General features: G+C 58.8%; 45 protein-coding genes and 3 tRNA genes. 27 read left to right on the top strand and 21 right to left on the bottom strand.

Going from position 1 to position 57,671, the window contains the following annotated elements:
- The first annotated feature begins 107 nt into the window (after nt 1-107).
- The 3 genes from KGA82_RS05890 (at nt 108) to ada (ending at nt 2,636) form a co-directional block, all read left to right on the top strand.
- The gene (locus KGA82_RS05890; protein ID WP_223449924.1) at nt 108-815 is read left to right on the top strand and encodes a 2OG-Fe(II) oxygenase; all 708 of its coding nucleotides are present in this window, start codon (nt 108-110) and stop codon (nt 813-815) included.
- Nucleotides 805-1,485 (top strand): DNA oxidative demethylase AlkB, encoded by a 681-nt coding sequence (alkB, locus tag KGA82_RS05885; RefSeq protein ID WP_192416218.1) that lies wholly within the window; start codon nt 805-807, stop codon nt 1,483-1,485. The genes KGA82_RS05890 and alkB overlap by 11 nt, the downstream gene beginning before the upstream one ends.
- A gap of 86 nt (nt 1,486-1,571) precedes the next feature.
- On the top strand, nt 1,572-2,636 hold the full coding sequence (gene ada, locus KGA82_RS05880) for a bifunctional DNA-binding transcriptional regulator/O6-methylguanine-DNA methyltransferase Ada (RefSeq protein ID WP_223449923.1): 1,065 nt from the start codon (nt 1,572-1,574) through the stop codon (nt 2,634-2,636).
- A gap of 47 nt (nt 2,637-2,683) precedes the next feature.
- On the opposite strand, the gene KGA82_RS05875 is transcribed toward ada, so the two are convergent.
- Nucleotides 2,684-3,667: an MDR family oxidoreductase gene (locus KGA82_RS05875; RefSeq protein WP_192416217.1), complete on the bottom strand. Its 984-nt coding sequence runs from the start codon at nt 3,665-3,667 to the stop codon at nt 2,684-2,686.
- A gap of 187 nt (nt 3,668-3,854) precedes the next feature.
- Between KGA82_RS05875 and KGA82_RS05870 the strand changes: the two genes are divergently transcribed.
- From KGA82_RS05870 to KGA82_RS05830, 9 genes are all read left to right on the top strand, one after another.
- Nucleotides 3,855-4,919, top strand: coding sequence for an NAD(P)H-dependent flavin oxidoreductase (locus KGA82_RS05870; protein ID WP_223449922.1), 1,065 nt, complete (start codon nt 3,855-3,857; stop codon nt 4,917-4,919).
- Nucleotides 4,920-5,054: 135 nt separating this feature from the next.
- Nucleotides 5,055-5,822 carry a molybdate ABC transporter substrate-binding protein gene (gene modA / locus KGA82_RS05865; protein WP_223449921.1) on the top strand — a complete coding sequence of 256 codons (768 nt, stop codon included), beginning with the start codon at nt 5,055-5,057 and terminating at the stop codon, nt 5,820-5,822.
- The gene (modB, locus tag KGA82_RS05860) at nt 5,823-6,503 is read left to right on the top strand and encodes a molybdate ABC transporter permease subunit (RefSeq protein WP_192416215.1); all 681 of its coding nucleotides are present in this window, start codon (nt 5,823-5,825) and stop codon (nt 6,501-6,503) included. It begins immediately after the preceding gene.
- A 3-nt stretch (nt 6,504-6,506) separates the two neighbouring features.
- Nucleotides 6,507-7,586: a molybdenum ABC transporter ATP-binding protein gene (gene modC / locus KGA82_RS05855; RefSeq protein WP_223449920.1), complete on the top strand. Its 1,080-nt coding sequence runs from the start codon at nt 6,507-6,509 to the stop codon at nt 7,584-7,586.
- 75 nt (nt 7,587-7,661) lie between these two features.
- The gene (locus tag KGA82_RS05850) at nt 7,662-8,702 is read left to right on the top strand and encodes a DNA topoisomerase IB (protein WP_223449919.1); all 1,041 of its coding nucleotides are present in this window, start codon (nt 7,662-7,664) and stop codon (nt 8,700-8,702) included.
- Between the two features lie 72 nt (nt 8,703-8,774).
- Nucleotides 8,775-8,996, top strand: a complete 222-nt coding sequence (locus KGA82_RS05845; RefSeq protein ID WP_223449918.1) for a hypothetical protein — start codon at nt 8,775-8,777, stop codon at nt 8,994-8,996.
- A 114-nt stretch (nt 8,997-9,110) separates the two neighbouring features.
- Nucleotides 9,111-9,341: a hypothetical protein gene (locus tag KGA82_RS05840; protein WP_008031039.1), complete on the top strand. Its 231-nt coding sequence runs from the start codon at nt 9,111-9,113 to the stop codon at nt 9,339-9,341.
- A 301-nt stretch (nt 9,342-9,642) separates the two neighbouring features.
- Complete coding sequence (locus KGA82_RS05835) at nt 9,643-9,927, top strand: hypothetical protein (RefSeq protein WP_008036910.1); 285 nt, start codon at nt 9,643-9,645, stop codon at nt 9,925-9,927.
- A gap of 263 nt (nt 9,928-10,190) precedes the next feature.
- Nucleotides 10,191-10,400, top strand: coding sequence for a hypothetical protein (locus KGA82_RS05830; protein WP_008031035.1), 210 nt, complete (start codon nt 10,191-10,193; stop codon nt 10,398-10,400).
- Between the two features lie 85 nt (nt 10,401-10,485).
- Here KGA82_RS05830 and KGA82_RS05825 read toward each other — a convergent pair whose 3' ends face one another.
- The 7 genes from KGA82_RS05825 to KGA82_RS05795 form a co-directional block, all read right to left on the bottom strand.
- Nucleotides 10,486-10,836: a hypothetical protein gene (locus KGA82_RS05825; protein ID WP_223449917.1), complete on the bottom strand. Its 351-nt coding sequence runs from the start codon at nt 10,834-10,836 to the stop codon at nt 10,486-10,488.
- A 119-nt stretch (nt 10,837-10,955) separates the two neighbouring features.
- A tRNA-Leu gene (locus KGA82_RS05820) sits at nt 10,956-11,042 on the bottom strand.
- A 195-nt stretch (nt 11,043-11,237) separates the two neighbouring features.
- Nucleotides 11,238-11,311, bottom strand: a tRNA-Cys gene (locus KGA82_RS05815).
- A 252-nt stretch (nt 11,312-11,563) separates the two neighbouring features.
- Nucleotides 11,564-12,004 (bottom strand): CBS domain-containing protein, encoded by a 441-nt coding sequence (locus KGA82_RS05810; RefSeq protein WP_008029579.1) that lies wholly within the window; start codon nt 12,002-12,004, stop codon nt 11,564-11,566.
- A gap of 40 nt (nt 12,005-12,044) precedes the next feature.
- On the bottom strand, nt 12,045-12,422 hold the full coding sequence (gene nirD / locus KGA82_RS05805; protein WP_223435746.1) for a nitrite reductase small subunit NirD: 378 nt from the start codon (nt 12,420-12,422) through the stop codon (nt 12,045-12,047).
- Nucleotides 12,422-14,983 (bottom strand): nitrite reductase large subunit NirB, encoded by a 2,562-nt coding sequence (nirB, locus tag KGA82_RS05800; protein WP_223449916.1) that lies wholly within the window; start codon nt 14,981-14,983, stop codon nt 12,422-12,424. Before nirB ends, nirD begins: the two co-directional genes overlap by 1 nt.
- A gap of 338 nt (nt 14,984-15,321) precedes the next feature.
- Entirely contained in the window at nt 15,322-16,491 is a 1,170-nt protein-coding gene (locus KGA82_RS05795) for a DUF1624 domain-containing protein (RefSeq protein ID WP_223449915.1), read from the bottom strand.
- A gap of 286 nt (nt 16,492-16,777) precedes the next feature.
- On the opposite strand from KGA82_RS05795, the gene KGA82_RS05790 reads away from it, so the two are divergent.
- Nucleotides 16,778-18,517, top strand: coding sequence for a dipeptidase (locus KGA82_RS05790; RefSeq protein ID WP_223449914.1), 1,740 nt, complete (start codon nt 16,778-16,780; stop codon nt 18,515-18,517).
- Nucleotides 18,518-18,805: 288 nt separating this feature from the next.
- Nucleotides 18,806-20,062, top strand: a complete 1,257-nt coding sequence (locus KGA82_RS05785) for an OprD family porin (RefSeq protein ID WP_223449913.1) — start codon at nt 18,806-18,808, stop codon at nt 20,060-20,062.
- Nucleotides 20,063-20,127: 65 nt separating this feature from the next.
- Here the strand turns inward: KGA82_RS05785 and KGA82_RS05780 are convergent, their stop codons facing one another.
- From KGA82_RS05780 to KGA82_RS05770, 3 genes are all read right to left on the bottom strand, one after another.
- On the bottom strand, nt 20,128-20,592 hold the full coding sequence (locus tag KGA82_RS05780) for a RidA family protein (protein WP_192227020.1): 465 nt from the start codon (nt 20,590-20,592) through the stop codon (nt 20,128-20,130).
- Nucleotides 20,593-20,671: 79 nt separating this feature from the next.
- Nucleotides 20,672-21,421 (bottom strand): creatininase family protein, encoded by a 750-nt coding sequence (locus KGA82_RS05775; RefSeq protein WP_223449912.1) that lies wholly within the window; start codon nt 21,419-21,421, stop codon nt 20,672-20,674.
- 62 nt (nt 21,422-21,483) lie between these two features.
- Nucleotides 21,484-22,797 carry an MFS transporter gene (locus KGA82_RS05770; RefSeq protein ID WP_008037095.1) on the bottom strand — a complete coding sequence of 438 codons (1,314 nt, stop codon included), beginning with the start codon at nt 22,795-22,797 and terminating at the stop codon, nt 21,484-21,486.
- A gap of 138 nt (nt 22,798-22,935) precedes the next feature.
- Between KGA82_RS05770 and KGA82_RS05765 the strand changes: the two genes are divergently transcribed.
- Both KGA82_RS05765 and KGA82_RS05760 read left to right on the top strand, forming a co-directional pair.
- Entirely contained in the window at nt 22,936-23,874 is a 939-nt protein-coding gene (locus KGA82_RS05765) for a LysR family transcriptional regulator (protein ID WP_223449911.1), read from the top strand.
- A gap of 225 nt (nt 23,875-24,099) precedes the next feature.
- Nucleotides 24,100-25,161, top strand: coding sequence for a hypothetical protein (locus KGA82_RS05760; protein ID WP_223449910.1), 1,062 nt, complete (start codon nt 24,100-24,102; stop codon nt 25,159-25,161).
- 248 nt (nt 25,162-25,409) lie between these two features.
- Here the strand turns inward: KGA82_RS05760 and KGA82_RS05755 are convergent, their stop codons facing one another.
- The 10 genes from KGA82_RS05755 to KGA82_RS05710 all read right to left on the bottom strand — a co-directional run bounded on the left by KGA82_RS05755 (nt 25,410) and on the right by KGA82_RS05710 (nt 42,610).
- Complete coding sequence (locus KGA82_RS05755; RefSeq protein WP_223449909.1) at nt 25,410-25,865, bottom strand: DUF6911 family protein; 456 nt, start codon at nt 25,863-25,865, stop codon at nt 25,410-25,412.
- Between the two features lie 640 nt (nt 25,866-26,505).
- Nucleotides 26,506-26,892: a DUF5376 domain-containing protein gene (locus KGA82_RS05750; protein ID WP_223449908.1), complete on the bottom strand. Its 387-nt coding sequence runs from the start codon at nt 26,890-26,892 to the stop codon at nt 26,506-26,508.
- An 8-nt stretch (nt 26,893-26,900) separates the two neighbouring features.
- Entirely contained in the window at nt 26,901-36,059 is a 9,159-nt protein-coding gene (locus tag KGA82_RS05745) for a hemagglutinin repeat-containing protein (protein WP_223449907.1), read from the bottom strand.
- 27 nt (nt 36,060-36,086) lie between these two features.
- Nucleotides 36,087-37,805 carry a ShlB/FhaC/HecB family hemolysin secretion/activation protein gene (locus tag KGA82_RS05740; RefSeq protein ID WP_223449906.1) on the bottom strand — a complete coding sequence of 573 codons (1,719 nt, stop codon included), beginning with the start codon at nt 37,803-37,805 and terminating at the stop codon, nt 36,087-36,089.
- A gap of 276 nt (nt 37,806-38,081) precedes the next feature.
- Nucleotides 38,082-38,157: transfer RNA gene (locus KGA82_RS05735), tRNA-Gly, on the bottom strand.
- Nucleotides 38,158-38,224: 67 nt separating this feature from the next.
- A complete protein-coding gene (gene pgsA, locus KGA82_RS05730) occupies nt 38,225-38,782 on the bottom strand; it encodes a CDP-diacylglycerol--glycerol-3-phosphate 3-phosphatidyltransferase (protein ID WP_008029556.1) in 558 nt (185 codons plus the stop codon).
- Nucleotides 38,783-38,814: 32 nt separating this feature from the next.
- On the bottom strand, nt 38,815-40,638 hold the full coding sequence (gene uvrC / locus KGA82_RS05725; RefSeq protein WP_223449905.1) for an excinuclease ABC subunit UvrC: 1,824 nt from the start codon (nt 40,636-40,638) through the stop codon (nt 38,815-38,817).
- 2 nt (nt 40,639-40,640) lie between these two features.
- Nucleotides 40,641-41,282, bottom strand: coding sequence for a UvrY/SirA/GacA family response regulator transcription factor (uvrY, locus tag KGA82_RS05720; RefSeq protein WP_008015884.1), 642 nt, complete (start codon nt 41,280-41,282; stop codon nt 40,641-40,643).
- Nucleotides 41,283-41,408: 126 nt separating this feature from the next.
- Nucleotides 41,409-41,852 (bottom strand): GNAT family N-acetyltransferase, encoded by a 444-nt coding sequence (locus KGA82_RS05715; RefSeq protein ID WP_223449900.1) that lies wholly within the window; start codon nt 41,850-41,852, stop codon nt 41,409-41,411.
- The gene (locus KGA82_RS05710; protein WP_223449899.1) at nt 41,852-42,610 is read right to left on the bottom strand and encodes a carbon-nitrogen hydrolase family protein; all 759 of its coding nucleotides are present in this window, start codon (nt 42,608-42,610) and stop codon (nt 41,852-41,854) included. Before KGA82_RS05710 ends, KGA82_RS05715 begins: the two co-directional genes overlap by 1 nt.
- A 627-nt stretch (nt 42,611-43,237) precedes the next feature.
- On the opposite strand from KGA82_RS05710, the gene KGA82_RS05705 reads away from it, so the two are divergent.
- From KGA82_RS05705 to KGA82_RS05655, 11 genes are all read left to right on the top strand, one after another.
- Nucleotides 43,238-44,311 carry a 3-deoxy-7-phosphoheptulonate synthase gene (locus KGA82_RS05705; protein ID WP_223449897.1) on the top strand — a complete coding sequence of 358 codons (1,074 nt, stop codon included), beginning with the start codon at nt 43,238-43,240 and terminating at the stop codon, nt 44,309-44,311.
- 225 nt (nt 44,312-44,536) lie between these two features.
- A complete protein-coding gene (locus KGA82_RS05700) occupies nt 44,537-45,418 on the top strand; it encodes an esterase/lipase family protein (protein ID WP_223435702.1) in 882 nt (293 codons plus the stop codon).
- Between the two features lie 83 nt (nt 45,419-45,501).
- Nucleotides 45,502-45,783, top strand: a complete 282-nt coding sequence (locus KGA82_RS05695) for a peptidylprolyl isomerase (RefSeq protein WP_008029538.1) — start codon at nt 45,502-45,504, stop codon at nt 45,781-45,783.
- Between the two features lie 136 nt (nt 45,784-45,919).
- Entirely contained in the window at nt 45,920-47,788 is a 1,869-nt protein-coding gene (locus tag KGA82_RS05690; protein WP_008037108.1) for an extracellular solute-binding protein, read from the top strand.
- Nucleotides 47,788-48,849: a microcin C ABC transporter permease YejB gene (locus KGA82_RS05685; protein WP_223449892.1), complete on the top strand. Its 1,062-nt coding sequence runs from the start codon at nt 47,788-47,790 to the stop codon at nt 48,847-48,849. Before KGA82_RS05690 ends, KGA82_RS05685 begins: the two co-directional genes overlap by 1 nt.
- The gene (locus KGA82_RS05680) at nt 48,849-49,871 is read left to right on the top strand and encodes an ABC transporter permease (RefSeq protein ID WP_223449890.1); all 1,023 of its coding nucleotides are present in this window, start codon (nt 48,849-48,851) and stop codon (nt 49,869-49,871) included. Before KGA82_RS05685 ends, KGA82_RS05680 begins: the two co-directional genes overlap by 1 nt.
- Nucleotides 49,872-49,885: 14 nt before the next feature.
- A complete protein-coding gene (locus KGA82_RS05675) occupies nt 49,886-51,466 on the top strand; it encodes an ABC transporter ATP-binding protein (protein ID WP_223449888.1) in 1,581 nt (526 codons plus the stop codon).
- 117 nt (nt 51,467-51,583) lie between these two features.
- On the top strand, nt 51,584-52,999 hold the full coding sequence (locus KGA82_RS05670; protein WP_223449887.1) for a sigma-54 interaction domain-containing protein: 1,416 nt from the start codon (nt 51,584-51,586) through the stop codon (nt 52,997-52,999).
- A 296-nt stretch (nt 53,000-53,295) separates the two neighbouring features.
- Nucleotides 53,296-54,687, top strand: a complete 1,392-nt coding sequence (locus KGA82_RS05665) for a GntP family permease (RefSeq protein WP_008037115.1) — start codon at nt 53,296-53,298, stop codon at nt 54,685-54,687.
- Between the two features lie 7 nt (nt 54,688-54,694).
- The gene (locus KGA82_RS05660; protein ID WP_223449882.1) at nt 54,695-55,468 is read left to right on the top strand and encodes a 3-hydroxybutyrate dehydrogenase; all 774 of its coding nucleotides are present in this window, start codon (nt 54,695-54,697) and stop codon (nt 55,466-55,468) included.
- Between the two features lie 137 nt (nt 55,469-55,605).
- Nucleotides 55,606-57,561, top strand: coding sequence for an acetoacetate--CoA ligase (locus KGA82_RS05655; RefSeq protein WP_223449880.1), 1,956 nt, complete (start codon nt 55,606-55,608; stop codon nt 57,559-57,561).
- Nucleotides 57,562-57,671 lie beyond the last annotated feature (110 nt).

Raw genomic sequence — 57,671 nt, 5'->3', positions numbered from 1 at the left:
CCGGGATGTCTGCTCCGTCCGTTGAATTCGACCGCAAGCGCCTGAGTGTTCACGACGGCAGCGCTCCCTAGACTGGCCACCTCAACCCTGGGTTAAGGAGTCAGCACATGTTTAACGAGCGTACGCTCGATGCACTCGACTGGGACAGCCTGTACCAGCAACTCGATCAGGATGGCTGCGCCATCATCCGGTCATTGCTGAGTGCCGAAGAGTGTGACGACATCAGCGCGCTCTATGCGAAACCAGAGCCTTTCCGCTCACAGGTCATGATGGCCCGCCACGGCTTTGGCCGCGGCGAGTACAAATATTTCCGCTATCCGCTACCGGATCTCGTCTGCCGAATGCGCAATGCGCTCTACCCGCGACTGGTGCCGATTGCCAATCGCTGGTACGAGCAGATGGACTTGCCGATCCGTTTCCCCCCGAAGCACGAGGCGTTCCTTGAGCGCTGTCATGCCGCCGGTCAGGAGCGCCCAACGCCGTTGTTGCTGCAATATGGGCCACAGGACTACAACTGCCTGCATCAGGATCTGTACGGTGAACATGTCTTCCCACTGCAAGTGGCGATTCTTCTGTCAGAGCCAGGCGAAGATTTCACCGGCGGCGAGTTTGTACTGACCGAGCAACGGCCACGGATGCAGTCTCGCCCCCAGGTGATTGGCCTGAAGAAAGGTGACGGGCTGATCTTTGCCGTCAACCAACGACCAGTCAAAGGCGTTCGCGGCTTCTACCGTGTCACGTTGCGCCACGGGGTCAGTCGCCTGCACAGCGGAAAACGGCATACCCTTGGAATCATCTTTCACGATGCGACATGACCCCATGACCCCGAGCACTTTCGACCTGTTTGCCGACGCCGAGCCCGAGCAGCTACCTCGGCGCGAGCAGATCGGCGAACAGTCCTGCGTACTGAGAGGCTTTGCCCTGCCCTGGCTGGATCGTTTGCTGCCTGCACTGGAAGCGGTTCTGGCCGCTGCACCGCTTCGGCAGATGGTCACGCCCGGCGGCTTCATCATGTCGGCAGCCATGAGCAGTTGCGGCACATGGGGCTGGACCACCGACCGCAGCGGTTATCGCTACACCCGCAATGATCCGCAAACCGACGCGCCCTGGCCGGCCATGCCCGCGGTGTTTTTGGCGCTCGCACAAGCGGCAGCACGCGAAGCCGGTTTTGCTGATTTCGTACCCGATTCCTGCCTGATCAACCGTTATGTCCCCGGCGCCAAAATGTCTTTGCATCAAGACAAGGATGAAGCGTCCTACGCGGCGCCGATCGTTTCGGTCTCCCTGGGCTTGCCGGCGATGTTCCTGTTCGGCGGGTTTGAACGCAGCGATAAAAGCCAGCGAGTGCCACTGTTGCACGGCGATATCGTGGTCTGGGGCGGCGTTGATCGCTTGCGTTATCACGGTGTCTTGCCGATCAAGGACGGTCAGCACCCGCGAATGGGCGAGCAACGGATCAACTTCACGTTTCGTACCGCAAAATGAATCCCCGAATTTGACCGCAAGCCCCGGAGTGCGACGACTGCGCCGGCTGGTTAATCTGAATCAAACAGGTCAACGGACAAGAAGCCATGACACGCCAATCGACAAGAATCGCCACCGAAAACGATCCGCGCTGGGCCGCCGTCGTCGCACGCGATCCCCGCGCAGACGGGCAGTTTGTGTATGCAGTGAAAACCACCGGCATCTATTGCAGCCCCAGCAGTCTGGCGCGTTTGCCCAAGCCGCAGAACGTCGAATTCTTCGACACCGCCGAGCAAGCCCAGGCGGCTGGCTACCGCCCGAGCAAACGCGCGGCGAAGGATCAAAGTGACGTCGCCGCGCAACATGCCGCAACGGTGGCTGCCGCGTGCCGTCAGATCGAGACCGCAGAGCATCTGCCGGCACTGAGTGAACTGGCGGACGTGGCGGGCCTGAGCAGCTTCCACTTTCACCGAGTGTTTAAAGCCGTGACCGGATTGACGCCCAAGGGCTACGCCACGGCCCACCGTTCACGCAAGGTTCGCCAACGCTTGATCGATGGAGGCTCGGTGACCGATGCCTTGTATGACGCCGGTTTCAATTCCAATAGCCGATTTTATGAGGCGGCGGATCAATTGTTGGGGATGAAACCTGGCGATTACCGTGCCGAAGGCCAGAACAACGACATTCGGTTTGCCGTCGGCCAGTGTTCTTTAGGGGCGATTCTGGTGGCGCAAAGCGAACGCGGTGTGTGCGCGATTCTGCTGGGTGATGATCCGCACCAATTGGTGTGCGACCTGCAGGACAAGTTTCGGCGGGCCAACCTGATCGGCGCCGACCACAGGTTCGAGCAGTTGATCGCCCAGGTTGTCGGGTTTATCGAAGCGCCAGCCATCGGCCTGGACTTGCCTCTGGATGTGCGCGGCACGGCGTTTCAGGAGCGCGTCTGGCAAGCCCTGCGGGAGATTCCTGTCGGCAGCACCGCCAGCTACGCCGACATCGCGCAGCGCATCGGCTCACCGAAAGCGGTACGCGCCGTGGCCCAGGCCTGCGGCGCGAACAGCCTGGCGGTGGCGATCCCGTGCCACCGCGTGGTGCGCAGTGACGGCAACTTGTCGGGGTATCGTTGGGGAGTGGAGCGCAAGCGGCAGTTGTTGGAGCGCGAAAACCAATAAATAAAAAGATCGCAGCCTGCGGCAGTCGCAGGCTGCGATTTTTGCTTTCAGCGATTCACATCCACCACCACACGGCCACGCAGCTGGCCGGCGAGCAATCGCGGTGCCGCATCGATCGCCTCACTCAAACCGATTTCGTGGCTGATCAGCGGCAGCAAGGCAAAGTCCAGATCCTTGGCCAGACGGTTCCATGCCAATACCCGTTTGGCTTTGGGTTGGGTCACGCTGTTGATTCCGGCCAGGGTTACGCCGCGCAAAATGAACGGGGCGACAGAGGCCGGGAAGTCCATGCCTTGCGCCAGACCACACGCGGCGACAGTGCCGTTGGCTTTCGTGCTGGCACAGGCGTTGGCCAGGGTGTGACTGCCGACCGAGTCGATCACGGCCGCCCAACGCTCTTTGGCCAGCGGTTTTCCCGGCTCGGACAAGGTCGCGCGGTCGATGATTTCGCTGGCACCCAATTGCTTGAGGTAGTCGTGTTCGGAGGTGCGGCCAGTGGACGCGACCACCCGGTAGCCGAGCTTGCTCAACAGCGCGATGGCGAAACTGCCTACACCACCGTTGGCGCCCGTGACCAAAACGTCACCCTGCTCAGGCGTCACACCGTTATGTTCCAAGGCCAGGATGCTCAGCATCGCCGTGTAACCGGCCGTGCCGATCGCCATTGCCTGGGCAGCGGTGAATTCCCGAGGCAGCGGAATCAGCCAGTCGCCATTCAGGCGCGCCTTCTGCGCCAATCCGCCCCAATGCCCTTCACCGACTCCCCAGCCATTGAGTACGACTTGATCACCGACCTTGTAGTCCGGATGCCCACTGACTTCGACAGTCCCTGCCAGATCAATGCCCGGCACCATCGGGAATTTTCGCACCACCGGGCTGCTGCCGGTGATCGCCAGACCGTCCTTGAAGTTCAGCGTGCTGTACGCCACACGCACTGTCACATCGCCCTCAGGCAGTTGATCGTCATTGATCTCTTGCAGTGTGGCCCGGTAACCGCTGTCGTCTTTGTCGATCAAAATGCCTTGGAACATTGTCGTCTCCTGTCAGATCATTCAGTTGTCGTGCTACTGGAATATCACACTGCTACCTTTTGCCGTACCCGACTTTAAGCCAATCCAGGAATGCCCCATCCAAAAACCCGATTGGTCTTGCGCCTGTCTTTGCTGATACAAGTCCCGTTCTACAGCCCTTCCCCGTCATGACCCGGAGAACCTTGAAATGAGCCAATGGCCAGATACCCGAATCATTGATTTGCTGGGGATCGAACTGCCGATCATCCAGGCCCCGATGGCAGGCGCTACAGGTTCGGCCATGGTGATCGCCGCGAGCAATGCCGGCGGCCTGGGCTCGATGCCCGCGGCCATGCTGACCACCGAGCAGTTGCGCGAAGAATTGAAGACCATTCGCCAACACACTCAGCGCCCGATCAACGTCAACTTCTTCTGCCATCAGCCGCCCCCTGCCGACGAGCAGCGTGCCCGGGACTGGAAGAATCTGCTGGAACCCTACTACCGCGAACTCGGCGTGGATTTCGACGCACCGACGCCGGTATCCAATCGCGCGCCGTTCGATAACGCGACCTGTGAAGTGATCGAAGAATGTCGTCCCGAAGTGGTGAGCTTTCACTTCGGCCTACCGGAAAAATCCCTGTTGGATCGCGTCAAGGCGACCGGGGCGAAAGTGCTGTCTTCGGCAACGACTGTCGAAGAAGCCGTCTGGCTTGAGCAGCATGGCTGTGACGCGATCATCGCCATGGGTTACGAAGCTGGCGGCCATCGGGGCATGTTTCTCAGCGACGATTTGAGCAGCCAGGTGGGCCTCTTCGCGCTGCTGCCGCAAATTGTCGACGCGGTGAAAGTGCCGGTGATTGCCGCTGGCGGCATTGCCGATGCACGGGGCGTGGCGGCGGCGTTTCTGTTGGGCGCGTCCGCGGTGCAGGTGGGCACGGCGTATTTGTTTACGCCGGAAGCCAAGGTCAGCGCCTCTCATCACAAGGCGTTGCGCACGGCCAAAGAAAGCGAGACCGCCGTCACCAACATTTTCACCGGCCGCCCGGCACGCGGGATTCTCAATCGCGTGATGCGCGAACTCGGACCGATCTGCGATAAAGCACCGGCCTTCCCGTTGGCGGGTGGGGCGTTGATGCCATTGCGGGCAAAGGGCGAAGCGGATTTCAGCAACCTCTGGGCCGGGCAGGCGTTCAGGTTGGGGGTTGAGATGACGACAGCAGAATTGACGCAGCGTCTGGCCCAAGACGGCTTGGCGAAACTGTTGCACCGCTAGGCACAAGACCTGGGGCGAGGCGTTTCGCCGCAATGCAATCGAGATCAACACATTCCGTTTGCAGGCAATTCGCTATATATTCCGCTATATAGCGTTTTAAGCCCTCGCTGTCCCTGCCTACAACGGAGCCGTTTCATGACCATTCGTGCCTCACGTTTTGCCCCTACTTGCCTGGCGAGCCTGCTCGCTGTGTTCGCCATTGGCGCAGCCCAGGCGGACGAAGTCCAGGTCGCCGTCGCGGCCAACTTCACCGCGCCGATCCAGGCAATCGCTGCCGATTTCGAGAAAGACACCGGGCACAAACTGGTCACTTCCTTCGGTGCAACCGGCCAGTTCTATACGCAGATCAAGAATGGCGCACCGTTTGAAGTGTTCCTCTCGGCGGACGACACCACCCCGCAAAAACTCGAAACCGAAGGCGACACCGTCAAGGGTTCGCGCTTCACTTACGCCGTTGGCACCCTGGCGTTGTGGTCGGCTAAAGAAGGTTACGTCGATGCCAAAGGGGATGTGCTGAAAAAGAACGAATATCAGCATCTCTCCATCGCCAACCCGAAAGCCGCCCCTTATGGCCTGGCTGCCACCCAGGTTTTGGCCAAGCAGGGTCTGACCGACAAGGTCAAAGACAAGATCGTTGAAGGCCAGAACATCACCCAGGCTTATCAGTTTGTCTCAACCGGTAACGCAGAACTGGGCTTTGTCGCCTTGTCGCAGATCTACAAAGACGGCAAAGTCACCAGCGGTTCGGCGTGGATCGTTCCAGCCAGCCTGCACGACCCGATCAAACAAGACGCGGTGATCCTCAACAAAGGCAAGGACAACCCGGCTGCCAAGGCGCTGGTTGACTACCTCAAAGGTCCGAAAGCCGCTGCTGTCATCAAATCCTACGGTTACCAACTCTAAATGACGCTGACGAGTGCCGATTTTTCCGCCATCTGGCTGACCCTGAAACTGGCGTCCCTGACGACAGTTATCCTGCTGGTGATCGGCACTCCGATTGCGTTATGGCTGTCGCGCACCCAATCCTGGCTGCGCGGCCCGGTCGGGGCGATTGTCGCCCTGCCCCTGGTGCTGCCGCCCACGGTGATCGGTTTTTATCTGTTGCTGGCGCTAGGCCCTAACGGCTTTATCGGCCACTTCACTCAATCGCTGGGGCTTGGCACCCTGACGTTCAGTTTTGCCGGATTGGTGATCGGCTCGGTGCTCTACTCGATGCCGTTCGTGGTCCAGCCGTTGCAAAACGCTTTTTCTGCCATTGGCACCCGCCCACTGGAAGTGGCTGCGACCTTGCGCGCCAATCCCTGGGACACCTTTTTCAGCGTGATCCTGCCTCTGGCCCGACCGGGGTTCATCACCGCCGCGATTCTCGGTTTCGCCCACACCGTCGGTGAGTTTGGCGTGGTGCTGATGATCGGCGGCAACATCCCCGACAAGACCCGCGTGGTCTCGGTGCAGATCTACGATCACGTCGAAGCCATGGAATACGCCCAGGCCCACTGGCTGGCCGGGGCGATGCTGGTGTTCTCGTTTGCCGTGTTGCTGGCGCTGTACTCCAGCCGTAAAACCAAAGCGGGCTGGAGCTGATCGATGATTCAAACACGTCTGAAACTGAGGTATTCGGGTTTCGCCCTGAATGTGGACTTGCAACTGCCCGGCCGTGGCGTCACCGCGCTTTATGGCCATTCCGGCTCGGGCAAGACCACCTGTTTGCGCTGCATCGCAGGCCTGGAGCGGGCCGAACAAGGCTTTATCCAGGTCAACGATGAAGTCTGGCAGGACAGCGACAAGAAGATTTTCGTAGCGCCGCACAAACGCGCGATCGGCTATGTCTTCCAGGAAGCCAGTCTGTTTACGCACCTGTCGGTGTTGGCGAACCTGCAGTTCGGCCTCAAGCGAATCCCCAGACACCAACGCCGGGTCGACCTGGCGCACGCGACGGAGCTGTTGGGTATCGGTCATCTGCTGGACCGCCATCCGCAGCACTTGTCGGGTGGCGAGCGACAGCGTGTCGGCATTGCCCGCGCGCTGCTCACCAGCCCGAAACTGTTGCTGATGGACGAACCGCTGGCGGCGCTGGATTCGCAACGCAAAAGCGAGATCCTGCCCTACCTGCAAAGGCTGCACGATGAACTGGACATCCCGGTGCTGTACGTCAGCCATTCCCAGGATGAAGTGGCGCGACTGGCCGACCACATCGTCCTGCTCAGCAACGGCAAAGCCCTGGCCAGCGGCCCTATCGGCGAAACGCTGGCCCGGCTCGATTTGCCTTTGGCGTTGGGCGATGACGCCGGCGTGGTGATCGAGGGCCACGTCAGTGCCTATGACGCCGATTATCAGTTGCTGACCTTGCAACTGCCAGGCACCGCTCTGAACATCCGCGTGACGCACACGCCGATGGACCCCGGCCAGGCGCTGCGCTGCAAGGTCCAGGCGCGCGATGTCAGCCTGAGCCTGCACAGCGCCGAGCAAAGCAGCATCCTCAACCGTCTGCCGGTGACCGTGATCAGTGAAATGGGCGCAGACAACGCCGCCCACGTGCTGATTCGCCTGGACGCGGCCGGCACACCGCTGCTGGCGCGAATCACCCGCTACTCCCGGGATCAATTGCAGGTGCATCCCGGCCAACAGCTCTGGGCGCAAATCAAAGCGGTGGCGGTGCTGGCGTAAATCCGCTGGCACGACTGCACTGGCACGCGGTCAATGGCTGTAACGGCCCCTGATTCGTCGCCAAGGACTACCGCCATGCCCGATTCCGCGCTGACTGATGTGCTGCCACCTGACCTGCATTATATCGATGACACCCAGCCCGGCATCGCCCGCAAGAAACTGCGCGGCAGGTTCAGCTACTTCGACCCGGACGGAAAACGCATCACCGACCCGGACCAAATCAAACGTATCAATGCCCTCGCCGTACCCCCGGCCTACACCGACGTTTGGATTTGCGCCGACCCGCGTGGGCATCTGCAAGCCACTGGCCGTGATGCCCGGGGGCGCAAGCAATACCGTTATCACCCGCGCTGGCGCGAAGTGCGCGATGCCGACAAATATTCGCGCCTGCGGGATTTCGGGCTCGCCCTGCCGAAACTGCGCAAACAGCTTGAAACGCTGTTGGCCGCGCCGGGCTTCAGCCGTGACAAGGTCATGGCCACGGTCATTACCTTGCTCGACGCGACATTGATTCGGGTCGGCAACACGCAATACGCCCGGGACAACCGCTCGTATGGGCTGACCACGCTGCGCAACCGGCACGTCGAGATCAACGGCAGTGCGATCCGGTTCCAGTTCCGGGGCAAGAGCGGCGTCGAGCACCAGATCACCGTGAAAGACCGGCGCCTGGCACGAATCATCAAACGCTGCCAGGAGATTCCCGGGCAGAACCTGTTTCAGTATCTGGATGAAAGCGGCGAGCGGCACACCGTCAGTTCCTCCGACGTCAACGCCTACCTGCAAACCCTCACCGGCACCGACTTCACCGCCAAGGATTACCGCACCTGGGCTGGTAGCGCGCTGGCGTTGTCGGTGTTGCGCGGTTTGCAGTGGGAACCGGAATCAGACGCCAGGCGGCATGTGGTGGAGATGGTCAAGAACGTCGCCAGGCAACTTGGCAACACCCCAGCAGTTTGTCGCAAGTGCTACATCCACCCGGCGGTGCTTGAGGGTTTCCTGATGGGGGCATTGGCCGGGTTACCGCGCCCGAGAACACGTAAAGGCTTGAGGGCCGAGGAAGTCGGGCTGGCGATGTATTTGGAGACGATGATCGAGGCGACTCAACCGACGAACTGACCTGTTCATTTTTTGCGCGATTACGAATGGCTTCTATAGTTGTTGTGACACAAATTAGCTTCGAGTGAAGCCATGGAAGACATTTACGTTGTTAAGCGTTGCAACAAGATCATCGTTTATGGCCGCCGAGCCGGTGAAGACCAACATCAGCCACCTGAAGCCGCCGTCTGGTATCGCATCACCGACACCCGGACTAACGGCTACATCGGTGACGGCTACGATCTTGAAGAAAAAGCCCAACGCACGTGCGATCAACTCAATGCCAGATCGCAAGTGATGGCCCGACAAGGCTGAAGCCCGGGTCTATACTGAAAATGGCTGAGGGAACAGCGACCCCATCGGCAGAAAGCTCGCTCTTTGCGGGCTTTTTGCTGCCACTGCCAGGTTTCTTGAACGGAGGTGTTTGCCATGTCCGAAAAAGAGTCCATCACCACCCTGCTCACCCTGCTCGACTCGCGCCAGGTTCGCTTGGCCGCAGCGTGCAAGGAAATCGCCGACTGGGTCGATCATCAAGGCGGGCATCCGACCGCCCTCAGGATTCGTGATCGCCTGAACGACATCGAGAAGGACACGCCGCTGATTCGTAACACGCTGTCTTCGCTAAAACCTGTCGAGCCGCCGCTGCCGCGGTTCAGATGATTCGATCTGGACTCCGGACACGAGCGCACGGCCAGGACGCATGAACGGCGACGATGATCGTCACCGGGTGCGTCCTTGCCTGATCACCTGCTACTGAATCCCAAACCCGGCCCTGTACCGGGATTTTTTTTGTCCGGTCATTTCACACAGCCTTCACAACTCACGCCTTACTGTAGCCCTACTCCTTTTGAAATATCCCTTGGCCCGCCCGCATGCGGGCCTTCTTTTTGCTCGCCTGCATTCAACGAACGTCATCACTCGCGGGAGGTCAAACAGTCACACGTCACGAAGGAGGCGTCTGATGGTTACTCACTTCAAAGTTGCCGGGCATCTGGCTTGCGGCCACAAAGGCAGCAAGCTCACCTCAACCACTGAACTGAACCGAGTGAAATGCAGAAGTTGCCGAAACACCGATGCATACAAGGATGCACGCAAAGACCAACGCAACGCGGCACGCCGCGCCGCCCGCAAAGCCAAAGCCACTCACACTGCCAATGACTGGCGCGCAGCATGGGTCGAGCGGCTTACCGCCATGGCCGGGCTGCAACGGTTGCCCCGTGGTTTTAGCGGTCAACCATTCGTTTAACGGACAGGTTCGGCGGTTGAAGCACGTTCACTCGGCCCGGCCGCCGGCCCCATGATTTCTCGTTTCGGCGATTTCACTCCGTTCGACGCACGGCGGCTACGGGTGTCTGGGGTTGAGATCAGCCGAATAGATTATTCGACGATCAGTTCAATAGCGCTGTATGCCATTTCATTTTTGGCGATAAGCGTTTTCCTCAGCTAGGGTTTCTATCGCATCGATTCTGCCCCGACGATGTGGGCAGGCGCCCGATCAAGGAGGAGTAAATGACGACGATCCGTGAGGCGGAAGAAGAATACTGCCGCTGGTCCAGCCCGATCTTGCTGGAGCTCAAAGCAAGAGAACATCAGCTTGATCCGGCAGCTCGTCAGGCATTGCAAAATATATTGCGAGAAAGAAGGCTCGTTGACACCGGCAACCCTTCCGGCGCTGATCGACGCAAGGCGAATCAGCCTGCGGACAAAAGCGGCAAGTGAAAATAGTTGACCGGAAACAAACAAGGGTTTGCATCAGCTTTCGCTGGCAAACCCTTGATTTTATAAATTATGGTGAGACTTCCTCTCAAGCCGGTTCGCAGGTCAGCCTCCACGACTGCTCAAACAACCCCCGAGCGTTTCGGCTTTCAAACTCTTCTTCCAGAAAAACTCTGCTATCGCGAGGAAGTGCGATGAACCTTGAAAAACCGACCATTCCCCCGAAGCTGTTTCTACTGTTCACCTCGCCGCAAAATACCTGGTGCCTGGAGTCAATGTTCCTGAACACCGCGGATTGAGGGTCTTTCAGATAATCCCTGACAAGGTTTTTAGCCTGGTACTCCATGTAGTAATTGAAGTACGCATACCTTGACGCGTAGGCCACGCTCGCCAGAACGATACCCGATACCATCAGGTACTTAAGTGTCTTCCATGCCATCCTGGGCCTCGCAAGAAGATGAAGTCGGCAAAGTGATCTTCGCAGAACACTTCGAGAAATAGCCGAGTAAAAATGAAAAAGGCCTGCGTGAGGTATCTCACGCAAGCCTTTGATATTCATGGTGCCCGAAGCCGGAATCGAACCGGCACGCCCTTACGAGCGGGGGATTTTAAGTCCCATGCGTCTACCAGTTTCGCCATTCGGGCGGTAGCGCGGTCAGGCAGTCTGATGGCTGACAAATGATGATCTGTCAGTTCTGACGCCTGTGCAGCAGAGGACGAAATATATACATCCCGTCCCGGTGAAGCAAGTTTGCAAACGCCCATTTCAAGACTAAATCTTGCAGGGCAACGCAAATAAAAAAGCTCCGTAAATCATCGATCTACGGAGCTTGTTTAAAGTGGAGGCCGAGGTCGGAATCGAACCGGCGTAGGTGGATTTGCAATCCACTGCATAACCATTTTGCTACTCGGCCTCAAACATCTGATGTCATGTAGCACAACACCAAACGCGTACAGTCTTGGAGAAGATCTAGATCTAACTCCTTGAAAACATTGAGCTTTTTCAGCGGTCAGTGCTTTCGATGGCGTGAATTATGTACTGATTTCCGAAGGCTGGCAACCCCTTGATTTCAAAAAAAATTTGTCAGGTGCTTTGCATGTTGCGACGCAGGCTCAACCGCTTCGCCCGCGCGCGCCAATACGGCTTCAGCATGCCCCCGGCCCGCTTAGTGCCCGCGAATGTAGTACTCCAATTGCCGGATCAAATCGGCCTGCTCGACAATTGCCTCTTTGACCAGGTCGCCAATCGACAACAACCCGATCAACTCGCCGCTATCCAACACCGGCAGATGCCGCAGGTGGCTGTCAGTCATGACTTCCATACAGCGCTCGATGCTCTGCTGACTGTCGGCTGTCACCACCGGCGCGCTCATGATGTCGCGCACCGGCGTGCCGACCGAGGAACGCCCCTGCAGAACGACCTTGCGCGCATAGTCGCGCTCGCTGATAACGCCGACCACCTGCCCCGCTTCGATGACCGGCAGCGCGCCCACATTCTTCTCGGCCATCATTTTCAGTGCTTCAAGCACCATTTGGTCTGGCGCGATGCTATGCACGTGCTGGTTTTGCACGACTTTCAGTTTCAGCAGCTGTGCGGCTGTTTTCATGGATGCCTCCGCTATCGTTGCTCATTGCCGATGCTTGACCTCAAGCCAGCCCGACTTCCACCACGCCGCCGTTAAGCCGCACCGGCCAGACCCGCAAACGTTGCTGCGGGTACTCCAGGCAACTGCCGTCCTCAAGACGGAAATGCTGTTTGTAGATCGGTGAAGCAACCACGAGGTCCCCCTTGATGCTGCCGACCAGCCCGCGCCCGATGACGTTCGCCCCGGATTGCGGATCATGGTTGTCGATGGCGTAGAGGCTTCGGCCCTCCGCGCCCGGCAGGTAGAACAGCGCCACTTGTGCGCCGTCGAGCCACACGACGACGCCGGAGTTAGAGACAAGGTCCTGCTGCTCGCACACGCTTTGCCAGACATCGCTGTCGGCCAGGGAATCGATGCGTTGGGTAGTGGACTGGCTCATCAGGCAATCTCCTCGGTGACAGGGATCAGGTTGAGTTCGGCAGCCATGATCGGGCGCCGTTGGCCGCGTTCCTGGACAAAATGGATGTCCGGGTCCGGGCGTTTGTCGTTGACGAAGGTCCGGAAGCGCTTGAGTTTTTCCGGGTCTTTGAGGGCGTTGGCCCACTCGCATTCGTAGCGGTCGACCACCAGTTGCATCTGCGATTCGAGTTCGGCGCCGAGCCCGAGGCTGTCGTTGATGATCACCTCTTTGAGGAAATCGAGGCCGCCCTCCAGGCTTTCGCGCCACACCGAGGTACGCTGCAGTTTGTCGGCGGTGCGGATGTAGAACATCAGGAAACGGTCGATGTAGCGGATCAGCGTGGCATCGTCCAGGTCTGTGGCGAACAGCTCGGCGTGGCGTGGGCGCATGCCGCCGTTACCGGCGATGTAGAGGTTCCAGCCCTTCTCGGTGGCGATAACGCCGACGTCTTTGCTCTGGGCTTCGGCGCACTCACGGGTGCAACCGGACACTGCGAACTTGAGTTTGTGCGGCGAGCGCAATCCCTTGTAGCGGTCCTCGATGGTCAGGGCCATTTGCACGCTGTCCTGCACGCCATAACGGCACCAGGTGCTGCCGACGCACGACTTCACCGTCCGGGTCGATTTGCCGTAGGCGTGCCCGGTTTCGAAACCGGCTTCGATCAGCTCGGCCCAGATGTCCGGCAATTCATGCAACTGCGCGCCGAACAGGTCGATCCGCTGACCGCCGGTGATTTTGGTGTAGAGGTCGTATTTTTTCGCCACGACACCGATCGCGATCAGTTTGTCGGCGGTGATTTCGCCGCCGGGAATGCGCGGCACCACCGAATAGGTGCCGTTTTTCTGCATGTTGGCCATGAAGGTGTCGTTGGTGTCCTGCAATGGCACCAGCGATGCGTCCATGATCGGCTGGTTCCAGCACGACGCGAGAATCGAGCCCACGGCCGGTTTGCAGACGTCGCAACCGGTGTGGCCGCGGCCGTGTTTGGCCAGCAGTTCTTCGAAGGTGATGACCCCTTCTACGCGGACCAGCGCATACAGTTCCTGACGGGTATAGGCAAAGTGTTCGCACAGGCTTTTGTCGACGCTGACGCCCCGGGCGATCAACTCATGTTCGAACACTTGCTTGAGCAGACCGGCGCAACCGCCGCAGCCGGTGCAGGCTTTGGTCTGAGACTTGAGCAGGCCCAGGTCGGTGCAGCCGCCATCGATGGCCGAGCAGATGGAACCCTTGGTGACGTTGTGGCACGAGCAGACCGTGGCCGATTCGGGCAACGCGCCCGGGCCCAGGGTCGGCGCGCCTTCGGATGACGGCAGAATCAGGCTGGCGGGTTCCGCCGGCAAGGCAATCGCGTTCTGCATGTATTGCAGCAGCGTGTCGTAGTAGCTGTTGTCGCCGACCAGCACCGCGCCGATGACATGCTTGCCCGAGGCATCCACCACCAGCCGTCGATAGCTGGCCGTGGTTTCGTCGATGAACTGATAACTGCGTGCGCCTGGCGTGTTGCCATGGGCATCGCCGATGGAGCCGACGTCGACGCCCAACAGCTTGAGTTTGGTCGACATGTCGGCGCCCAGAAACGGCTCTGCCGTGTCGTTGCACAGACGTGCCGCCACACCGCGCGCCATCTGGTAGCCCGGCGCGACCAGGCCGAACAGGCCGCCGTTCCAGGAGGCGCATTCGCCGATGGCGTAAATGTCCGGATCGCTGCTCAGGCATTCGTCATTGATCACTACGCCGCCGCGCGGGCCGATTTCCAGCGCGCATTGCCGGGCCAGCGCATCTTGTGCACGGATGCCCGCCGAGAACACGATCAGGTCGGTTTCAAGAAACTCGTCGTTGGCGAAGTTCATGCGGTAGCGATATTCCTCGCCCGCGCTGATCGATTGAGTAGAGCGCGACAGGTGCACACCGACACCGAGTCTTTCGATCTGCGACTTGAGCGCAAGCCCACCCATTGTGTCCAGTTGCACCGGCATCAGGCGCGGGGCGAATTCCACCACATGCGCTTCCAGGCCGAGGCTTTTCAGGGCATTGGCGGCTTCAAGGCCCAGCAGGCCACCGCCGACCACGACGCCGCGTCGGGCATTGGCTGCTGCGGCACGGATCGCATCGAGGTCTTCAAGGGTTCGATACACCAGGCGCGAATCGCCTTCGGCACCTTCGACTGGCGGCACAAACGGGTAAGAGCCGGTGGCCAACACCAACTTGTCGTAAGGGATGCTGCCTTGCGCGGTAATCACCTGGCGACGGGTGCGGTCGATTTCCAGCACCGGCACACCCAAATGCAGGGTGACGCCCGGCGTCTGGTAAAGCGACGCATCGGACAGCGCCAACGATTCGGCATCACGCCCCGAGAAATACTCGGACAGATGCACGCGGTCGTAGGCACGCATCGGCTCCTCGCTGAAGACGTGCAGCCGATACTGGTCAAGCGCGCCCCGCTCAATCAACTGCTCGACGCAATGATGTCCGACCATGCCATTGCCGATCACGATCAGCGTTTGCACTTTGTTCAACGCGGCAACATTGGAATTCATAAGAAGCACCCGGCTAAAACGGTTCAAAAAGCAAAAAAAAACGCCTGAAACCTTGCGGTTCCAGGCGTCTTTGCCTGTTCTTTTGCGGTGTTAGCACCAGACGTCTATGCCTGATCCACCGATGTTGCCCATGATTCGATCGTCGTTGACCGAGGGGGCTGCCCACTCGACTGCGTTTATGGTGGGCCTGTCCGGTGTATTGCAGTGTTTGTGCCAGATCGCGAAAACGCTGATTGCGCAGCGTTTTTCAGGCGCGAGCACCGAACAGGCTCCAGACTTTTGCCTTCGCATAGTGCAGACCGAGGCCTCACGGCTTTATAAAAGTGCATTCATGGGCATTACAGGTATTTGAGCCAGGCGATGTCGCGACGTCGGGCCTTCAGCCCGGAGAACCAACGGACCGGGCGATAAAGCGCAATGGCCAACAGGATTGCGGCGATCCATACCGCGCCTACCGAGTCGAAACCGAAGTACGTGCCCTGATTCAATCCGAACAGCGCTACCGCGATGAGATACAAAACCTTCAGTGCGTAAAGGTGCAACAGATAGAAGAACATCGGCGCTGATCCAAACACCGTCAAGGGACGCAACCATCGGCTCTTCTGCAAGTGCTCAAACCAGAGAAGCAGCAAGCATCCGAGGCTCAGGGTCAGCGCAATAAACAGCAGCGACGGCGGGTATTTGGTGATGTTGAAAAAACTCATCAGTGTTTGCACGGAGGTATCGCCAACACTCCATGGCTTCTCGCCATAGCCGTTGAGCAGCCGCAGTACGACGAAACCGGCCAGCCCCAAAACGCCACAGAGCAGCAACTTGCGCTGACGCCCCTGGGCCTGCGCCGCTCGCCCGAACCACGGGCCCATGGCGTAACCCAAGCCAATGACACCGATCCACGGCAGCACCGGATAGGACGTGCGCAGCCGAAACCCTTCGGACAGTTCGATCCAGCCGCGATCATGGAGAATCGCCCATGGCACGTGCATCACCGATTCGATCGGAAAATGCAGGCCGTCCAACACGTTGTGACCGGCGATGATCGCCAGGCTCAAGAGCAACAACAACGGACGCGGCAGCCAGACCATCACCGACAGGGCCAGCATGCTCAAGCCGATGGCCCAGATCACCTGCATGTAAATGACGGTCGGCGGAAACTGGAACGTCCAGGCGAAGTTCACGAGGGTGAACTCAAGCACCACCAGAAACAGCCCGCGCTTGAACAGGAAGCTGCAAACGTCGGCCTTGCCGGCGTACTTCTCACCGTACAGCCAGGCCGACAGACCGGTGAGCAGCACGAAGACCGGCGCGCACAAATGAGCGAGCGTGCGACTGAAAAACAGCGCCGGCTCGGTCGTGGTGATGTCCATCGGATCGGACACTTGCCGATGCAGGAAAAAGGTTTCGCGAACGTGATCGAGCAGCATGAACAGAATCACCATGCCCCTCAATGCATCGATGGAAAGAAGCCGGCCAACTGCCGTGCCGGTGGAGCGAGAAGGTGCAAGGGTCATGGATGTTTCACAACGCAAGGGGTGAATAAACGTGTCCCGCAGGACAGCCTGCCGGGCACCTTATATTGTTACCCTATAACATCTCAAAGCATTTTTTTAGTTTGTGCACATTTAGAAGGAAACCATGTAGGAGCGAGCCTGCTCGCGATGGTCGTTAACGAAAACGCGTGTTGCCTGGGTAAACGCAGCGTCCTTTAAACCATCGCGAGCAGGCTCGCTCCTACAGTGTTAATGTTGAAATGTTTTGTTTCATTAATCAGACACCTGCAAAGGAATGCCTTCAACAATGGACTTCTCACTCAAGCACCTGGCCGCGACAACGTTGATGCTGGCCAGTCTTTCGTCGTTCACCTCAGCAGCGCACGCCAACATCACCCCGCAGCAAGGCGCAGCCATTCTCAAGACGTTCAGTGACGCATCGATCACGGATTTCAGGCAGTTCCTGACCAGCGTGGCCAAGAGCGACCTGGCCAAAACCGACGACCTCGGCACGGCAATCTCTGCCTTCCTCGACAACAAGAGCCTTTCCGCCGACCAGCAGAACGAAATCCATCGCCTGCTCGGCCTCTATGCGCGAGTGAAATACGGCAGCGCCGCCACCGAGACGCTGCGCGAACTGGTGGCCATCCCGACCTTCCGCGTGGACGGCGTTGCCCAGCACGACAACCCTGAATTCATCAAGATCGCCGACAAGATCAAGAGCCTGGCCCAGGCCTTCAACCTGACCTTTCGCAACGTCGACAACCGCGTCTATGAAATCTCCCTCGAAGGGAGCGGCGATGAAGTGGTGGGCATTCACGCCCACGCCGACGTGGTGCCCGTGACACCGGAAAACTGGGTCCTGAAAGACGGCACCCGCCTCGATCCGTTCAAGGTCACCCTGATTGGCGATCGCATGTATGGCCGTGGCACTGAAGATGACAAAAACGGCATCGTGGTGGCGCTCTACGCCATGAAAGTCATCAAGGAAGAAAAGCTGCCGCTGGCGAGGAATTTCAAGTTGCTGGTGGACACCACCGAGGAAACCAGCGGCGACGCCATCCCCTATTACTTCGAACACAACCCCACACCCAACTACAACCTGGCGCTGGATGGCGGCTACCCGGTGGTGATCGCCGAGAAAGGCTACGGCACCGTCATGGCCAACTTCCCCAAGCGCAAGGCTGACGGCAAGGGCGCTGAAATCGTCTCGATGACTGGCGGCCTGGCCACCAACCAGATTCCGTCGGCGTCGGTCGCCACCCTGCTGAGTGACAAACCCGCCGAACTGGCCGCCAGCCTGCAAAAGGCCGGCACCGAATACGCCAAGCGCAATGGCGGCGATTTCGAGGTGACGGCCAAGGTTGTCGGCAAAGACGTCACGCTGACAGTCACCGGCGTTTCCGCCCACTCCTCTGAGCCCGAGTCCGGAATCAACCCGGTGGCGAGAATGCTGGTGTTCATCAACAGCCTCGACGGCAAGGTCGCCCTCAAGCACAACCACATCACCGACGCGGCCCGCTACGCTGCCGACAACTGGGGGCTCGATTATCTGGGTGGCAAATTGGCGGTCGGTTTTTCCGATGAGTTCATGGGACCGTTGACCACCTCCCTGACCTTTGTCGGGATGGATGAAAACACCTTCAAACTCGCGGTCAACCTGCGCGTACCGAAGGGCAAGTCCCCGGAAGTGCTCAAGCGCGAAATCGCCGACAAGCTGGACGCCTGGAGCAAGAAATCCCAGGTTGCGGTGGCCTTCGATTACTCGATCGCCGAACCGATGTACCGCAATCCCGAGGGTGAATGGGTCAAGGCGCTTCTCGCCGTGGCCAGCGAAAACCTGGGCATGGAACACAAATTCGGCACCTCGGCCGGCGCCACTTCGGTCCATGAACTGCCCAACGGCGTGCAGTTCGGCCTGGCCCGGCCCGAAGTCAAATACACCGGCCACACCGACAACGAGTTCAAGACCGTCGACCAGTTCCTGCTGGACTTGCAAATCGTGACCGAGATGTTCGGGCGCATCGGCCAGTTGCCAAAACTCTAAGCCCTCCCCTTCGGACCCGCTGCTCTGGCGGGTCCGACGTTTACAACGTCCTGACCCACTTTCCTGAAGCAGTCTTTTCACGCCTTGCCATCATCGTTGCCTCCAGAGCAACGATCTCTGAATAAAGTTGCTCTTGCTGCCATTGGTCAATGGAGCGAGCATCGCTGTCGACACCGGAGCGGCTGCGAGCGCCACATCCTGCCGGCTGTCTTACCTCCCCCGCACGCGCACAAGCCCCGACAGAGGGCCTACGGGAGAGTCATGTCTAATAAAAACAAGAGTTAAATTATGACCAGAGACAAAGGCAAACTGTGTGTACTGCTGTTTACCGGGGCTGGCGCCAACCTTGCCCAAGCCGCCGACAGCGGATTCGTCGAACAGTCCACCGCTACCCTGCAAACCCGAAACTATTTTTTCAGCAGAGACTTCTCCGATATCCGAGGCTCGGAAAAATCGATGGCTCAGGAATGGGCTCAAGGGTTCATCCTCAACTTCAAGTCCGGCTACACGCCCGGGCCGGTAGGATTCGGCCTGGATGCCATCGGCAAATTCGGCATCAAGCTCGACAGCAGCCCGGACCGGGTCAACTCGGGGTTATTGCCGGTCAAGGACGATGGCCATGCCGCGGACAATTATGGTCGTCTCGGGTTGGCGGCGAAGATGCGCGTTTCCAAAACCGAGCTGAAGGTCGGTGAACTGCAACCCAACCTGCCGACACTGGTCTTCAGCGACATCCGCTTGCTGCCCCCGGCCTATCAGGGTGCGAGCATTACCAGCAGTGAAATCCCCGGCCTGACGCTGCAAGCCGGTCATTTGACCTCCACGACCCTGCGCAATGAAGCCGGCGAGAGCAAACTCCAGGCGTTGCTGGGCAACAAGCCGCAACGGCAAGTGTCGAGTGATGCCTTCAACTACGTGGGCGGCGATTACGCGTTCAACAGTAACCGCACCACCGTGAGTGCCTGGCATTCCCGACTGGAAGATATCTACGAGCAAAACTTCTTCGGTTTGAAACACAGTGTGCCGGTGGGCAGTTGGGTGCTGGGCGCCAATCTTGGTTACTACGACGCTCAGGAAGAAGGTCGCAAACTGGTGGGCAAGGTCGACAACCAGTCCTTCTTCTCGCTGTTATCGGCCAAGCTCGGTGGTCATACGTTCTATGCCGGTTACCAGAGCATGTACGGCGACAGCCCCTTTCCTCGCGTGTTTCTCAATGTCAGTGCCCTTGGCAACGAACTGCCGACCTACGAGTTCGTCTCCACCCATGAGCGCTCCTTTCAACTGCGCTATGACTATGACTTCGCGGCCCTCGGTGTGCCTGGCCTGCTAGCCAGCACACGTTATGTCACCGGCGACAATGTGAAGACGGGGATGGGCTATGAAGGCAAAGATCGGGAGCGTGACCTCGACCTCAGTTACACCTTCCAGGCAGCCCCCTTGAAAGGCCTCGGCGTGCGAGTGCGCAATGCGGTGGCGCGCTCCAACTACCGCACGGATATCAACGAGAACCGACTGATCATCAGCTACACGTGGACGCTGTTCTGATTGCTAAAAACAAGTGTGGGGGCGAATCACTTCGCCCCCACATTGGTTTTACTGTTACCCGGCCTTCAACTGACTTCCACGGTCATCTCGATTTCGACACAGGCGCCCAACGGAATCTGTGCCACGCCGAATGCCGAGCGCGCGTGCTTTCCCTTATCCCCAAACACCTCGGCCAGCAGCTCCGAGGCACCGTTCGTGACCAGATGCTGCTCGGTGAAACTGGACGTTGAATTCACCAGGCTCAGCACTTTGACAATCCGCGTGACCCGATTCAGATCGCCAAGATGAGCCTGCAGCGTCGCCAACAGATCGATGGCGGTCAAACGTGCGGCCACATAGCCCTCCTCTGTCGTCAGCGTTTCGCCCAGCTTTCCTGCCCAGACTTTGCCGTCTTGCTTCGCGATATGGCCGGACAGGTAAACGACATTGCCACTCTGCGCACTCATTACATAGGCTGCTGCAGGAGCGCCGGTGGTGGGCAACTCGATACCGAGGTCTTTCAGGCGGGTATAAACATCATGTTCAATCATGGGTTTTCCTCGAATAGAACGTGCCAACGCCCGGAACTTCCGGGCGCTGGGCAAGTTGAAAAACGGTTGATCCGGTTGTTTAGCCGGGTATCGATTCGCGGCTGAAGGCGTCGACTTCCTGCACCAGGCTCTGCGCTGCCATCATCACCAGAGCGCGGCCTTTGTCCGGGGTGGCCAGGGACGGATCCGAGCCCATGCGGCCATCCGGATGGCGTGCGCGGAAATCCAGCGCTTCGCGAATCGGCCCCCACGGCGCGATCTGCGGCGAGTACCCGGCGGTTTTGATGGAATCCGGGTAGGCCCATTGGGTCACGGCAATCTCGGACGGCGTGGCATGAATGCCGTGCCCCTCAGGAAACTGCTCCCGCGCCAACTCACCGATTCCCTCCAGATCCCACCAATTACACAACTTCAGCGCGAACCCCGCAGGGCGTCGAGCGAAGCTTGCTTCGGCGTAGAGCTCCGAGAACGCCGCTTCAATCGATGCGACGTTGCCACCGTGGCCATTGAGGAAGAGGATTCTTTCAAACCCGTGGGCGGCCAACGAACGCACCCAGTCGCCAATGGCCGCAATGAACGTCGAAGGACGAAGTGAAATGGTCCCGTGGAATCCAAGATGGTGCTGGGCCATGCCGATGTTGAAAGTCGGCGCAATCAGGATGTCTGCCGACTTCTGCGCTTCGCACGCAATGATTTCGGGGCACATCCAGTCGGTCCCCAAAAGGCCGGTCGGACCGTGTTGTTCATTGGAGCCGATCGGGATCACGATGGTGCGGCTGCGTTCAAGGAATTGCCCGATCTCGGCCCAGGTCGATAGGTGTAAAAGCATGTGGGTTCTCTCTTTAAAAGGGTTCCTTTCGGAACACGATTGATCAAGTGGGAGGCGGTTGATCAACCCGCGCTGAATTCAGAAACCGGGCGCTCACGCGGTTGCCGTTTGGTGGCAAGGATCACGAACGCTGCACACAGGAAGACGCAACCCACAACGACGATGCCGAGATTGGCGCTGCCGGTTGCCGTTTTTGCCCAGCCAATCACCGCAGGCCCCCAGAAGCCGCCGGAAAGACCGATGGTGTTGATCAAGGCGATGCCTCCCGCCGCCGCATCACCCTTGATGTGCTCGGAGGGCATCGCCCATAACACGGTGTAGGCCATGAACATCATGGCGGTCGCCACGGTCAGCAGAACCAGCGACGCCATCAGGTTGCCGTCGGCAAAGGGATACATGAGCAACAGGATGGCGCCAATGCCCGCAGGGACTGCGCAGTGGTAGCGTCGTTCGCCGACCCGGTCGGACCGACGCCCTATCCAGTACATGCCGCATGCCGCCGCGACATAGGGAATTGCGGCATACCAACCCAGCTGCATGGTGTCGTTGACGCCCTGGGCCTTGAGGATTGCCGGCAGCCAGAAACTCATGGCGTAGATCGAGAAGATGATGCAGAAATAGGCTGACGCGAGAATGTAGATTTTCGGGTCGCGCAACACCGCCCGGAACGAATGGGCTCGCCCCGACGATGTACCGAGTTCACTCTCCAGCAGTGTCCTTTCTTCAACACTCAGCCATCGGGCCTCCGAGGGCCGGTTGGAGAGTACGAAATAGGTCAGGATGCCGAGGAACACGCAAGGCAGACCTTCAATCAAAAACATCCATTGCCAGCCGGCCAGGCCACCAACACCTTCGAACGTGGTGATCAGCCAGGCAGACAGCGGACCACCGATAATGCCGCCAATGGGACCGGCAATAAACACGATCGCAATGGCCCGCGCCATGCGCTTCGGGCCGTACCAGCAAGACAGGTAATAGATCATGCCGGGGGCAAAACCGGCTTCGAATACACCCAGCAGAAAACGCATCGCATAAAACATCGGCACGTTGCGCACAAAGAGCATGCAGGCCGATGTGATGCCCCAACACACCAGAATGCGGCTGAAGGTTTTTCGCGCCCCCACCTTCGGCAACATCAGGTTGCTCGGCAACTCAAACAGCACGTACCCCAGAAAGAAAATACCGGCGCCCGCTCCGTAGGCCGCATCGGACAGTCCGAGATCATTTTGCATCTGCAGCTTGGCGAAGCCGACGTTGATCCGGTCCAGATACGCAAAGACGTAGCAAATGAACAGGAGTGGCAACAGCCGCCAATTGAGCTTGCGGTAAAGGGCAGAAACGGCATCACTGCTTGCCGGTGTCAGTAAGGTTGACATGCGAGTCTCCAATTATTCTTGTTGGTCTGCGTTCGTGCCAAAGAATGTTGCACCGGCACCGCAGGCCCAGCAAGAGCAACTAAGTTCGTGTATCGTTGCCCTACAGGCAACACAAACTTTCTGGCGGGAGGGCCCGGGATGCGCGAGATCAACCAACAACGGCTGCGGTATTTTCATGAAGTGCTGGTCCACGGCTCGATTCGTGGCGCGGCGGACAGCATCAATACGTCGCCCTCCGTTATCACGCGCCAGATCAAGCTGCTGGAAGAGGAACTGGGCGCAAAACTGTTCGAGCGCCAGGCTCGCGGCGTGCAACCCACCGAGGCAGCGGCGCACTTGCTGGAGTTCTGGCGCGGTTATCGATCACACCAGGAGAAACTCGAAGACCAGCTTCAAGCGATCAAGGGCCTGCAGCAAGGTCAGGTGCGAGTCGTCATCAGTGAGGGCTATGTCGATGCCTTGGTCGACAACGTGCTCGCCCCCTTCTGCAAACAGTACCCCAAGCTCGATGTCAGGCTGGACATTCTTCCCGTCGACGACGTGCTGAACGAAGTCGCCGAAAACCGTGCGCACATCGGCCTTGCCTACAATCCGCCGCCGCATTCGCAAATCGATTACCGCGCGACGTCATCGCAGCCAGTGATGCTGTTGGTTCGCCCTGATCATCCGTTGGCAGTGCGAGGGGGAACGGCAACCGTCGAGGACATACTCACCTGCCGACTGGTGCTAACGCCCCCCACATTCGGCATTGGTCATGCGATCAAGATGCTTGAGTACGCCGAGAAAATCGAAATCCGCCCGGCACTGGTCAGCAACTCCCTCGCCGCACTCAAGCGCCTGGTGGCCTCCGGAGATTTCACCTCGTTACTCGGCGAATTTGCTGCCTATCGGGAAATCGAACAAGGCAGCCTCGCGGCGGTACTGATCGACCATCCGCTGTTTCTGGGCGTGGAGGCGAAACTGCTGGTGAAGTCCGGCCGACCGCTGGCCGCTCCGGCTCAGGAGTTGCTGAACTGGATGTTGCAGCGCTTGCCGATGTTTGGGGCGGGTGACGGAATCAGATTGGTTTCTCGGTGATCTCAGCGTGGGTTGTTGATCGGCCAGAAGCGGACGACCTGAACTTACTCCGCTAATGGCAGTGAATTCTGACCATAGCGCCATGTCAGGCCTCCACCAGATCTATACCAGTATGCTTTGGGCGGGTCGAAACCATGGGACGCAGAGGACTCACCTACATCCTTGAATTATGACGGCCCTGTGCCATCATCCTCCTCACATCCAATCCGAACAGGGAAGGTCACGATGCGCATCTCCCATGCATCAGTGTTAGTCATAGGCGTCGCGACTCTCAGCGGCTGCGCTCTGTTTTCCCCCTACACACCGGTCGCAGAGCGATTCTGTACGGAACCGGAGCCTCTTCCAGGATCTGGCCGCGCAGAGTCATGTCACTTCAGCAAAACATTCGAGTTCAATGCTCAAAGCACCGCTTACTTTTCTTCAGGGTCTACGGTAGCTCTGGCTGGGGTGCTCGGTTTGGGGGCCTATAAGTCCATTGTTGCCAGCAGCGGCCATCAGTTTGTTGCACTGGCAGCTGGCGGTGGCGCACTTTATGGAACAGGTCTGGCGCTCTATAAACCTACCCGCGAACAAATATGGATGGGAGGTTCCGCAGCCCTTTCCTGCCTGGATAACTTCTACCGCGACCTCGACCCTGCTGTAGGAACCTACTATTTCAATAAACTGACAGCAGTTCAGAAACAAGCGATTGAAGTAGACTACTTAAGAGTTCTGGGCCTGACAGAGATGTACGATGATCAATACAAAGCAAACGTCCGGAGCTTGGCCAACTCCATAAACCGACTTATTAGCACGCTACAACCTACTGCTGCGGAGTCTTATTCAGCAGTCTCCGGCGCAATTGGAGATGCCACAGACGACATAGATAAAGGCCAATTTAAATCGAAATTAGCCCCTGACACCCAAGCGATCTCTGAGGATGCTAGAAGACTGAGCATATGGATGTCCGGCGCAATAAATCGCCACAAGGACATAACGGACAATCACTTGAAACCACAGTGCGCCATATTCAGCTCTGACTTCGTGATTGCGGACTTCCCTTCAGACGGGAAATTAACAATCAAAAAGGATACCAAGAAGCAATACACCATCCTTGATGGCTCTGGATTCTTCAACATCAAGAAGTCACCAGACTCGACAAATGTAGTCGCAAAATTTGTGTCAGAAAACAAAGTCAGACTGATTATTATCGAGGGAAAGGCGGTCACCACAGAACCGATCTTTGTCACATTCATAGACTCAGAAACGGGAATCTCACGAACTTTAGAGGTAACAGTTGAACAGTAACAATTTAACAAAATACCGAGCGCAAACAAAACCAAGTTTGCGCTTTGTACTACCCTAGCACCTCTTCCCTGGGCGTAGAGTAGTTAGCTAAAAAATTAATCGGGGACAGACCACAATTAAATCGAAGGAGCACCACTCCACTCTCATGAAAAGCGTGCCCCCCATTTACCTCAACATTGTCGCCTGCCTCGTATTACTTCGAGCGTTTTTCTCACATCTAAGCAAGAGACATAAGCGAGTATGAAAGACTAAGGTTTCGGATCCCACTGTGAGCGCATTTGCAGTAATCCTGTAGGCATATCACCATAGTCAAACAATTCCTTGAACGTAGCCTGTGCAACAGCAAGGTCAGAACATACCGTACGTGCATCCCAGTCGTCGTCACCAAAGCGAACGAACCCTCGAAATGGCGAATCCCCCTCCTCCCACCACTCTAAAAGCTCCGTTTTAGGGTCAAGTGATTTCATCAATACAACCAATCTATATTGTCCCGGCAGAGACTTCATACATAGCTCATTTATAAAGGAATGGCTTTTCCCGAGCACCCTCAAGTAGACGAACCCACCATTCTTAAATGCATTTTCAAGTGCTACGCTAACTCTTTCCCAAGCTGGTGCTTCTGTGATTTGTGCAGGCGGGCGCATTGAGTTATCTAGCGCACATAACTCCAACACAACTTTTTCATCATTTTCGCTATCAATCATTCTTTCCACCCTGATCCGCGCACCCATTCGTAGACTCTACCTTTAACTGTATCAACGACCTTAAGGCCATTTAATCCGGCACGGTCGGCTGCTGCAGTCAGGTTACTTTTGCAGAAAGAACAAACTTCCTCCCCTCGCACCACAATCGTCATGGTTTGACCTCGTGTCAGGCCAGAATCAAAAAACTAATCGGGGACAGACCACGATTAAATCGAAGAAGAGCTACTTCATCCTCATGAAAACGTGATCCGCCCCCATTTAACTCGAAAGTTTATTCGACCTAAGAAAAAACATAATTTCTTCCTATTTTCTTTCATTTCGGCCAATCAAAATATGCTTTAGAAAATGTGGTCTATCCCAATTATCCATGGCATCACAAAAACGTGGTCTGTCCCCGTTTCCCCGCGTGGCTGAACTATGACAATTTGAGCACGATCATGTTTTACAATCGACACCATACGCACCGGAAGAACGACAATTGAGGCTTGCCACTCATCAGTATTGGCGTCACCTCCAAAGGAGTTAGCGTTTGCTGATGGGTCTATTTGTTTTTTTAATTAATCATAACTCTCAACGCCGGCAAGCACATTACAACCTAACACCTACCAAAGCTTTCTTGAATCATTGCATTTTTTAACTCTTACAAATTGACTTCCGTTACCACACCTGGTTCCGAGGGCATTTGAATAAAATTAATCCACGCCAGCAAAGCCACTTCAAACGACTCTATATCTAGCAGCTCGATATAATTTTCATCATAGAGGGAATATATTTTAACCTGCGCTTTTGTCAGCTCAGCGCCCCAAGCATCCCTACTCCAGTCTGCACAAGGTATGTTCGAACTCCTGACATTGCTTATCCGAGTCAAACCCTCTTTCAGCCACGGCGTAGTATCCAGAAAACAAATTCCGCCATCATCATTTAACAAGCAAGCGAGCAGGCTGACTCCATCTTCATTGAGGATGCTAGACCTGCAATATGGGGAAAGCCCACCACCTGAGTCTTCCCATGAGAAATATAGTTTCACTAAGCCCCCTAAAGCTTTGGATAGACAGTTGTATTGGGAGTCAAATAACCTTCGACCCGCACACCGCTGGAAGTGGTGCCAGACCATTTATTACCTACTACAGTTTTATTCTTGAATGCTCCATCAACTTCAACTTTTATGCGATCCGCAGTCCATGAGTCGGGGAACATTGTGGAGAAACCGCCATTGTTCGTTTTAGCCAAAAACTGCCCTGGATTTGCGGGATCCGCCACCTGGATTCTAGCCGTATAAACACCCTGCGCATTGGGCGACGAGGCTGTTCCAGGGACCACTCTAACATCCCCGGTCGCTGTAGAATGTCCACCTACGACATTCCCGTTAGGCTTTACTTCAGCTTTGATTATGTGACCATCGAAATCAATCGGAGCAGTAACTTTACTTACAGACAGTGAAGCTTGTGCATTTAGATCCGCTGTGCCCTTTGTCCCCCCCTTAAAATAATCAGGAGGCAAATCACAAGGCCCAGTATTGTGTACCCAGGTCTTGAGCTCGCCGACGTAGAACGTATGCCCCACATCGACCGTCAGATTGTATGTTTTGCCCTCGGGCAGGTACAGCTCAAGCGATTCGACTTCGGACGAGGTGTTTTCCGTGTCGCCATCAGCCAGTGACTGCAGCAAGTCGCCCGGCTTCAGATCGATGACGGGAATGAAGTCACGTTTGGCCGGTACGTAGAAGGGGTGGCTCGGCGTAACCAGCAGGGTTTCGCCTTCAGCTGCGTCGGTGCCACGAACATTTTTGAGCTTGAGGCGGTAGATCGGCTGATCCGAACGCTGATGTGTTGCCAGAATGGCAGCAGCGAACGGCTTGCCCCCTTTCTCAGGCTTGCTCCAGACAACATCTCCCACCTTGAGCGACTCAATAGCGCGATCGCCTTGCGGTGTAGAAACTTTCGTACCCGCTGCAAAGCAGCAAGGCCCCTTCGTTGCTGGCGTTCCCGCTGGGCCTTTTGGAACCTGATCTTTACCACCCGCCACAGTGATATGTGAATTACCTTTCCCCGGCACCTTCCCTGGCAGCACTCCTGTGAAGATGCTGGTAATCAGCTCACCGCCACCAATCAGAAAACGATCGTCCGCCTCCTTAGAATCAAGAGGCCTCTCCTCAAGCCCCTCCGCCACCATTCGACTGATGTCAGCCTGCAGCTTACCTATGTTCTTCGAAATCGTTTGACCGGTTTCCGTCCCGGCAAGCGCCTGCATCACAACAAATTGAGCGACACCTTTCGGCCCTTGAGCGACGGCCATTACATACCCTACGGCCTCCTGGCTCCCAGGATGCTCATCGATATAGGCCTGGACCGCGGACAACTGACGATTAAGCTTTTGAAGAGCTTTAAGCTCAGGCTCAGTCACCGTCGTCGTCTCCAAGGTCACTTCGCCTGGATTTGGAATGTATTTATCCGACGCAACAACATCCTGAATATCCTTGATAACCTTAGGTTCGATCCCATTCATCCTGGCCAAATTGGCAAGAACACCGTCGATGAACGCAGGATCGCCCATCATCGCCATGGCCTCTTTACGGCTCTTGCCTGACAGGAGAAGCGCTTCCAGAGTACTTTCGGCCAGGTCCTTGCCTGCCGTAGCTTGAGCGCGGGCATCCATGGGACGGCCCAGAATGTTGTCCACGCGATTGACCACGACGTTCAGCGCCGAAGCGGCTCTGTTGAAGTTGGCCAGTGCGGTCTGGTTATAGTTGAGGAACGCTTCGGTCCATTGCTGCACGGTTACAACAGGGTGCAGTACCGCGTTAATGGAAGAATCACTGGCATACAGATCGGTACGCTCTTCTTCATCCTTGGTGATCTCATACGATTTGCTCACATCACGGTTCAGCCCAGCCGTGGAGTCAGCGCCGGTCTGCGCGTCATTGCGCACCACGATCTGGCCTGCGCCGACGGTGGCCCGCACGATTTGCTCGCGATCTTTCTCGTAGTTCCAGCCTTCAACGCTCCAGCCCGTCTTGCCTTCCTTGCCTTTCCCTACTTGGCTGCCGTCCTGCACGGTGCCGCCACTGCCGTAGGTGCCGCCGACGTTCAAGTAGTAACCGTGCTCTTTATCCTTCCCGGCGATGTCGCTGAAGCCCAACGTGCCGGTGTCCAGCTTCAGGTTGCCGTTGTCGGCAGCAATCACCGCCCCGTCGATCTGGGTGTGGTTTTCGGTGCGGATATCGACTTTGCTTTTGCCGGTGATGCTGGTTTGTTCTTCAACCCAGTTGGTCTTGCCGGTGGTCTGGCCGTAACCGACCGAGCCACTGACACCGACGAAGGAGCCGGTGGCACTGATGTCGAACTCTTTGCCCTTGACCTTGCCGGTATCGGCTACCGAGGAAACATTGAGGTCGCCGCCAACACGACCGACCACTTCATCGCCCCGCAGAGTAGCGCCCGCGATGTTGGTGTCCTGGCCACTGGTGAAGCCCAGGCGGTTACCGGCGTAGAGGTACGCCTCTTGTTGACGTTCGCCTTCGCGTTCCAGATTGCCCTTGCCGAGGCTGACGCTGACATAAACGCCTACCCCCTGGGAGCCGAAGGTGAGGCCGGCTTCGCCGCCGCCGTTGTGGCGGTTGTTTTCAACATTGCTGTCGTTCTGCGCCGAGCGGATGTTCAGTTCGTTGCCGGCATTCAGATCGATATCACGGTCTGCCTTGACCTGGGTGCCGATCAGGTTCAGGTCGTTGCTGGCCTTGAGGTTGATATCGCGTCCGGCGCCCAGTTGCGTGACCGTTGCCGATCCTTGGGCGCTGTCGCCACTGGCAGTGCCGTAGCTGCCACCGACACCAATCTTGATGCCGCCACTGGTGCCGCCGTGGATGCCGCTCCAGCTCTCGGTGTTTTGGGTTTCCTCACTGACACCGCCCTTGGCAACATCGAAGGTCACATCACGGCCTTTGACGTTGATGTCGCGCCCGGCATCCAGCCGGCTGCCCTTGACCACGACATCATTGTTGGCATTCAGGTTGAGGTCGTGGCCGGCATTGAGGGTCGAGGACCTGTTGGTCTGCTCGACAACCTGCTGGCTGTTGCTTTGCTTGCTGTTACCGAACTTGGCGTCGCCCGTCGGCCCCGATAGGAACTGGCCAATCGCATCGACTCCCTTAAGGACACTGGAGCCTTGGCTGACGCCGTTCTCGCCTTTTCCGACCCCATTCACGGCATCCTTGGTCTTGCCGTAGTTGTGGTTGAGGGTGGCCGTCAGACCATTGCGCTCGGCTTCGCGCTGCTGCTCGGTCAACAGGGTTTCCCGCGCGGCGTCGATCCGGATATCACGGCCGGCGGTCAGGTTGATGTCGTTGTCGGCCTTCAGGTCGGAGCCGATCTGGTTGATATCGCGCACGGCCTTGACCGTCAGGTCTTGCCCGGCGCTGATCTGGCTGGCGGCGGCCGTCTGCTGTTCGACGCGGTTTTTTGCTTTGTTGCTGTCGGCTCCGGCGAAGAAGCTGACGCCGTTGGCATCGCTGGAGACCCCAATGCCGACCTGCTTGTTCTTCGACCAGTCCTGCTCAGCCGTGGTGTTCTGCGCCGCGACCACATTGACGTCACGCCCGGCATCCAGGCTGACGTTACGCCCCGCGCTAATGCCGCTGCCCACCACATTGATATCGCGTTCAGCCTTCAAGGTTGCATCGCGATCCGCAGACACATGGCTGCCGACACTGGTGCTGCTTTGTGCCTGACGCCCCGACTCCTTGGCCGAGGAAACGGAGAGGAACCCGTCCGAAGTAGAGAGCCCGACCTTTTTCTTGTACTGCTCGCTGCGGCTATAGGCCGTGTCGTTGGCCGAGACCAGGTTGATATCGCCCGTGTCGTTGACCAGTCCGGCCCGCATTTCAACATCGTTGCCGGCACTGGCTTTACTGGCACGGAGCCGGATGTCATTGCCGGCGGCCACCACCACATCGTTGCCCGCCTCAAGCTGGCTGCCGACTTGTGTCGCCGTGGTCGTCAGCTGACTCTTGCCACTCTTGGACAGGCCCATGAAGCCGGATTTGGTTTTCTTGCTGTACGAGCCATGCTCCTCAACGCCAGACAATATGGCCACATCGCCAGTGGCGCCGATCATCAGGTCTTCACCGGCCTTGAGTTGGCTACCAATCACGGTGACATCGCGACCACCGTTGATGCTCATGCTGCCATCGGCTTTTCGAGTGGTGTTGAGGGTCAGGTTCTGACCCGCTTCCACCACCGACGCGATGTTGGTGCTGTCATAGCTTTCGCTCTGTTTGCTCTTGCTGCGACCGAAGGAGCCTTTGCTCTTCTTCGAATAGAACGAAGCACTTTCATCCTTGGCGGAGAGCACGTTGATATCGCCCGCCGCATCCAGCGCGACGTTTTGTGTGGCCTTCACATTACTGGCCACCAGCGTCAGATCCTGGCCGGCCTTGATCGACAGATTTGCGCCCGCCTGCACGGTGGAGGATTGCTGGCGCACCTGGTCTTTGCTGCTTTGGACTTTCTTGCTCCTGGAGCTGTTATGACTTTCATTCGCGGCCGATTCGATGGCCACGTCTCGCCCGGCGTCGAGCGAAAGATCCTTCTGCGCGGCCACCGTACTGGCGACCACCTTGATGTCCTGGCCAGCGGTCGCAGTGAGGTTGCCGCCGACTGACACCTGGCTGCCGTATTGCGTGGTTTGGCTCTGGCTCCAACTGGTCTTCTTGTGTCGGCCTTCACTGCTGTTGACTTGCTCGGTCGAGACAATGTCCAGGTCGCGCCCGGCCTTGAGTGTTGCGTTGCCACCTGCTTGCAACACGCTGCCGCTGTTGCGGATGTCGTTGCCGGCGGTCAGGGACAGGGTATTGTCGGCTTCGATCCGCGCAGCGCTATTGAGGTAATCGTTGTGCTGAGTGCCGCCTGCGTACCGGGTATCTGTGCTGGTTCGCGAGCGCTCGTTGATGATGTCGCCCTGAGTGGCGACCAGACTGACATCCTTGCCCTTGAGGATTCCGCCCTGAGCGTTGCGAATGCTGTCGGTCGCGAGTAGCGACAGGCGCTCGTTGGCTTCCATCAACCCGTTGTTGCTGATGTTCTGGCCGCTGGCTTGCAGGTTGGCGCTGGCACGCAGCGTGCCCTGGTTCGCCAGGGTGCCGCCGGAAATCAGTGTCACGTCACTGCCCTGGATCAACGCCCCGTTGGGTGCCAGGCGATTGTTCGCCTGGGCCAGGTACAGAACCGGCACCAGGACCTTTTCGCCGCGAACCTCCTGTTCCTCCATCCATACGATGTCATGGGTCAGGGCCGCCACCTGGGCCGAACTCAAGGCAATGCCGGGAGACAGGTTCAGGGTGGTTTTGCTGGCGATGGCGTTGTCCATCAAATAGCGGAACATCGCTTCGTCGCTGTTCAGGCCGGCAATGAAACGTTGGCCGGTGCGCGCGATCACCGCCTCACGAATAAGGCGCTGTTCATAGAGGCCATCACCGAGGCGACGTTGGGTCTGGTCGCTGGTGACGCCGATGCGGCTGAGCAAGTAGTCGGAGTTGATGAAGCCATTGAGGCTGGCAAACGCCGGATTGGTTTCGATCAGGTACTTGTGCTGCGGATTGCTGTTGAACTGGAACAGACCCTTTTGCCCTGTGGGCAGGCTGAAGCCCGGCAGGGACAATGGGTTAACCGCCTGCTGACGCAGGTCTGGAGTCAGTTGCGCATTGAACTGCGCCAGGGTCTGGGTGGACGTATCGACCGCGGTCGCGGCGACTCGATTGGCGCCAGCGGTGATCGATTCGCCTGGGCGGATAGAGCCATTCACCACCTGTTGAGTGCCGGTGGCATTGACCTTGCCGGCGCTCTGAATGATGGCCAATGAGGCATCGACCGCCCCGGAGGTCTGGGTTGTGCTGGAACCTGTGACACTACCCAGCGCGATGGAGGAAAACGGCATCGCTGCCGGGTTGTAGCTGGCGGATGCCGGGTCGTTATAGGCGTTGTACTTCGCAATGTTGTCGTAGAAGGTGTAGTAGGAGTCCTCGTCCTTGGTGTAAATCACGTAGGCCGCGTAACGTTGCTCGCCGCCCCCGGCGCCAAGGTTATTCAGGGTCTGACTGTCGAGGGTGATATCGCCACCCGCCGAGACACTGCTGAAGTGGTTGTCAAAACTGCCGCCGGTGAATTTGAGTTCCGCACCGGAAATCAGATTGGCCCGCGCCGAGTCTTCAGTGACTTTTGTGCCATAGGTTTCAGTGACGCTGTAATAAGCCTCGCAATGTTTGCCCTTGCAATTGTCGGTAAAGGCCAGGGTGAGCTGACCCGAGGTTAGCGCCGGGATAAAAGCGAATTTTTCCTTGCGGTTGATCAGGCGGTTTGCCAGCAACTGCATGCCATGGGCGCTTTCGATGGTGCCTGAGATGTTCTCGATCAAGCTCGCAGGACGATTGTTTTCATCAGCGATGTCCAGTCGACCCAGGCTGTAGATATCGCCTTTGTTGTTGGTCACGCTGTTGGCCTGGAGGGCCATGTCGGCGCCGCTGAAAATCAGCCCGCCCTCGTTGACCAGCGTCGGCGTTTCAATACGCAAGGCGCTGCCTGCACCCAGAGTGCCGCGGTTGGTCAGGCTGGCCACCTTCAACAGCAGGTCACCGGTGGCAGTCAGGCTGCCCTGGTTCAGCAGTTGGCTGCCGAGGTTAAAGTCGGCCTTGCCGCCACTGCGTATTTGCGCGTCCTGGCCCAGATCGGCACTGGCAGCGGCGAGGGTCATTTTGCCCTGGCTCTTGAGGATGCCGTTGCCCCGATAAGTGCCGCTCAGGATCAGCTTCAGGTCACCCTGGGTTTCCAGGCTGCCGTCGTTGATCCAATTGCTCCCGCTGGCCTCGACGCCGTCGACGGAAATCAGTTTGCCGCTGGCTGTCTGGGTAAAGGTGCCGACCTTGAGGGCGAGTTTTTGTGCCTGGATCAGGCTGGTGTTGCTCCAGTCGGCCAGGTCCAGGTTGAGTTGGCTGTTGGTGATGAAGCTGCCCCCGGCGGCGCCGGTATCCGCCAGTGACAGGTCAAACCCGTTCGTGCCTAGGTGGCGGACGGTGCCTTGCTGGTTGCTCAGGCTTGCACTGTCGAGGGCAAACCGATCATTGCCGACTTCCACCAGGCCATTGTCGTTATTGAACTGGCCGCCAATCTTGAACCGGCTTTTACCTTGGGTCCCCAATGCGCGCAATTTGCCATTGAGGTTAGTCAGCCTGCCGGCATCGATGCCAAGCGTTTCACCAGCCTCGATCAGACCATTGCCGTTATCCAGCGCACCGTTCAACGTCAGACCGATGTTCTTGCCGCTCAGATTGCCTTGATAGTTCTTCAAGCTGCCGGCATCGACCGTCAACTGTTGTCCGGCGCTGAGTTCACCTGCGTTATTGAGGATTTCTCCGCGCTTGAGCTCCAGATTGCCGGTGGTGGCAACCAGGTGACCTCGATCGTTGGTAAGGCGCGTCGTGCTGGTGACTTCAACATTCTCGGCACGCGCGTCGCCCTGAGTGTTGTCAAAGGTGGCGCTGCTGGTCTTGAGCTTGCCGCCCTGTGCATTGAGCTTGCCTTGCTGGTTGCGCAGATCATCGGCGACCAGCGTCATGGCGCCCGCACCGGTCAATACCTTGCCGTCGCGGTTGTCGAGCACCTGGGTCGCCGTTGCCTTCAGTTCGCCGGTGTTGGCCTGCAGAGTGCCGGCGCGGTTATCCAGGTTCTTCGCGTTCAGGGTCAAGCCCTCGGCCTTACTGAGGATCAGTCCTTTATCGCGGTTGTCCACCGTATCGCTGACAGTCACCGACAGCGCCTGATTGCTGGCGAAAGTGCCGCCACGGTTATCCAGCCTGCCACCTTCCAGACTCAGCACTTGCTGGCCGATCACCTTGCCGCCACGGTTATCCAGCACGCCGGCCTTGAGGGTCGCGGTGCCGTCGGCGACGAGCTCGGCGTTGCGGTTATCGAGTTGTTGCAGGTCCGTCGCCAGCGTGCCCTGGGCGTTGACCTTGCCCTGATTACTCAGGCTGCCGCCCTGAATTTGCAGGTGACTGGCGCGGTTGACGCTGCCGTCTGCCTTGAGGCCGGCATTGAGATTGCCGCGATTAGTGATCTGCTGACCTTCGACGTGCACGTTACGGGCGGCGGTCAGGCTGCTGTCGATGTCGAGACTTCCCGCCGCGACGACTTTCGCGTCCCGGGCGGCATAAACGGTATTGGTGAGTGCGACTTCTCGGGCATTGAGCTTGACGTCGCCCTGGGTGGCTTCTGCACGGGCCAGGGTCAGTTTGCCGTTGGCATCAATCTGCAGATCACCCGCGCTGGCGGCCACATCGCCAGCGAGTTTCACCCCGACCCCGGACTCGGTGCCCACCAGTTTGATAGCCCCGGCGTACATGCCGCCCAGGGCCGAAGAGTCGATGGCCAGTTGCGGTGCCGAACCGGCGGCTGGTGCCTTGGCCTTCGCCGCCAGCGTGCCCGCATCGACTTCGTTGCGACCGGTGACAATTGCCAATTGCTGCGCATGTAACTCAGCGTTGATCCTGGCGCTGCGCGTGATCAATTCAAACTGGCTGACGTTGCTCGCATTGAGGCCGCGACCTTCAATGGCGATCGCACCGCCCTCCACGTCGTAGCGGGCGAGTCGACCGTTTTCAAGAATGGGCCGTCCGGTACTGAGCGTGACTTTGGGCGTATTGATAAAGCCGCAACCATCACAGCTGATGCCGTGAGGGTTGGCGAGGATGACGTGGGCACCCTGCCCGGCTACTTCGGTGTAGCCCCTGAGCTGGCTGGGGCTGCCGCCATTGACCTCGTTGAGGATGACGGTGGCCGCGCGACCGTTGAGGTTGCTGTTGCCGATGATGTAACCACCCAACTGGGTGCTCTGCAGATTGTTCGTGGCGTTGTTGAGGATCACGCCCTGCTGTCCGACGTTGAAGTCGCTGAACTGGTTATGGGACAGGCCGGTGCCATTGGGCGTGGCAATGTTCACCACAGGGACGCCGTTGGCCGCCTGCCCCACCGTGGTCGCACTGCCATTCACGACGATGCCGTCAGCCTGGGCCAGCATCGGTTGCCAGAACATCGCGTTGGCGAGGATGAACGCCAACCCACGCTTGGGCAGCCCACAGAACGACTCACGCGATTGCAGGGCAGCCGAAGGCTGGCGGGCCAAAAAGGCGAGTTGGCGAACGTCCATGTCGTGTATCTCAGGTAAACAGCAGAGTTAAAGAAAGAAATCCAGACGGAAGTAGATCGGTGCTTCACGCTCGCTCAGCGCTTCTGGCCGCTCAAGGGAGTGGGCGAAAGTGACGCTGGCGGCCAGGTGCTGGCCCCGGGCGAAAAGCTCCAGGGAGTTGCTCGACATCCGACCGTGCTGCTCCGCGTTGTAGCGATCGTTACGGATCACACCGACGTCATAACCCAGGCCGGTTCCATATTCCGTGAGCAGCGGACGCAGCCAGGCCCACGTCACCGGGCGGCTCCAGCGCAGGTCGTTACGCCAGTAACCGCCGCTGTCGCCGGTCAGGGTCTGGTCCTTGTAACCACGGATCGAGGACTGGCTACCGAGGCTCATGCGTTGAGGGCTGAACAGCACGTCTTCACTGCGCTGGCCGGTGATCAGGCTGCTGAACACCAAGGATTCATCCCACAGTTTGAAGGGTTGCAGGTAACTGATAGTCGCGGTGTATTTGCGGTAGCGGGCGTCAGGTGTGAGGTTGCCGAAAGCATCGCGACGCTGGTTCTCACGCTGAGCGTCGAATGCGCCGATGCCGTTCTGCATACCCAGATCGACGTTGACGAACGCACTGCCGATGCGCCGGCCATGGTTTATCCCAAACTGCGCCTCACTCAGCCGATTGCTGCTGACTGCCAGTTTGCTGTCTTCGATAAAGTTGTTCGTGCGCAGATAGGCCAGGCCGGTGTTGAGGGACGTCTTGCTCACCGAGTCGCGGTGGATCACCCGTTCCAGGCGCAGCTGATGATTCTGGCTGTCGCCGGTCTGCTTGAAGTCAAACCCGCTGGCCTGGGCCACAGAGCGGTACTCACTCTGGCTGTAGGCATAGCTGAGGTTCCACCAGCCGAACGGCAGGTTGTAATAAAGCAAGGCATTGTTCGAGGTTTTCTGATGATCGCTGATTGCGTCATGGCCGCCGCGCAGCATCAGTTGATCGGCCAATCCCAGGGGGCTGTCCCATTCAAACGAAGTACCCCACTGTTGTTCGCCGGTACTTTTCTGGCCGTCATTACTGCGCGACAACCCGACGCGCCAGGGTTTTTGCGGCGTGTTCGTGACCAGTACTTCACTGCCGCCCACCTTCTGTCCGGGGGCCAGTTCCATCTTGGCCTGGTTCGACGGCAATCGATTGATCTGGTCTAACAGCTGTTCGATTTCCCGCAAGTTGAGCAGATCACCGGTCTTGCCAGGAAAAGCCATGGCCAGCTCGCGCTCTGACAGCTGGCTGCCCTGCGCGCCTTGCATACCTTCGAGCCGCCCCTCTACGACCAGCACCTTCAAATGCCCGCCGGACAAATCCTGCTGCGGCAAGTAGGCGCGGCTGGTGACCAGGCCTTTTTCGATGTAGTGGTCGGTGATGACTTTCAGCAATTGATTGAGTTGAGCGACACCCAGGCATTGGCCCATGTAAGGCTTGAGCAAGTGCTCGCGCTGACCGGCGGAAAGGCTGTCGGCACCTTTGAGCTCAATGTTCTTGATGGGGAAGCAACGGGTATCGGCAGGCGCCGCTTGTTGCGCAGGCGTGGCTTCCTTGCCGGGCAAATCCTTGAGTTCTTCAAGACGACGACGCTGCTCGTCCAGCAAGCGATCTTGACGCTCGCGGATTAGGTCGGTTTCACCGGGTGTCGGGGCAGCAAGGGTAGTATTCAGTGGAGAAAGGCACAGCAAAGCCAGGCACAACCTCGCCACGAGGGCGGGTGGGTACATGTTCGATCCCTCGATACGGCGGGTGATGGCAAAATAGCGGCGCGATACTAAATGGCCACTATTCTGGCGTCAACTTTCCTTTGTCCATATAACCATCACCCGCGCCGCGTAATGAGCAACCGACCGTTGCATGCCGAATTCAAACTGCCCTTCGCGTCGGTGCCGACACCGAAAAACAGGCACAAAAAAAGAGGCCTGAGCCTCTTTTTCGAAGATGAAATGACAAATCGCGCACAAAAAAAAGCGCCACTCATTGAGTGGCGCTTTTTTTGTATTTGGAGCGGGAAACGAGACTCGAACTCGCGACCCCGACCTTGGCAAGGTCGTGCTCTACCAACTGAGCTATTCCCGCGTCTTGGTGGTGCGCATTTTATAGAATCCAGAAGCTCCGTCAACCCCTTGATTCAAAAAAGTTTTATTTATTTTTCCACATCGGTCTTCAGATGCGGCCAGGCAGCCCGCAGGTATTGAACCATGGACCACAATGTCAGGCCCGCAGAGATCATCAGCAAGGCGTAACCCACCAGGACCCAGAACGTGAAGTCCGACGGATTGGCCAGCAGGATCACCAGCGCCAACATCTGCGCGGCGGTTTTCCATTTGCCCAGGTTCGACACGGCGACGTGAGCGCGAGCGCCGAGCTCGGCCATCCACTCGCGCAGTGCCGATACCACGATCTCGCGACCAATGATCACGGCAGCCGGCAGCGTGAGCCACAAATTACCGTGTTCCTGCACCAGCAGCACCAACGCCACGGCGACCATCAGCTTGTCGGCCACCGGATCGAGGAATGCCCCGAACGGCGTACTTTGCTCCAGACGACGAGCCAGGTATCCGTCCAGCCAGTCTGTGGCGGCGGCAAACGCGAAGACCGAAGCGGACGCCAGGTAGCTCCATTGGTAAGGCAGGTAGAACAGTAAAATGAAGATCGGGATAAGCAGGACGCGTAGAACGGTAATCAGATTAGGGATATTCATCGGCACAACTGGCTACGAGGTGAGGGGGCATTCTACTCGCTGTGCAGATTTGCATAAATCAACTCTGCGAGCTTTTTACTGATCCCGGGTGCTTTGGCGATCTCTTCGATGCTGGCACGAGACAGCTCCTGCAATCCACCAAAATGTTTCAACAAATCGCGCCGACGGGTCGGACCCACCCCGGCTACACCCTCAAGCGTAGACGTACGGCGCGTTTTGCCACGGCGGGCACGGTGTCCGGTAATTGCAAATCGGTGGGCTTCATCGCGGATCTGCTGGATCAAATGTAGTGCCGGAGAATCGCCACGCAAGGTAAATTCGTGGGCGGCGTCATTGAGGTACAAGGTTTCGAAACCGGCCTTGCGCGTCGCCCCCTTGGCCACGCCCAGCAGAATCAGGTCGGGCACCGCCAGCTCATTGAGCACATCGCGCGCCATGGACAACTGCCCCTTGCCGCCGTCCACCAGCAGAATGTCCGGCAACTTGCCCTCCCCGTCCTTCAGTTTGCTGAAGCGTCGGGTCAGGGCCTGGTGCATCGCGGCGTAGTCATCGCCGGGCGTGACGCCTTCAATGTTGTAGCGCCGGTAATCGGACTTGATCGGGCCTTCGGGGCCGAACACCACGCAGGACGCCACGGTCGCTTCGCCGCTGGAGTGACTGATGTCGTAGCACTCGAGGCGCTGCGGCGGCTCATCCAGTTTCAGCACGTCGGCCAGGGCATCGAAACGTGCCGCAACGTGTTGGCGGTTGGCCAGGCGCGCGCCCAGAGCCTGCTCGGCATTGGTCACGGCCAATTGCTGCCAGCGTGCCCGCGTGCCACGAACCCTGTGACTGATGATCAGCTCACGACCGCGCAGCTCTTCGATGGCCGCGATCAGGGTCGGGAAGTCTTCGTGAACCACGTTGACGATCAGCTCGCTCGGCAAGTCGCGTTCGGGGCTGCTGACGAAGTACTGACCGAGAAACGCGGCCATGACTTCAGAGACGTCTTCCTCAATACCCACCTGCGGAAAGAAATTCTTGCTCCCCAGCACCCGTCCGCCGCGCACGCTGATCAAATGGACACAGGCACCGCCCGGATTGACGAACGCGGCGATGACGTCGACGTCACCGGTCCCGCCTTCCATGCTCTGTTGATCCTGGACCCGGCGCAGCAACGAGATCTGGTCGCGGAATTCGGCGGCACGCTCGAATTCGAGGTTGATCGCCGCCTCTTCCATGCCGGCAGACAATTCATCGGTCAGCGCATTGCTGCGCCCTTCGAGGAACATCACCGAGTGACGAACGTCCTCGGCGTAAACCTCGGGCTCCACCAGCCCCACGCACGGCGCCTTGCAGCGTTTGATCTGGTATTGCAGGCATGGGCGTGTGCGGTTCTTGTAGTAGCTGTCTTCGCACTGGCGAACGAAAAAGGTTTTTTGCAGCAGGCTCAGGCTTTCGCGAATCGCCCCGGCGCTGGGATAAGGGCCGAAATATTTGCCCTTGGCCTTTTTCGCCCCACGATGAATGCTCAGGCGCGGGAACTGACCGTCGGAAAGAAACACGTACGGGTAGGATTTGTCGTCGCGCAGCAGAATGTTGTAGGGCGGGCGCCATTCCTTGATCAGCGTCTGCTCAAGCAGCAAGGCTTCGGTTTCGTTGGCCGTGATCGTCGTTTCGACCTGGGCGATACGCGCCACCAGCGCAGCGGTCTTGGGCGCGAGGCCGGACTTGCGGAAGTAACTCGACAGACGATTCTTGAGATTCTTGGCCTTGCCGACGTAAAGCAGGCGCGCCTCGCTGTCGAACATGCGATAGACGCCGGGGCGTCCGCTGACCGTCGACAGGAAAGCACTCGGATCGAAGGTGTCAGTCATTTTCAGAGGCTGGCATCAACCATGCCGTGACGAACTGCCAACAGCGTCAATTCGACATCGCTGCTGATCGAAAGCTTTTCGAAAATTCGGTAACGGTAGGTGTTCACGGTTTTGGGCGACAGGCACAGTTTGTCGGAAATGATCTGGACCTTCTGGCAGCCGACAATCATCAGCGCGATCTGGATTTCCCGCTCCGACAGTGCGTCGAAGGGCGAATCGTTGGTCGGCTGAAAGGATTTGATCGCCAGTTGCTGGGCAATCTGCGGGCTGATGTAGCGTTGCCCGGCAAACACCAGGCGGATGGCCTGGACCATTTCCGGCAACCCGGCGCCTTTGGTCAGGTAGCCCGCGGCCCCGGCCTGCAACAAACGTGTAGGAAACGGATCTTCCTCGCACACGGTGACCGCGACGACCTTGATATCCGGATGACTGCGCAACAATTTGCGCGTGGCTTCAAGACCGCCGATACCCGGCATCTTGACGTCCATCAGCACCACATCGGGTTTCAACTCACGCGCCTTGAGCAGGGATTCTTCCCCGGACTCAGCCTGGCCGACTACTTGCAGGCCATCGATGTCAGCCAGCATTCGTGTAATGCCTGTACGAACGAGATCATGGTCATCGACTACTAGCACCCTAATCAAGCAGACACCTCGCGATATGGTCTTATTGAGTTGCCGACACCTTAGCAAAAAGCAACTGGCAGACCTAGCGGCAAGCGTCATATAAAAAGTTTCAATACATCTTGAAAGGCTTGTCTCATGCGTGTTTCAGCGATGCGAGGCATCGATATCGCGCTGCATTCTCAGGAAACACTCGTCTTTGCCGACCACTGCCAGGCCCTTTCGCTCGTATAACGCTTTCGCCGGATTATTTTCAAAAACCGTCAGGCGCAATGCCGGGCGTCGTTCCTTGCACGCCATTGCCAATACCTGATCGATCGCCCAGGAACCGGCGCCCTGCCCCCGGAACGCTTCGAGCACGTGTAACTCACGGATATACAAGGCCCTTGCATCCCGACTCAGGCTTACATAACCCAGCCGTACATCATCACGGACGATCAGCCAGTTTTCCCGCCCCGCCCAGGCCACATCAAAAGCCTCGTCCTGCCACAGCAGATCGTGCTGAATGTAGTAGCGGAGCATGGTTTTACAGGTCAGTTCACGAGCAAAGTCGAGGTCTTGCGATGTCGCAGGACGTAATTCGAATCCCATCAGGCCTCCGCGACGGCGACGACGCGCCCCGTCCAGCTGTCAGCATTACGGCGAGCAACGACCAGCAGATTGCCCGTGCCAGGTGCTGCAGCGATCAGCGAACCGTCCGATGCCCAGATGGCGCTGCGTCCCGCCGACTCCCACCCCCCCGTCGCACCGCCATGGTTGGCCATCAGCACCGCCATCGAATGTTTGACGGCATAGCCTTGCAACAACGCAGTATCGGGGGCGTAACCATTTTCGGTGATCAGCACGCCTGCGGCATACAGGTCGGCGCCCTGTTGCGCCGCTGCGGCCGCATGACTGGCGTGGGAAAAATCGGCGCACACCGCCAAGGCTATCGTATCGCCGCCGATGGTCAGGGGCGAACCGCCAGTGCCCGGCGCAAACGCGACTTCCTCGCCGGGATGCAGATGCTGCTTGCTGTAGACCCCGAGTGAACCATCGGCGCCCAGTACCAGCGCCCCAATCAACACCGGCGAATGCTCCGACAGACGAACAGGCATCCCGACTACGGTCGTTACGCCGACTTCCTGCGCAAAATCGCGCAACGGTTGCAGCACCGAATCCTCCGGCGCAATGGCCAGCTCAGCCGCCAGCCCGCGCTCGTACCCGGTCAAGGACAGTTCCGGAAACACCAGCAACTGCACGCCCTGCTCCGCCGCCACCTGCATGAAGCGTTGATGCCACGCAATATTGGCGGCCAGGTCTCCAGCGATGGAGATTGATTGAGCGGCGGCGATGGTCAGCGTCGTCATGGTTCGTCCTTGTGACGTTGTGTTTTTGTTTAAACGGCGAGTGTGTCACAACCGCCGACGCACTCAAGCGATAGAAAACGCCGCCAGCAACCAATAGCAATTTCTGATTGAATCCGTGTACCGGCCTCTAGTAAGCTCGGCGCATCCATCGGAGACAGACCATGTTCAACGCCCTCTCACAGCTTCGTTCCGCCAGCGCCCCGCGCTCGGTTGCGGCTGCCCGGGTGAATGTCGTTTGCGCTCCGGTCAGCTTTTATTTTGGGTATTGGTTTAGCCACTGGCGCGCCTGATACCCACACGGCGCCCACTTTAAACGGGTCGCCACCAGAGAATTCTCAACCCCCGGTCGGCCTCCCGACCGGGGGTTTTGTTTTTTCAGCCCCCACACTTTTTAGCAACAACACAGACATTTTGAGGATTCACGACATGAACTACGCCACTTATTACCGTCACGACAGTTTTACCGCCTGGCGATTTAGCAGCCTCCGCTCGGGACAGCCTGCCGCCTCCGATCGGTCACCCACAGGTGGCAAGCACACACACGCAGCCAATCCGGCCAATTGTCGAACACCCCAGTAGGGCCGAGCGCGCGGGAACGAACCCGCCGCCCGCCCAGGAAGCCTGAACATGAACTCGTCCGTCTCTGCTTTGCCGCTGTCCACCCTGAGCCCTGCCAATGAAGCGCTGACCTTGCGCCTGCCGAGCTCATTGCAACTCAAACAGCAACTGCCGCTCAGCAACGCCCTGACCCGGCAAGTCGCCGCCCACCGCGATGCGGTCCGCGCGATTCTCAACGGTGAAGACTCCCGTTTACTGGTCATCGTCGGTCCTTGCTCGATTCACGATCCGCAGTCTGCCCTCGAATACGCCAGTCACCTCGCCCGCCTCGCCGACGACGTCAGCGATGAAATGCTGCTGGTGATGCGCGCCTACGTCGAAAAACCCCGTACCACCGTCGGCTGGAAAGGCCTGGCCTACGATCCGCACCTGGACGGCAGTGACGACATGGCCGGTGGCCTGACCCTGTCACGGGAGCTGATGTGCGAAATGCTTCGACTCGGCCTGCCGATTGCCACCGAACTGCTGCAACCGATGGCCGCCGGGTACTTCGACGACCTGCTCAGCTGGGTCGCCATTGGCGCCCGCACCACCGAATCACAGATCCACCGGGAAATGGCCAGCGGCCTGAACATGCCGGTCGGCTTCAAGAACGGCACCGATGGTGGCGTCGGTGTTGCCAGTGACGCCATGCGCTCGGCCGCTCATCCGCATCGGCATTTCGGTGTCGACAGTCAGGGGCACCCCGCGATCATCCAGACGCCCGGCAATCCTGACACTCACCTGGTATTGCGCGGCGGTCATCGCGGCCCGAACTACGACCGCAACAGCGTCGCCCAGGTGAACAGCGACCTGACCAAACTGAAGATCCCGGCCCGGATCATGGTCGATTGCAGCCACGCCAACAGCGGCAAAGACCCGCTACGTCAACCGGCGGTGTTCAACGATGTGCTTGAGCAGCGTCTGCAAGGTGATCGCTCGTTGATCGGGATGATGATTGAGAGTCACCTGTTCGAAGGCTGCCAGCCGCTGAGTCCGTCGCTTCAGTACGGTGTATCGGTGACGGATGGCTGCCTTGGCTGGGAGGGGACCGAAACGTTGTTGCGTTCAGCGGCGGAACAGCTGAGAACCGCACGCGGCTGACAGGCAAATGACATTCCGGAGGTAGGTCATTGCAGAACTCTGCGCTACCTCCGATTAAAGGACGTCCGGACATTCCGAAAAGAGCCTCCTGCTGATTCGAATATTCGTACATTCCCTATTCCGTTTTCACCCATTCACAGCGGCTTTTTCATACATCGCGCAAACGTCCGAGTGCTTTAGAGTGAGCCCCGGACACATCACGAACTCCCGCGAAAAGGTATGAACATGCAACGGAATGCAAGCACCCTCCATCCCATCCTGTTGGTCCACGGCCTGTTTGGTTTCGATCGGATCGGCCCTTTCGAACTGTTCCATGACATCAAGCAAACCCTCAGGAGCGCCGGCGCCAGAGTGTTCATCCCACACCTGTCGGCTACCCATACCAATGAGGCGCGAGGTGACCAGCTTCTGGCACAGATCGAACGGGTGCTGGAAGGGACCGGTGCAGACAAGGTCAACCTGATCGGGCACAGCCAGGGAGCGCTGGCCGCCCGCTATGCCGCAGCGATAGCGCCGCAAATCGTTGCGTCGGTGACCTCGGTCAGCGGGCCCAACCATGGCTCGGAACTGGCGGATTTCCTGCGCAAGGCGCTGACGCCTGGACAGCTGCCGGAACAGGTCGCCGACACGGTGGCCACGTTGTTCGCTGACTTCCTGTCCTTGTTGAGTGGCGACCGCCACCTGCCGCAAAACGCGATCGCTGCGCTCAATGCCTTGACCACCGAAGGCGTCAGCGCATTTAACGAGAAGTACCCTCAAGGACTGCCGAAGACCTGGGGCGGCAAGGGCAGCGAGCGGGTTAACGGCGTCCGCTACTATTCCTGGAGCGGAACCCTGCAGGGCAACCTCCTCGATGAAGGGCTCAACGCACTTGACCCACTGAATGGGTGCTCCCGTGCTTTTGCCAGGTACTTCACCATCGAGGCCGAGCAAAACGACGGCATGGTCGGCCGCTTCAGCTCTCATCTGGGCAAGGTGATCCGCTCCGACTATCCGCTGGACCACCTGGACAGCATCAGCCAGACAGTCGGTCGGGTTCGCAAAGACATCGACCCGATTGACCTGTACGTGGAACATGCCGAACGTCTGCGCAAGGCGGGTCTGTGACCCGGGCGGAACTTTGAGGAGAAATAGCCTCCTGAATCCGGTAGGCTGAGCACTTTACTGAACATTAGAAGGAGTATTTTTCCATGGCTAAAGCCACTGCCCGTCACATCCTGGTTGCCAGCGAAGACAAGTGCAACGAACTCAAAGCCCAAATCGAGGCTGGCGCCGATTTCGCCGAAGTTGCCAAAGCCAACTCCACTTGCCCGTCCAGCCGTCAGGGCGGTGACCTGGGTTCGTTCGGTCCGGGCCAGATGGTCAAGGAATTCGACACCGTGGTCTTCAGCGCACCGATCAACGTCGTGCAAGGCCCGGTCAAAACCCAGTTCGGCTACCACTTGCTCGAAGTGACCAGCCGTCAGGACTAAGTCATTCGCGTAGTTTCATGCACAACGGCCCGCCTTTTGGTGGGCCGTCGTGTTTCGGGTACGTGATACGACTGGCGAGGGACGCGCCGCTAGCGTACAAATTGCGGTTATCGATCACCCGGCTCTAAGGCTGAAAATGCGACTGGCTTTCCCTGTTTTGTTGTTCACTGCCGTGACCCTGTTACTGGGCGCCGCCGGTGTGAACGCCGCACCGCAACACGCGCTGACCGTCTACGGCGAACCGCCCAAGTACCCGGCCGGCTTCAGTCATTTTGCCTACACCAATCCGCAAGCCCCCAAGGGCGGCACGATGCGTCGCTCGGCGATCGAGATCGGGCATTTCGACCATGTCCTGCCTTATATAGACAAAGGCATCGGCGTGACGCAGATCGACGGCTTGATCTATTCGCCGCTGGCCCAGCGTTCGCAGGACGAGCCTTACACCGTGTACGGTCTGGTGGCGCAGAAGATGGAGCGTTCGGATGACGGGTTATCGCTGCGTTTCTACCTCAACCCCAAGGCTCGCTTCGCCGACGGCAAGCCGATCACCGCCGAAGACGTGCGCTACACCTTCGACCTGCTGATGACCCAGGGCAGCCTGCGTTATCGCACCCAGTTCGCCGACGTCAAAGGCGTCGAGGTGGAATCCCCGCTGACGGTGCGTTTCGACTTCAAAAGCAATGAAAACCGCACCCTGCCCCTCGACATCGCAACCTTGCCGGTGTTTCCCGAACACTGGTGGAAAACCCGCGATTTCGCCAGCGGTGGTGGTTACGAGCCGCCACTGGGCAGCGGCCCCTACAGGGTGGGCAAGGTCGACTCCGGGCGCAGCATCACCTTCGAACGCAATCCGGACTGGTGGGGCAAGGACCTGCCGGTCAGCCGCGGGCTGTACAACTTCGATCACTTCAGCATCGAGTACTTCGGTGATACCGATGTCGCGCGTCAGGTGCTGCGCGGTGGCGCCTACGACTACAACCGCGAATTCTCCGCCACCGCCTACTCCATCGGTTACGAAAGCCCGGCCCTCAGCGACGGTCGCCTGCAAAAGGCGCACCTGGCCAGAGAAGCGCCGCAATCGGCCCAGGGCTTTGTGTTCAATCTGCAGAACCCGATGTTCCAGGACCGCCGCGTCCGCCAGGCACTGGTGATGCTGTGGGATTTCGAATGGAGCAACCGGCAGATGATGCGCGATATGTATATCCGCCAACAGAGTTTCTTCTCCAACTCCGCCCTCGCCGCCCGCAGCCTGCCGGATGCCGCCGAACTGGCGATTCTCGAACCGCTGCGCGGGCAGATCCCCGACGAGGTGTTCACCAAAGTCTTCGAAGCGCCGAAAACCGACGGCAGTGGCGTGATCCGCGACAAACAACTGCAAGCACTGGATTTGCTCGAACAGGCCGGCTGGAAACCCGATGGCGATCAATTGGTGAATGCCGAGGGCCAGCCGCTGAGCTTTACCTTCCTGGTCAGCCAGAACGGGATGGACCGTTTGCTGCTGCCTTACAAGCGCACGCTGAAGCAGATCGGCATCGACCTGAACATTCGCCGCATCGACTCCTCCCAATACGTCAATCGCCTGATGTCCCGCGATTACGACATGATCGTCACCGGCTACCCGGTCACCACTTCGCCGGGCAACGAGTTGAATAACTATTTTGGTTCGGCAGCGGCCAACGATCCGGGCTCCAACAACTATATGGTGTTGAAGAATCCGGCGGTCGATACGCTGGTCAACGGTCTGGTGCGCGCCACCACCCAGGCCGACATGTTGCGCTACGCCCATGCCCTCGACCGGGTACTGCAATGGAACTATTACTGGATTCCCAACTATTACCCGCCGGGCAGCTCGACCGTGTGGTGGAACCGTTTCGGCATTCCCAGCGTACAAGCAGCCAATGACGAAGCCATCGAGAGCTGGTGGGAAGTGAGCACCACGCCGCTGACCAACCAACAGATGACCGCCGAACTGATCAAGCGCGGCAAACCCGGAGGGCCGCACTGATGTGGGCTTATATTCTGCGGCGCCTGCTGCTGATCATTCCGACCCTGGTGATCATTCTGCTGGTCAACTTCGTCATCGTTCAGGCCGCGCCAGGCGGCCCGGTTGAACAGGCGATCGCGCACCTGCAAGGCATCGGCGGCGCCAGCGTCGGCGGCAGTTCCGGCGAGGTCATGAGCGGCAGTTCGCGAGCCAGTCGCGGCCTCGACCCGCAACTGATCAAGGAAATCGAAAAGCAATACGGCTTCGACAAACCGGCCCATGAACGCCTGTGGCTGATGCTCACCAGTTACGCGCGACTGGACTTCGGCAAAAGCTTTTTCCGCGGCGCCACGGTCACCGACCTGATCCTCGAAAAAATGCCGGTGACCATTTCCCTCGGGCTCTGGGCCACGCTGATCACCTATCTGGTGTCGATCCCGCTGGGCATCCGCAAAGCCGTGCACCACGGCAGCCAATTCGATATCTGGAGCAGCACCGCGATCATCATTGGCTACGCGATGCCGGCGTTCCTGTTTGCGATGTTCCTGATCGTGGTGTTCGCCGGCGGCACGTCGCTGAACTGGTTTCCGGTGCGCGGCCTGGTCTCGGACAATTTCGACTCGCTGTCCACCGTGGGCAAGATCGCCGACTATTTCTGGCACCTGGTATTGCCGGTCACGGCGCTGGTCATCGGTGGATTTGCCACATTGACCATCCTGACCAAAAACTCCTTCCTCAATGAAATCACCCGTCAGTACGTGGTCACGGCGCGCGCCAAAGGCATGAGCGAACGTCGCGTGCTGTACGGCCACGTGTTCCGCAACGCCATGCTGCTGGTGGTGTCGGGCATTCCCCAGGCGTTCATCAGCGTATTTTTCGCCGGCTCGTTGCTGATCGAGGTGATCTTCTCCCTCGATGGCCTGGGCCGCATGAGTTATGAAGCTGCGGTGTCGCGGGATTATCCGGTGGTGTTCGGTTCGCTGTTCATCTTCACGCTGTTCGGCCTCCTGATAAAACTGGTCGGCGACCTGTGCTACACACTGGTCGACCCGCGCATCGACTTCGCCGCGAGGAATGCCTGATGTTCAAGCTTTCGCCGTTGGCGCGCCGCCGTTTCGACCGATTCAAGAAAAACCGCCGTGGCTGGTGGTCGCTGTGGCTATTTGTCGGCCTGTTTCTGCTGAGCCTCGGCGGCGAACTGATCGCCAATGACAAACCGCTGGTGGTCAGTTATCAGGGCTCGTTGTACTTCCCGGTGTTCAAGCGCTACACCGAGCAGGCGTTCGGCGGGCAACTGCCGTTCCAGGCGGATTACCGCAGTGACTATGTACAGAAGCTGATCAAAAAGGACGGCGGCTGGCTGCTGTTTCCGCCGATCCCGTTCAGCGACGACACGCCCAACTACGACCTGAACAAACCGGCACCAAGTCCACCGTCGAATGTGAATTGGCTGGGCACCGACGACCAGGCTCGCGACGTGCTGGCACGGGTGATTTTCGGCGCGCGGGTGTCGATTCTGTTTGCACTGATGCTGACCTTTGTCAGCGCACTGATCGGCATCGCCGCCGGCGCGCTGCAAGGCTATTACGGCGGCTGGGTCGACCTGATCGGCCAGCGTTTGCAGGAGGTCTGGTCGGGTCTGCCGGTGCTGTACCTGCTGATCATTCTGTCGGGGTTTGTCGAGCCGAATTTCTGGTGGCTGCTGGGGATCATGGCGTTGTTTTCCTGGCTGGCACTGGTGGACGTGGTGCGTGCCGAGTTCCTGCGCGGGCGCAACCTCGAATACGTCAAGGCTGCGCGGGCACTGGGTCTGACCGACCGCAAAGTCATCGTGCGGCACATCCTGCCCAACGCGATGAACGCGACGCTGAGCTACCTGCCGTTCATTTTGACCGGGGCTATTTCGACGCTCACCGCGCTGGACTTCCTCGGTTTCGGCATGCCGGCCGGCAGTGCCTCGCTGGGCGAGTTGATCGGTCAGGGCAAGCAAAACCTGCAAGCGCCGTGGCTGGGGCTGACCGCGTTTTTCACCCTGGCGCTGATCCTGTCTTTACTGGTGTTTATCGGCGAGGCGTTGCGAGATGCCTTTGACCCTCGATCCTGACGCGGACTGTTGATATGAGTAACAACCTGATCGAAATCCGTGACCTCTGCGTGGCCTTCAGCGGCGAGACCGTGGTGCGCAATCTGTGTCTGGACATCCGCCCCGGTGAATGCCTGGCGCTGGTGGGTGAGTCGGGTTCCGGCAAATCGGTGACCGCGCACTCGATCCTGCAACTGCTGCCCGAGACCGGCACCGAAACCAGCGGCAGCGTCCGCTATCGCGGCAAGGAGTTGCTCGGCGCTTCGTCCAGGGTTTTGCGAGAGTTGCGGGGCAACCGCATCGCCATGATCTTCCAGGAGCCGATGACCTCGCTCAATCCGCTGCACAGCATTGAAAAGCAGATCGGTGAAACCCTGCTGCTGCACAAGGGCCTGACCGGCAAAGCTGCGCAGGAGCGGATTCTGGAGCTGCTGCACCTCGTGGGCATACAGAAACCCAAAGAGCGGCTCAAGGCGTATCCGCATCAACTGTCCGGCGGCCAGCGGCAACGGGTGATGATCGCCATGGCGCTGGCCTGCGAGCCAGAGTTGTTGATTGCCGACGAGCCCACCACTGCGCTCGACGTTACGGTGCAGCGCAAGATCCTGATCCTGCTCAAGTCCCTGCAACAGCGGCTCGGCATGTCATTGCTGCTGATCAGCCATGACCTCAATCTGGTGCGCAGCATCGCTCAGCGTGTGTGCGTGATGAAGGCCGGGGAAATCGTCGAACAGGCACCGTGCGAAACACTGTTCACCGAGCCGAAACATCCCTACAGCTGCGTACTGCTGAACGCCGAACCGGAAGGCCAGGCACTGCCCCGTGACGAGCGCGAGAACGTTCTGGAAGTGGACAATCTTTGCGTGCGCTTCCCCCTCGGTGGCGGGCTGTTTCAGCGCAAAACGTACTTGCATGCCGTGGACGGCATCAGCCTGAATGTCCAGCGCGGCAAGACATTGGGCATTGTGGGTGAGTCCGGCTCGGGCAAGTCGACACTGGGTCAGGCGATCCTGCGCCTGCTCGACTCCGAAGGCAGCATTCGCTTTCAGGGCCAGGCGCTGGACGGCCTGACGCAAAAGCAACTGCGACCATGGCGCAAGAAAATGCAGGTGGTGTTCCAGGACCCTTTCGGCAGCCTCAGCCCACGGATGTCCGTGGCACAAATCATCAGTGAAGGCCTGGAAGTGCATAGCCAGTTGACGGCGGACGAATGCAAGGCCGAAGTGATTCGGGCCCTGCAGGAAGTCGGCCTCGACCCGCAAAGCCGCCATCGCTACCCCCACGAATTCTCCGGCGGCCAGCGCCAACGCATCGCCATCGCCAGGGCGCTGGTGCTGAAACCGGCGCTGATCCTGCTGGACGAACCGACCTCGGCGCTGGACCGCACCGTGCAGAAACAAGTGGTCGCGCTGCTGCGCCAGCTTCAGGAAAAACACGGCCTGACGTATCTGTTTATCAGCCACGACCTGGCGGTGGTGCGCGCCCTCGCCCACGACATGATCGTGATCAAGGACGGCAAAGTGGTGGAAAGCGGCGCCAGCCACGACGTGTTTGATTCACCGCAGCATCCGTACACCAAAGAGCTGTTGGCGGCGGCGCATCTGCAACAGGCATAAAATCGCGTCGCTGCCTTCGCGGGCAAGCCTCGCTCCTACAAGATCGAGGTGATTTGTAGGAGCGAGGCTTGCCCGCGAAGAGGCCCGCACAGACACACACATTCTGGACATGACCCCATGAACACCACCGAAAGCCTCAAGGATTACCAGCGCGTTCGTCTGTTGGCGATCCGTTCGCTGTTCGAGATCATCGAGCAGTCCAGCGAAGGCACGGTGATTGTCGATCGCGACGCGAACATCGTCTGGATGAACGAACGTTATGCCCGACGCTTCGGTCTGGAATCGGCGCAAGTGGCCATCGGCAAGGCCTGCGAAAGTGTGATCCCCGGCAGCCTGCTACGGGAAGTGGTGCGCACCGGCCGACCGATTCTGCTCGACATGCAGGACACCCCCAAAGAACCGTTGGTGGTGATGCGCCTGCCGATCCACGACGACGCCGGCGTGGTGATCGGCGCCATCGGTTTTGCGTTGTTCGATGAGTTGCGCAGCCTGTCGCCGATGCTCAAGCGCTACATGAGCATGCAGGAAGAACTGGCCTCCACCCGCTCGCTGCTGCGGGCACGGCAGACCAAGTACAACTTCGCGCATTTTATCGGCACCAGCGCGGCCAGCCTCGAAGTCAAACGCCGCGCCCGACGCAGCGCCAGTGCTGATTCCCCCGTTTTGCTGCTCGGCGAAACCGGCACCGGCAAAGAACTGCTGGCGCAGGCGATTCATGGCGCATCACCCCGTGCGCACAAGGCTTTCGTCAGCATCAACAGCGCAGCGATTCCCGAGGCTCTGCTCGAGGCCGAGTTCTTCGGCACCGCCCCCGGCGCGTTTACCGGGGCTGATCGCAAGGGCCGCGTCGGCAAGTTGCAGATTGCTCAGGGCGGTACGTTGTTTCTCGATGAAATCGGCGACATGCCGCTGCCGCTGCAAAGCAAGCTGCTGCGGGTGTTGCAGGAAAAGGAATTCGAACCGGTCGGGTCCAACGAAGTAATTCAGAGCGATGTGCGGGTGATCGCCGCGACCTCCACCGACCTTGAAGCGGCGATCAAACGCGGCGAGTTTCGTGCCGACTTGTATTACCGCCTCAATGTGCTGCCGATCCAGGTGCCGCCGCTGCGTGATCGTCTCGATGATTTGCCGGCACTCAGTGAAGCCATCCTTGAGGAGTTGCGCAGTCAGCACGAGCTGAACCGCGAAGCGCTGGAGTTGCTCGCCCGACACGCCTGGCCGGGGAACATTCGCGAGTTGCGCAACGTGCTGGAACGGGCGGCATTGCTCAGTGACGACCTGATGCTGAACGCGACCGATATCCGCGCGGCGATTGGTACGTTTACGCCGGTGGAGCGTGTGGCGCCTTTAAAGGTTGAGTCGGTGGCACACGAGACGTTCAGTGAGGCGCGTGAACGGTTTGACCGGCAGTTGATTGAATCGGCCCTCGCGCAATGCGGGGGAAAAGTGATTGAGGCGGCGGCGCGGCTGGGGCTTGGGCGGTCTACGTTGTACAAGAAGATGGTGGCGTTGGGGATTGCTGAGTCTCTATAACGAGACATAGATCTCTATTTACAGACATATTTTTGGAGCGCTTTGCGCTCATCGCCAGCAAGCCGGCTCCTACAGGGTTTCGGTGTTGACGCGATCTTCTGTAGGAGCCGGCTTGCTGGCGATGGCGGCCTCCAAACCACAAAAATTCTCAAAACAGAGACAAATACGTTCGTCCGCCTCTGAAAAAACAATAAATATCCTTATATTTCAACATGTTGCCACCTTGGCACAATTCTCGCTAAAGCCCTCCCCCACACCGTTTCACCCCACAAAAATAACAATCCAGGAGACACACCATGAGTGTGATCATTGCCTTGGCAGCCCTCGCGCTGCTGATGCTCGCGGCCTACCGTGGCTACAGCGTTATCCTCTTTGCCCCGATTGCCGCCCTCGGCGCCGTCCTGCTCACCGACCCTTCCGCCGTCGCCCCTGCTTTCACCGGGGTGTTCATGGAGAAAATGGTCGGCTTCATCAAACTGTATTTCCCGGTGTTCCTGCTTGGCGCCGTGTTCGGCAAGCTGATCGAGTTGTCGGGTTTCTCGCGTTCCATCGTTGCGGCGGCGATTCGCCTGCTCGGCACCCGTCAGGCGATGCTGGTGATCGTGCTGGTTTGCGCCCTGCTCACTTACGGCGGCGTGTCGCTGTTTGTGGTGGTGTTTGCGGTCTACCCGTTCGCGGCCGAGATGTTCCGCCAGAGCAATATTCCCAAGCGCCTGATCCCGGCGACCATCGCCCTCGGCGCCTTCTCGTTCACCATGGACGCCCTGCCCGGCACCCCGCAAATCCAGAACATCATCCCCAGCACCTTCTTCAACACCACCGCGTGGGCGGCGCCGTGGCTGGGTTTGATCGGCGCAATCTTCGTGGTCTGCGCCGGCATGGCGTTTCTGCAGCGCCAGCGCAACAAGGCTCAGATTTCGGGCGAAGGCTACGGCACCGACCTGCGCAACGAGCCGGAAACCGCCGCCGACATCAAACTGCCGAATCCGTGGATCGCGCTGTCGCCGCTGTTGGCCGTCGGCATCATGAACCTGTTGTTTACCCAGTGGATTCCCCAGTGGTACGGCAAGACCCACAGCCTCGCGCTGCCAGGCATGGCCGCACCGGTAACCACCGATGTCGCCAAACTCACGGCGATCTGGGCGGTTCAGGCTGCGTTGCTGGTCGGCATCATCATGGTGCTGGTGTTCGGCTTCCAGGCGATTCGCGGCAAGTTGGCCGAAGGCAGCAGAAGTGCAGTCAGCGGTTCATTGCTGGCAGCAATGAACACGGCGTCCGAATACGGTTTTGGTGCGGTGATCGCGTCCTTGCCGGGCTTTCTGGTGCTGGCCGACTGGCTCAAAAGCATTCCCAACCCGCTGGTCAACGAAGCGATCACCGTGACCCTGCTGGCCGGCATCACCGGCTCTGCATCGGGCGGCATGAGCATTGCGCTGGCGGCCATGGCCAATGACTTCATCGCTGCGGCCCATGCGGCGAACATTCCCCTGGAAGTGCTGCACCGCGTCGCCGCGATGGCCAGTGGCGGCATGGACACCCTGCCGCATAACGGCGCGGTCATCACCTTGCTGGCGGTGACCGGCCTGACCCACCGCGAAGCCTACAAAGACATTTTCTGTATTACGCTGATCAAGACCCTGGCGGTTTTTGTGGTGATCGGTACTTTCTACGCCACTGGCATTGTGTGAGGTATTCATGACGACTCTTTCAGGCAAGACCGCACTGGTCACCGGCTCCACCAGCGGCATCGGCCTGGGCATCGCCCTCAGCCTGGCCAAGGCAGGCGCCAACCTGATTCTCAACGGTTTCGGCGATGCCTCCACAGTGATTGCCGAGGTTGAACAGTTCGGCGGCAAGGTCGGTCATCACCCCGCCGATGTCAGCGACCCGGCGCAGATTGCCGACATGATCGCCTACGCCGAGCACGAGTTCGGCGGCGTGGACATTCTGGTCAACAACGCCGGCATTCAGCACGTTGCATCGGTGGAAGATTTTCCCGTGGAGCGTTGGGATTCGATCATTGCGATCAACCTGTCGTCGGTGTTTCACAGCACCCGTTTGAGCCTGCCAGGCATGCGCGCCAAGGGTTGGGGACGGGTTATCAATATCGCTTCGGTGCATGGCCAGGTCGGTTCGGTGGGCAAGGCGGCTTACGTCGCAGCCAAGCATGGGGTGATCGGTTTGACCAAGGTGGTCGGCCTGGAAACCGCCACGACCAACGTCACCTGCAACGCCATCTGCCCAGGCTGGGTGTTGACGCCGTTGGTGCAGAAGCAGATTGACGACCGCATCGCCAAAGGGGTTGATCCGCAGCAGGCGCAACACGATTTGCTGGCCGAGAAGCAGCCGTCGCTGGAGTTCGTTACGCCGCCTCAGCTGGGTGAGCTGGTGCTGTTTTTGTGCAGTGAGGCCGGTAGCCAAGTGCGGGGCGCGGCGTGGAATATAGATGGTGGGTGGTTGGCGCAGTGATTGGGCGATAGACCGCGTTATCGTTCATCGCCAGCAAGCCGGCTCCTACAGGTTATCGGTGTTTTCATGATCGACGCATGACCTGTAGGAGCCGGCTTGCTGGCGAATGGATCTGAAGATAAAAGAAGAGGCAAAAAATGTCCGACATCCTCTGGCAACCTGACGCCAAACGCATCGCCAAGACCCGCATGGACGCCTTCCGGCGCGCCATCAATCAGCGCCACCACCTCGACATTGCCGACTACGCCGCCCTGCACCAATGGTCCATCGATCAACGGGTCGATTTCTGGCAAGCCATCGTCGATTTCTTCGACATCCGTTTCCACACGCAACCGGATGCTGTGCTGATCGAAGGCGATCACATGCCCAGCGCCCAGTGGTTTCCCGGCGCCACCCTGAACTTTGCCGAACACTTGCTGCGCCGTCGTGACGATGCCGTCGCCGTGATTGCGATTGGCGAAAACGGTCAGCGCGAACAACTGACCTGGGCCGAACTGGCCGAGCATGTCGCCGGTTTTCAAAACAGCTTGATCGCCGTCGGTGTCGGCCTTGGCGACCGCGTCGCCGCGTGCATGCCGAACACCTGGCAAACCCTGGTCGCCATGCTCGCCACCACCAGCCTCGGGGCGATCTGGTCCTGTTCGTCGCCGGACTTCGGCACCCAGGGCGTCATCGACCGCTTCGGCCAGATCGAACCGAAAGTGCTGATCACCTGCGCCGGTTACCGTTATGCCGGCAAAGACATCGACCAAAGCGCCAAGGTCAACGAAATCCTTGAACGCCTGCCGTCGCTGCAACAGCTGATCGTGGTGCCTTACGCACGACCCCAGACGCACATCAAAGACTTCCGCACCCACGCAGGCGTGACGCTTTGGGATGCGTTCTACGAACCGGGCGGCGAGCCGGATTTTGTTGCCGTGCCTTTCGCCCATCCGCTGTACATCCTCTATTCCAGCGGCACCACCGGCGTGCCCAAATGCATCATCCACAGCACCGGCGGCGTGCTGTTGCAGCACGTCAAGGAACACGGCCTGCATTGCGACCTCGGGCCCGGCGACCGCTTGTTTTACTACACCACTTGCGGCTGGATGATGTGGAATTGGCTGGTGTCAGCCCTGGCCGTCGGCAGCGCCGTGGTGCTGTACGACGGCTCGCCATTTCATCCCGGCCCGGAGCGCTTGATCGACCTGATCGACGACGAACGCATCAGCGTGTTCGGCACCAGTCCCAAGTACCTTGCGACCCTGGAAAGCAACGGCGTGAAGCCTCGGCAAAGCCATGATCTCGGCACGCTGAAAACCTTGTTGTGCACCGGTTCTGCGCTATCGCCGCAAAGCTACGACTACGTCTACCGTGACCTCAAGGCCGACCTGTGCCTGGCGTCGATGTCCGGTGGCACCGACATCGTTTCGTGCTTCGTGAACGGCAATCCATTGCTGGCGGTGCGTCGCGGCGAAATCCAGGGCAAGAGCCTGGGGATGGCGGTCGAAGTCTGGAACGATGCCGGCCGCGCGGTGATTGGCGAAAAAGGTGAACTGGTCTGCACCCGACACTTTCCGGCCATGCCCGTCGGCCTGTGGAACGACCCGACCGGGGAAAAACTGCGCGCGTCTTATTTCAGCCTGTTCCCCGGCGTCTGGGCCCAGGGCGACTACGCCGAACAATTGGCTCACGGCGCGATGATGATTCATGGGCGCTCGGACGCGGTGCTCAACCCCGGTGGCGTGCGCATCGGCACGGCGGAGATTTACCGTCAGGTGGAGAAAGTCCCGCAAGTCACCGACAGCGTGGCCATCGGTCAGCAATGGCAAGACGACGTGCGGGTGGTGCTGTTCGTGCGACTGGTCGAGGGGGTCGAACTGGACGAGGCGCTGCAACAACAGATCCGCCAGGTCATCCGCGCCAACACCACGCCACGTCACGTACCGGCGAAGATTGTCGCGGTGACGGACATTCCGCGCACCATCAGCGGCAAAGTGGTCGAGTTGGCGGTGAGGAACGTGGTGCATGGCCAGCCGGTGAAAAACACCGACGCGCTGGCCAATCCCGAAGCGCTGGAGCAATTTCGGGATCGGCCGGAACTCAACACTTGAAACACACCCCGTTGTAGGAGCCGGCTTGCTGGCGATGGGGCCCTGACGGTTGATGCGTTCGTCGTCGATCAGGTCGATCAAGCGCTCCGGGCCGGGATGAAATGGCGAGC

The organism is Pseudomonas sp. BF-RE-22, from assembly GCF_019956155.1.
GTDB classification, from domain to species: domain Bacteria; phylum Pseudomonadota; class Gammaproteobacteria; order Pseudomonadales; family Pseudomonadaceae; genus Aquipseudomonas; species Aquipseudomonas migulae.
Note: the sequence above shows the minus strand (reverse complement) of the source record. Positions and strands in the feature narration are given on the sequence as shown.

Excerpts from the sequence above, each read along its gene's own strand:
- KGA82_RS05890 (WP_223449924.1), top strand. The coding sequence starts at position 108 with ATGTTTAACGAGCGTACGCTCGATGCACTCGACTGGGACAGCCTGTAC.
- alkB (WP_192416218.1), top strand. The coding sequence starts at position 805 with ATGCGACATGACCCCATGACCCCGAGCACTTTCGACCTGTTTGCCGAC.
- ada (WP_223449923.1), top strand. The coding sequence starts at position 1,572 with ATGACACGCCAATCGACAAGAATCGCCACCGAAAACGATCCGCGCTGG.
- KGA82_RS05875 (WP_192416217.1), bottom strand. The coding sequence starts at position 3,667 with ATGTTCCAAGGCATTTTGATCGACAAAGACGACAGCGGTTACCGGGCC.
- KGA82_RS05870 (WP_223449922.1), top strand. The coding sequence starts at position 3,855 with ATGAGCCAATGGCCAGATACCCGAATCATTGATTTGCTGGGGATCGAA.
- modA (WP_223449921.1), top strand. The coding sequence starts at position 5,055 with ATGACCATTCGTGCCTCACGTTTTGCCCCTACTTGCCTGGCGAGCCTG.
- modB (WP_192416215.1), top strand. The coding sequence starts at position 5,823 with ATGACGCTGACGAGTGCCGATTTTTCCGCCATCTGGCTGACCCTGAAA.
- modC (WP_223449920.1), top strand. The coding sequence starts at position 6,507 with ATGATTCAAACACGTCTGAAACTGAGGTATTCGGGTTTCGCCCTGAAT.
- KGA82_RS05850 (WP_223449919.1), top strand. The coding sequence starts at position 7,662 with ATGCCCGATTCCGCGCTGACTGATGTGCTGCCACCTGACCTGCATTAT.
- KGA82_RS05845 (WP_223449918.1), top strand. The coding sequence starts at position 8,775 with ATGGAAGACATTTACGTTGTTAAGCGTTGCAACAAGATCATCGTTTAT.
- KGA82_RS05840 (WP_008031039.1), top strand. The coding sequence starts at position 9,111 with ATGTCCGAAAAAGAGTCCATCACCACCCTGCTCACCCTGCTCGACTCG.
- KGA82_RS05835 (WP_008036910.1), top strand. The coding sequence starts at position 9,643 with ATGGTTACTCACTTCAAAGTTGCCGGGCATCTGGCTTGCGGCCACAAA.
- KGA82_RS05830 (WP_008031035.1), top strand. The coding sequence starts at position 10,191 with ATGACGACGATCCGTGAGGCGGAAGAAGAATACTGCCGCTGGTCCAGC.
- KGA82_RS05825 (WP_223449917.1), bottom strand. The coding sequence starts at position 10,836 with ATGGCATGGAAGACACTTAAGTACCTGATGGTATCGGGTATCGTTCTG.
- KGA82_RS05810 (WP_008029579.1), bottom strand. The coding sequence starts at position 12,004 with ATGAAAACAGCCGCACAGCTGCTGAAACTGAAAGTCGTGCAAAACCAG.
- nirD (WP_223435746.1), bottom strand. The coding sequence starts at position 12,422 with ATGAGCCAGTCCACTACCCAACGCATCGATTCCCTGGCCGACAGCGAT.
- nirB (WP_223449916.1), bottom strand. The coding sequence starts at position 14,983 with ATGAATTCCAATGTTGCCGCGTTGAACAAAGTGCAAACGCTGATCGTG.
- KGA82_RS05795 (WP_223449915.1), bottom strand. The coding sequence starts at position 16,491 with ATGACCCTTGCACCTTCTCGCTCCACCGGCACGGCAGTTGGCCGGCTT.
- KGA82_RS05790 (WP_223449914.1), top strand. The coding sequence starts at position 16,778 with ATGGACTTCTCACTCAAGCACCTGGCCGCGACAACGTTGATGCTGGCC.
- KGA82_RS05785 (WP_223449913.1), top strand. The coding sequence starts at position 18,806 with ATGACCAGAGACAAAGGCAAACTGTGTGTACTGCTGTTTACCGGGGCT.
- KGA82_RS05780 (WP_192227020.1), bottom strand. The coding sequence starts at position 20,592 with ATGATTGAACATGATGTTTATACCCGCCTGAAAGACCTCGGTATCGAG.
- KGA82_RS05775 (WP_223449912.1), bottom strand. The coding sequence starts at position 21,421 with ATGCTTTTACACCTATCGACCTGGGCCGAGATCGGGCAATTCCTTGAA.
- KGA82_RS05770 (WP_008037095.1), bottom strand. The coding sequence starts at position 22,797 with ATGTCAACCTTACTGACACCGGCAAGCAGTGATGCCGTTTCTGCCCTT.
- KGA82_RS05765 (WP_223449911.1), top strand. The coding sequence starts at position 22,936 with ATGCGCGAGATCAACCAACAACGGCTGCGGTATTTTCATGAAGTGCTG.
- KGA82_RS05760 (WP_223449910.1), top strand. The coding sequence starts at position 24,100 with ATGCGCATCTCCCATGCATCAGTGTTAGTCATAGGCGTCGCGACTCTC.
- KGA82_RS05755 (WP_223449909.1), bottom strand. The coding sequence starts at position 25,865 with ATGATTGATAGCGAAAATGATGAAAAAGTTGTGTTGGAGTTATGTGCG.
- KGA82_RS05745 (WP_223449907.1), bottom strand. The coding sequence starts at position 36,059 with ATGGACGTTCGCCAACTCGCCTTTTTGGCCCGCCAGCCTTCGGCTGCC.
- KGA82_RS05740 (WP_223449906.1), bottom strand. The coding sequence starts at position 37,805 with ATGTACCCACCCGCCCTCGTGGCGAGGTTGTGCCTGGCTTTGCTGTGC.
- pgsA (WP_008029556.1), bottom strand. The coding sequence starts at position 38,782 with ATGAATATCCCTAATCTGATTACCGTTCTACGCGTCCTGCTTATCCCG.
- uvrC (WP_223449905.1), bottom strand. The coding sequence starts at position 40,638 with ATGACTGACACCTTCGATCCGAGTGCTTTCCTGTCGACGGTCAGCGGA.
- KGA82_RS05715 (WP_223449900.1), bottom strand. The coding sequence starts at position 41,852 with ATGGGATTCGAATTACGTCCTGCGACATCGCAAGACCTCGACTTTGCT.
- KGA82_RS05710 (WP_223449899.1), bottom strand. The coding sequence starts at position 42,610 with ATGACGACGCTGACCATCGCCGCCGCTCAATCAATCTCCATCGCTGGA.
- KGA82_RS05705 (WP_223449897.1), top strand. The coding sequence starts at position 43,238 with ATGAACTCGTCCGTCTCTGCTTTGCCGCTGTCCACCCTGAGCCCTGCC.
- KGA82_RS05700 (WP_223435702.1), top strand. The coding sequence starts at position 44,537 with ATGCAACGGAATGCAAGCACCCTCCATCCCATCCTGTTGGTCCACGGC.
- KGA82_RS05695 (WP_008029538.1), top strand. The coding sequence starts at position 45,502 with ATGGCTAAAGCCACTGCCCGTCACATCCTGGTTGCCAGCGAAGACAAG.
- KGA82_RS05690 (WP_008037108.1), top strand. The coding sequence starts at position 45,920 with ATGCGACTGGCTTTCCCTGTTTTGTTGTTCACTGCCGTGACCCTGTTA.
- KGA82_RS05685 (WP_223449892.1), top strand. The coding sequence starts at position 47,788 with ATGTGGGCTTATATTCTGCGGCGCCTGCTGCTGATCATTCCGACCCTG.
- KGA82_RS05680 (WP_223449890.1), top strand. The coding sequence starts at position 48,849 with ATGTTCAAGCTTTCGCCGTTGGCGCGCCGCCGTTTCGACCGATTCAAG.
- KGA82_RS05675 (WP_223449888.1), top strand. The coding sequence starts at position 49,886 with ATGAGTAACAACCTGATCGAAATCCGTGACCTCTGCGTGGCCTTCAGC.
- KGA82_RS05670 (WP_223449887.1), top strand. The coding sequence starts at position 51,584 with ATGAACACCACCGAAAGCCTCAAGGATTACCAGCGCGTTCGTCTGTTG.
- KGA82_RS05665 (WP_008037115.1), top strand. The coding sequence starts at position 53,296 with ATGAGTGTGATCATTGCCTTGGCAGCCCTCGCGCTGCTGATGCTCGCG.
- KGA82_RS05660 (WP_223449882.1), top strand. The coding sequence starts at position 54,695 with ATGACGACTCTTTCAGGCAAGACCGCACTGGTCACCGGCTCCACCAGC.
- KGA82_RS05655 (WP_223449880.1), top strand. The coding sequence starts at position 55,606 with ATGTCCGACATCCTCTGGCAACCTGACGCCAAACGCATCGCCAAGACC.